We start from the raw sequence: 57,671 nt of genomic DNA, 5'->3' as shown, positions 1-57,671 counted from the left end.
TTCATGAAAATCATCTCCACCCTCCTCGTCCTCTTCGTCGCTGTCGAACACTTCTACATCGCTTGGCTCGAAATGACGCAAATCCCAAGCGAAAAAGCGTCAGAGCTGTTCAACATGCCTTACGAATTTATGGAACAAAAGCGCGTACAAACCCTGTTTTCCAACCAAGGCCTGTACAACGGTTTCCTCGCCATCGGCTTAGTATGGGCGCGCTTTGCCGCACCCGACAACGCGGTTTACGGCGCGACCATCCTGTTCCTCGGCTTTGTCCTCATCGCCACCGCATGGGGCGCGTTTTCATCCGGCAACAAAGGCATTTTGCTCAAACAAGGCTTGCCGGCATTTTTGGCCGCCGCAGCCGTCATTAACGCTTAAACACACCAGCCGTTCTTTCCACTCGAACTAACAGAAAGAATGGCTGCCTCACCCGATTTCTCAAAACGCTTCACCACAACAATTAAATCCCGCACACCCGACATTCATGACCATTCAAATCACTCCGAACAATCCCCAATACCGCATTGTCGAAATCTTTGAAAGCCTGCAAGGCGAAGGCTGGAACACAGGTATGCCCGCCGTTTTCATCCGCCTGGGCAAATGCAATCTCGCGTGCAACTGGTGCGATACCGACTACCTCAAATTCGGCATGATGAGCCTGTCCGATATTTTGGGCCGTCTGAAAACCTACACGGCGCGCAACATCATCATTACCGGCGGCGAACCCACCATCCAACCGCATTTGGATACCCTGCTCAACACACTCAAAGCCGAAGGCTATTTTCTGTGTATCGAAACAAACGGCCTCAACCCCGCGCCGCCGCAAATCGACTACGTTGCCACCAGTCCCAAAGCCTGTTACTCCGCCAAATACGAAAAAAGCTGCATCGAGAAAGCAGACGAAGTGCGCATTGTCGCCGATGGCGATGTCATTGCGTTTTGCCAAGAGATGGAACGCAAAATCCGCGCCCGACATTACTATCTTTCCCCCTGCGAACAAGACGGTGCAATGAATATCTACGACACCATCCGCCAAATCGGCGTATTAAACAGCCGACCCGATGCACTCGTCCATTGGCAATTGAGCGTACAAACGCATAAATGGGCAGGAATAGAATAATTCGTTTGAAATCAATTAAAAACAAAATCTTTACAAAATATTGAATGTAAATACCATTCGATATTCGACCAAATGAACTACTGGCAAAGCTCTCAGGCCGTCTGAAAACCCTATTTCAGACGGCCTTTTTATTACAAACCACTTGACCGATTACATAAGATTACGTAAAGTGTGCAACAGTTTTCATAAATTGGTAAAACCAATTTACCTGATAACTGGTTGCATCTAAAAAAATAGCAATCCTTATTCGAAAAACATTAACTACTCAACACATCGCATCAAACCGCCATTGATTGACGGTTATGATGCTTGTTGCCCCGAGGATAATCCCATGGCTCTCTTTCTCAGTATTTTTCCCATCGTGCTGCTGATCTGGCTGATGGTTAAGAAAAACAGTATGCCGTCCTACGTCGCGTTGCCGATTACCGCCGCGCTGATTTATGCCATCAAACTGTTTTATTTCGGCGACGATGCCATGTTGCTCAACGCAACAGCCGCGTCCGGCCTCGTCTCTACCCTGACCCCGATTACCGTAATTTTCGGTGCCATTATGTTTAACCGCATGATGGAAACCACCGGCTGTATCGATGTCATCCGCAAATGGCTGGCCACCATCAGCCCGAATCCGATTGCCCAGTTGATGATCATCGGCTGGTCTTTCGCCTTTATGATTGAAGGCGCATCCGGTTTCGGCACACCTGCCGCCATTGCCGCGCCAATCCTGATGAGCTTGGGCTTCAACCCATTAAAAGTAGCCATCTTCACTTTGGTCATGAACTCCGTACCCGTATCCTTCGGTGCAGTAGGTACCCCGACTTGGTTCGGCTTCGCTCCTTTGGGCTTGGATCAAAAGAGCATTATGGAAATCGGTATGCAAACCGGCGTAATGCACTTCTTTGCTGGTTTCATCATCCCTGTGATCGGCTTGAGCTTCATCGTACCTTGGGCTGAAATCCGCAAAAACTTGGGCTTCATCGGTATCGCCGTATTCTCCTGTACCCTTCCTTACGTTGCATTGGCGATGGTCAATGAAGAATTCCCATCTCTAGTTGCCGGCGCAATCGGCCTGATGGTATCCGTATTCGCCGCAAACCGCGGCTGGGGCTTGAGCAAAGATTACGCCAAAGACCCGAATGCAGAAAAAGTACCTTTCGCACAAGTTGCCAAAGCACTGGCTCCTTTGGGTATGCTGATCGGCATGCTGGTGATAACCCGTATCAAACAGCTGGGCATCAAAGGCCTGCTGACCAGCAAAGAAGAATGGTTCAGCTTCCAACTGCCGTTTGATTTGTCCAAAATCACCGTCAGCGACTCCCTGACCATCACCTTCGGCAACATCTTCGGCCAAGGCGTAAACGCTTCCTACCAAACCCTCTACGTTCCGGCTTGGATTCCGTTTGTCTTCACCGTTTGGATTTGCATCCTGCTGTACAAAACCAAATTCAAAGATGCGTGGTCTTTCTACGCTGCAACCTTCAACCAAACCAAAAAACCTCTGCTTGCCCTGATGGGTGCGCTGATTATGGTTCAACTGATGATGGTTGGCGGCGACGACTCCATGGTGAAAATCATCGGTAAAGAATTTGCCAATATGGCTGGCGAACACTGGGTGTACTTCTCCCCATACCTGGGTGCAATCGGTGCATTCTTCTCCGGCTCCAACACTGTATCCAACTTGACCTTTGGTCCGATTCAACAACAAATCGCGCTTGATACCGGCCTGTCCGTTACCCTCATCCTCGCCCTGCAATCCGTAGGCGGCGCAATGGGTAACATGGTCTGCATCAACAACATCATCGCCGTATGCAGCGTGTTGAACGTAAACAACGCCGAAGGCGCGATCATCAAGAAAACTGTCATCCCGATGAGCATCTATGGTGTCATCGCTGTGACTATCGCTTCAATTTTCTTCTTGTAAACCGCTTCATATCAAAGGCTGTCTGAATATTCAGATGGCCTTTTTTGTATTCTTTCGCTATATTTCTTAAAGAATCATTAATGTATATATTCCGCAACAATCCGCATAACCACTTTGCAACACCAAATTACAAACAACTTTCTATTAATAAACAATCGGGTAAGCATAAGTAAACACTGTTTTGCAATTTACCTAATTGCCACTACCGACAAAACGCCTAAAATACGCTTCATCTGCAAACGGAAACCCTTTCTCATTTTGCAAGATAACACACAACCCTCATATGGAGCTTAGATCATGAAATTACTTTCTGTTATCACTGCAGCCGCATTGGCTACTGTTTCCTTCTCTGCTGCCGCTGCACCTGCCGGCTTCGTTTCTTACCATTGTGACGGTGGCAAATCACTGAACGTGATGTACGGCTTTGACCGTAGCGGTCGTGCAGTTACTGCTGACGTAAACGCCGGTGGCAAAAAAGCCTCTTTGGTTGTCAACAAAAAACGTTCTGACAGCACTGGCACTACTTTCACCAACCGTCAAGGTTATGCAATGTCTGCCGGTTTCATCGACAAAAACACCCACACTACTTCTGAAGTAGTTGGCGTGAACGCCCCTAACGGCTCATTCCTGGTGAAAAACTGCGAACCACGTCCACGTTAATCCCAGTTTTCCTATTTAACCGAATTATCCCGGTTTAATCAAAAGGCCGTCTGAAAAACAATTTTCAGACGGCCTTTTGATTCAATCCTATAAAAAAGAGCGTGTCCCGTACACGCTCTTTTTGTTTGTTCACCCAATTAAATACGCATCGGCATCACTATGTATTTGAAGTTCGGATTATTCGGCACGGTAAACAGCGTTGAACGGTTGGCATCGCCAAAAGCAAGCTGCATATCGTCGGAATGGATGTTACGCAACACATCCATCAAGTAGCCGATGTTGAAACCGACTTCGAGTTCTCCGCCTTGATAAGCGATTTCAAGCTCTTCGCGTGCTTCTTCCTGCTCGTTGTTGCTACATACGACACTCAGCAAACCAGGCTGCAGGAACAGTCGTGCACCGCGGAATTTTTCATTGGCAAGAATGGCCGCACGTTCGAGCGCACCCAAAAGCTGGGTACGGGATACGAGGAAAATCTTGTCATTATCCAAAGGAATCACGCGGTTAAAGTCAGGGAATTTGCCATCGATGACTTTGCTGACAATGGTCGTGCCATTGCATTGGAAGCGTACTTGATTGTCCAAAAGCTCAACGGTGATGGACTCGGACGGATTATTTAACAGCTTGAAGAGTTCCAATACCGTTTTGCGCGGCAGGATTACTTCCGTTTTCGGCAGTTCTGCTTCAATTTGGCTGGCCGCATAAGCAAGGCGGTGACCGTCGGTTGCAACAAGGCGCAGTTGGTTTCCTTCAACCTGCATCAGCAAGCCGTTGAGGTAATAGCGGATATCTTGAACCGCCATGCTGTATTGCACTTGCGAAAGCATGGTTTTGAAGGTTTCTTGAGTCAGCGAGAAAGTCGCGCTGACGTCGCTGCCGACGTTCATCAACGGAAAGTCTTCAGCCGGCAGGGTTTGCAGGGCAAAACGGGATTTTCCCGCGCGCAAAGTCAAGCGGTTGTCCGCCCAATCCAGTGACACCAACGCACTGTCAGGCAGGGCGCGCAAAATGTCTTGGAATTTTTTAGCGTTGGTCGTAATACGGAAATCGCCTGCCTGACTTTCAGGGCCGGCGGTATTGATTTGGATTTCCAAGTCGGTTGCCAAAAGTTTGGTTTGTCCGTCTTTGCTTTCCAGCAACACATTGGACAAAATCGGCAGAGTATGGCGACGTTCGACAATACCGGTAACGGCTTGCAACGGCTTGAGCAGACTGTCGCGATCGGCTTGTAAAATCAGCATGTTCCATTCCTTTGAATTTGAAATCGGTTGATTTGGGTATTTTAAAATATTTTTTGTATTCAGACGGCCTCATATTGACATCAGGCCGTCTGAATATTGCATTGGGTCAGTTCTGAATCAAAATCAGCAGTTTTTCGTAGTCTTGCGCCAATTCGGGATCTTCTTCACGCAGTTTCGCCACCGCTTTAACACCGTGCATCACAGTCGTGTGGTCGCGACCGCCAAAGGCATCGCCAATAGAAGGCAGACTGAGAGTGGTCAGCTCTTTGGTCAGGCTCATGGCAACTTGGCGCGGACGGGCGATGTTGCGCGTACGTTTTTTGCCTAATATATCGCTGATTTTAATACGGTAGTATTTGGCTGTCGCATCGATGATGATGTCGGCAGTAATGACTTTGTGTTTCTCGGCAATAATATCCTGCAAAGCCGTACGCGCCAAATCCATGTCGATGACAGGACGGTTCATAAAACGGCTGCTTGCGCTGACACGGTTAAACGCACCTTCCAGCTCACGAACATTGGAGCGGATCAGATTGGCAATAAACAGAGCAGCTTCGTCTTCGATACTGATACCGGCTGCTTCTGCCTTTTTCTGCAAAATCGCCACGCGCATTTCCAATTCGGGCGGTTCGAGTTCCAAAGTCAACCCCCATGAGAAACGGGATTTGAGACGGTCGTCCATGCCCTCGATTTTGGCAGGTAATACGTCGCACGTCAGGATCAGTTGTTTTTTTTCGTTGTGGAAATGGTTGTACAGATAGAAGAACTCTTCCATCGTACGGTCTTTACCTTTGATGAACTGGATATCGTCGATAATCAGCAGGTCATATTGTTTGTATTGTTGCTTGAACACATCATAAGTGTTGTTGCGCACAGCCTTCATAAAGCTGCGGATATAGTCGTCCGAGTGCATATAACGCACTTTGGCATCAGGACGGTTTTTCAACAATTCGTTGCCGATGGCTTGCACCAAGTGGGTTTTACCCAAACCGGTACTGCCGTATAAGAAAAACGGGTTGTAGCCCTGTCCCGGATTTTCAGCAATCGCTTGGGCGGCTGCGGCGGCAAGGCGGTTGCCCTTACCTTCCACCAAAGTTTCAAATGTATAGTCGCGCGACAGATTGGTCTGTTCGTAGCGCGCTTCTTCCGCATCGTGTTGTGCGTCGGTTTTGGCTTTGGCAACTGCTTTAGACTCAGCCGGAGCAGCAGTTTGCACTTGAGGCTCATGCGGCAGGGTTTTCATGCGTTGTGCCAAAATCTCGGCAGCCGTCATGGCAGCGGCAGGCTTGGAAACCGTTTCAGACGGCCTATCTTCTTCCATTGCAGCAGTTTGCAAAGGCATTTGAACAGGCTCTACAAACTCTTCAACTTCAATGACTTCTTGCACTTGCACCGGCGCAACAGCCTGAGCCGCCATTTCATAATGCGCACCTACGCCCGGCTTAAACGCGAAAGCAGCCTGCTGGGGCACCAACTCGGCACGTACGGCGTCAATTTTGGCGGCAAACTGGCTTTTGAGCATATTGCAGGCAAATTGGTTTTTACCATACACCACCCATACGCCGTTTTCTTCGCCCACGGTCAAAGGCGCAATCCATTGCGCAAACTGCCCGGCAGGCAACATTTCGTGAAGGCGGCAAAGGCACAGCGGCCAAAATTCAGCTAACGTCATGAGATTAAGCTCGGAAAATGGAAGATTTGGGAAATACAAGAAGGCAGTGCAGACGGCAATCCGATAAAAATCAAATTTTTACGATACTCCCGCTGCTTTCAGACGGCCTTGCGCACAGAGAAAGGCAAGGTTGGGCGATTATACCCATTCCGCTCTTTTTTATCCACAACCGCCGCAAAATTTTATCCACAAATTCTATCAATGCATAAAACCCATTGTCACACTTTGGCCAACGAAAAGTTTTTATATTGATTGACAAAAGCAACAAATTAGAGTGTAATTCACGGTTTAATTATCTACCAATTTTTAGGAAACATCATGAAACGCACTTATCAACCTTCCGTTACCAAACGCAAACGCACCCACGGCTTCTTGGTTCGCTCCAAAACCCGCGGTGGTCGCGCAGTATTGGCTGCCCGTCGCGCCAAAGGCCGCAAACGCCTGGCTGTATAATTTTGAATTACGGCTTCTCGAAGCAGTATCGCTTATTAAAAACGGATGATTTTTCATCCGTTTTTGCGTTGAAAAACCGACGCAGCCGCGATTTGCTGCAAGTCTCCCAGTCCGCAGACAACGCACTCGGCCATCCGCGCCTTGGTTTGGTCGTCAGCAAAAAGACCGCCAAACGCGCCCATGACCGCAATTATATGAAGCGCGTCATCCGCGACTGGTTCAGGCTGAATCAACACCAGCTGCCGCCGCATGATTTTGTTGTGCGCGTGCGTCAGGCGTTTAATCGGGAAACTGCCCCGGAAGCCCGAAACCAACTTGCCCAGCTGATGAAAAAACGCCGATGAACACCCTGCTTTCCAAGCTCCTCCTTGCACTCATCCGCTTTTACCAATACTGCATCAGCCCCCTCATTCCGCCGCGCTGCCGCTATACCCCGACCTGTTCACAATACGCAGTCGAAGCCGTCAAAAAATACGGCGCATTCAAAGGCGGATGGCTGGCAATCAAACGCATCGCACGATGCCATCCTTTCGGCGGACACGGACATGACCCTGTTCCATAATGCTGCTGTCAACCATTTAAAGAACACGATTTCCTTTAATTTCCCGTCGGTTTCTATATAATGCCGTCTGAAGCAGTTTTCATCTCGATTACCTATCCGTCAATTCCAGGAATCTCTTATGGATTTTAAAAGACTAATGGCGTTTTTTGCCATTTCAGTGGCAATCTTTGCCGGCTGGGAACATTTTTTCCCCAGCCCCAAACCTAATCCGGCGCAACAAGCCACGCAACAGCAAACGGCCGCCACTCCGGCAAAAGCCGCTGCCGAAGCCGCGCTTGCCCCGGCTTCTCCCATTACCGTTACCACAGACACGGTCAAAGCCGTCATCGATGAGAAAAGCGGCGACCTGCGTCAGCTGACCCTCTTGCAATACAAAGCAACCGGCGACGAACACAAACCTTTCGTCCTGTTTAACGACGGCAAAGAATACACCTACGTTGCCCAATCCGAGCTTTTGGACGCACAAGGCAACAACGTACTAAAAGGCATCAGCTTTACCGCTCCGCAAAAACAATACAGTTTGGAAGGCGACAAAGTTGAAGTCCGCCTGAGCGCACCTGAAACCAACGGCCTGAAAATCGACAAAGTTTATACTTTTACCAAAGGCAGCTACTTGGTTAATGTCCGCTTTGACATCACCAACAGCAACGGCCAACCTGTCAACCTGAGCGCAGACTACCGCATCGTTCGCGACCATAGCGAACCTGAAGGCCAAGGCTACTTTACCCGCTCTTACGTCGGCCCGGTGGTTTACACCCCTGAAGGCAGCTTCCAAAAAGTCAGCTTCTCTGATTTGGACGACGATGCCAAATCCGGCAAATCCGAAGCCGAATACATCCGCACAACCCCGACCGGCTGGCTCGGCATGATTGAACACCACTTCATGTCCACTTGGATTTTACAGCCTAAAGACGGCCAAAGCGTTTGCACCGCAGGCGACTGCCGTATCGACATCAAACGCCGCAACGACAACCTGTACAGCGCGAGCGTCAGCGTGCCTTTAGCCGCCATCCAAGCCGGCGCAAAAGCCGAAACTGCCATCAATCTGTATGCCGGTCCGCAAACCACTTCCGTTATCGCCAACATCGCCGACAAACTGCAACTGGCCAAAGACTACGGCAAAGTACACTGGTTCGCCTCCCCACTCTTCTGGCTCTTGAACCAACTGCACAACATCATCGGCAACTGGGGCTGGGCAATCATCGTTTTGACCATCATCGTCAAAGCCGTACTGTATCCATTGACCAACGCCTCTTACCGCTCTATGGCAAAAATGCGTGCCGCCGCACCTAAATTGCAAGCTATCAAAGAGAAATACGGCGATGACCGCATGGCGCAGCAACAAGCCATGATGCAGCTTTACAAAGATGAGAAAATCAATCCGCTGGGCGGCTGTCTGCCTATGCTGTTGCAAATCCCCGTCTTCATCGGTCTGTACTGGGCATTGTTCGCTTCCGTAGAATTGCGCCAAGCGCCTTGGTTGGGTTGGATTACCGACTTGAGCCGTCCGGATCCTTTCTACATCCTGCCTTTTATTATGGCGGCGACCATGTTTGCACAAACTTATCTGAATCCGCCGTCAACCGACCCTATGCAGGCGAAAATGATGAAAATCATGCCTTTGGTTTTCTCCATCATGTTCTTCTTCTTCCCTGCCGGTTTGGTTCTGTACTGGGTAGTCAACAACCTCTTGACCATCGCCCAACAATGGCATATCAACCGCAGCATCGAAAAACAACGCGCCCAAGGCGAAGTCGTTTCTTGATGAAGGTTTAGGCAACACAAAGGCCGTCTGTTGTTCAGACGGCCTTTTTTATTTCCTCAAACAAATACAGTTTGAGATTGAACCCAATCCAGTTCTAAGCGGCATGCAACACAAAAATCGTCGGGCGTTTTTTCAAATTCGGCATTTCTTTTCTTTTTCGCCACTGCGCAATCGTCTGGCTGATGATTTCCTGTGTCGGCAAGGTCAAGTCCGTAGCCACGCACAAGCGCGTTTCAGGATGCAGGTTTTCCACCGCATCAGCCAACAACGCATCGTTGCGATACGGCGTTTCGATAAACAGCTGCGTTTCATTCTGCTGGCGCGAACGTTGCTCCAAAGCCTTCAAACTCTGAATGCGCTCACTTTTTTCAGACGGCAGATAACCCTTAAACGCAAAGTTTTGCCCATTCGCACCCGAAGCCATCAGCGCCAGCAACAAGCTGGACGGACCGACCAAAGGCCGTACTTCAAAACCGTGTTTATGCGCCAATGCCACCAAATTCGCGCCAGGATCGGCCACAGCCGGGCAACCCGCCTCACTGACAATGCCCATACTGCGCCCTTCTTGCAAAGGTTTCAGCAGTTCCGGCAAAGTCTTCAAATCCGTGTGTTCATTCAGCGTTTGCAGATTCAGCTCACGGATAGGCGTAGTCACGCCCAAATGTTTCAAATGCGCACGCGCTGTTTTTTCCGCTTCCACAACAAAATCCGTCAACCCGACAATCGCCTGTTGTTCATGCGGCAACAGGCATGGCGTATCAGGCGCACCCAAAGGGGTAGGAATCAAATACAAAATCGGTTTCATTCTTGCAACTCCAAAAAATATCAGGCCGTCTGAACACATTCAGACGGCCTCAAACTATAAAACTTCCACACCTTCGTTTTTCAAAAAATCAATCAGACGGAAAATCGGAAGGCCGATTAAAGCATTCGGATCCGTACTTTCAATCCGCTCCAACAAAGCGGCGCCCAAACCCTCGCTCTTCGCCGCACCGGCACAATAAACCGCATCCGGCTCGCGTTCCAAATATCGGCTGATTTGCGCCTGCGCCAACTGTCGCATGACAACCACCGTACGATCGACATGATGCTGAACCTTGCCCGTAGCAGTATTCAAAAGCACGATTGCGCTGTAAAATTCAATCCGTTTCCCGCTCAAGTCCGCCAGCATCTGTTGTGCATTTGCGACGTTCATCGGCTTGCCCAACTGCCGTCCTTCGCACCATGCGACTTGGTCTGCGCCGATAATCAGCGCGGCAGGGAAAGTTGCTGCCAATGAACGGGCTTTGCCTTCCGCCAAACGCAGTGCCGTCTCGCCCGCATGCTCGCCCGCAATAGGCGTTTCGTCAAAATTAGGCGATGCCGTCTGAAAATCGATACCCAAACGGCGAAGCTGTCCGCAGCGGAAAACCGAACTCGACCCTAAAACCAAAGGCAGTTTTACTTCCATATTTTTACTTAAAAACATTGACGTTAGACCGCCGAAATTATATCATACTCCGTTTATGTCATACCCTAATTTGATTGACCCAGAAGTTTTCGCCGCCGAAGGGCAGAATCTGCAAGGCAGCTTCCTGCTCGAAGAATTGGATGAACGAGTCAGTTCGCACGATTATCCGGCCGACAAACAGACACGCGTGTCGTTTACGCTGCAAGGCGGTCGCGACCGGCTGCACCGTCTGTTTCTCGATTTAAACGTCAAAGCCGACATGCCCCTGATTTGCCAGCGTTGCATTACGCCCATGCCGTTTCTACTCGATGAAACCAGCCGTATCGTCCTGTTTGCCGATGAAGAGAGTTTGGACGAAGCCATGCTTGCCGATGAAGAATTGGAAGGCATGCTGCTCGAAAAAGAGCTTGACGTGCGGACTCTGGTTGAAGACCAAATCCTGATGTCGCTCCCTTTCTCCCCTCGACACGAAGACTGCGGCAACAATGGAACACTGGAAGAAGTCAATCGGGACAAACCAAACCCCTTCGCTGTTTTAGCAGGTTTGAAAAGCAGTTAATTAGGACACAGTTTATTTATCTAGGAGCTTGAAATGGCCGTTCAACAAAACAAAAAATCCCCTTCTAAACGCGGTATGCACCGTTCACACGACGCTCTGACTGCGCCTTCTCTGTCTGTTGACAGCGCAACCGGCGAAGTACATCGTCCACACCATATTTCTCCAAACGGTATGTACCGTGGCCGTAAAGTGGTAAAAGCTAAAGGCGAATAATCTGTTCGTCTGACTGAAAAAGCCAGAATATTGCCATGCAATGACTGGCTTTTTTGCATTGCACCCTGTATTTTCCTCTTCGGAAGCACACCATGAAACGTAAAATCTGGTACACCTACGACGACATTCACCGCGTAATCAAAGGATTGGCGGAAAAAATCCAAAACTCCGGCACCAAATACGATGCCATGATTGCCATTGGCGGCGGCGGTTTTATCCCTGCCCGCATGTTGCGCTGCTTCTTGGAAATCCCGATTTACGCCGTCACCACGGCCTACTACGACAACGATCACGAAGGTCAGGTGACCGAGGAAGTGAAAAAAGTCCAATGGCTTGATCCCGTTCCCGATGTACTGAAAGGCAAAAACGTACTGGTTGTTGACGAAGTGGACGACAGCCGCGTTACCATGGAGTTCTGCCTGAACGAATTGTTGAAAGAAGATTTCGGCACCATCGGCGTGGCAGTATTGCATGAAAAAATCAAAGCCAAAGTCGGCAAGATTCCCGAAGGCATCCCTTATTTCAGCGGTATTACCGTGGAAGACTGGTGGATCAACTATCCTTGGGATGCGCTGGACATCGACGAACACAACAAATTGGCCGCGCAAAACCAATAAATCTGGCACGACCGTCGCAACAAGCCTTTTCATCTGATTTTCAATTCAATCTCCTGAAAATCAGATGAGTATGCTTGTCCGATTGTCTGAGGCCGTCTGAAACACACAAACCGGAGAACAACATGATTACACTGGCCGTAGATGCCATGGGCGGAGATGCAGGCCTTGCGGTTACCGTCCCCGGTGCAGTGGATTTCCTGAAACAGCAATCCGACGTACATCTGATTATGGTCGGAGATGAAGCAGCAGTCCGCCAAGCATTAAGCTCTGCTGGCGCGCCTATGGACCGCATTACCGTCTGCCATGCAGCGCAAGTTGTCGAAATGGATGAAGCGCCGCAATCCGCGCTGAAAAACAAAAAAGAATCATCCATGCGCATCGCCATCAACCAAGTCAAAGAAGGCAATGCGCAAGCCGCCGTATCGGCAGGCAATACCGGCGCACTGATGGCGACCGCCCGATTCGTCCTCAAAACCATTCCCGGCATTGAGCGCCCTGCTATTGCCAAATTCCTGCCTTCCGACAGCGAACACGTTACTCTGGCTTTGGATTTGGGAGCTAACGTCGACTGTACGCCCGAACAACTGGTTCAATTTGCCATCATCGGCAGCGAGCTGGTACACGCGCTGCACCCTGAAAAAGGCAGTCCGCGCGTCGCCCTTTTGAACGTCGGTACAGAAGACATCAAGGGTACGGATGCCGTCAAACAAACCTTTAAACTGTTGAGCAGCAGCAAACTCAACTTCATCGGCAATATCGAAAGCAACAGCGTTTTGTATGGCGAAGCCGATGTCGTTGTCGCAGACGGTTTTGTTGGCAACGTTATGCTCAAAACCATCGAAGGCGCGGTTAAATTCATGAGCGGCGCCATCCGTCGTGAATTCCAAAGCACCCTGTTCAACAAACTTGCCGCCATTGCCGCCCTGCCCGCGCTCAAAGGCTTGAAAGGCAAACTCGATCCGCGCAAATTTAACGGCGCCATCCTGCTTGGTTTACGCGGTATCGTGATTAAGAGCCACGGCGGAACCGACGAAGTCGGCTTCCGTTATGCTTTGGAAGAAGCCTACCACGAAGCCAAATCTGCCGGCCTCGCCCAAATCGAACAAGGCGTAGCCACCCAGTTGGCCGCTTTGGAAGCCGCCAAAGCAGCCGAACTGGAAGAAACCGCTATTTCAACAACGGAAGCTTAAGGCTGATATATACAGGCCGTCTGAAACTCCAAAAAGTTCAGACGGCCTGTTTTTATCTTTAATCACCGACTGCATTCTTAATATTGGGAATTTTCCCATTTTCGCTTACAATACCCGACTATCTGAATCAACTCTCTAAAAAGGCCGTTCTCATGCAATATGCCAAAATTTCCGGTACAGGCAGCTACCTTCCTGCCAACCGCGTCAGCAATGACGACCTTGCCAAAAAAGTGGACACTTCCGACGAGTGGATTACCACGCGTACAGGTATCAAATTTCGCCATATTGCAGACGACAGCGAAAAAACCAGCGACTTGGCCGCCGAGTCAGCGCGCCGCGCCTTGGCAGATGCCGATTTGCAGGCTGACGATATCGATCTGATTATCGTCGCCACAGCCACTCCCGATATGCAATTCCCTTCTACGGCAACCATCGTGCAGCAAAAATTGGGTATTGCCAACGGCTGCCCTGCCTTTGACGTACAAGCCGTGTGTGCCGGTTTTATGTATGCCCTGACCACTGCCAATGCCTACATCAAAAGCGGCATGGCAAAAAACGCTTTGGTCATCGGCGCGGAAACCTTCAGCCGCATCGTCGATTGGAACGACCGCACCACCTGCGTCCTCTTTGGTGACGGCGCAGGCGCGGTTGTCTTAAGCGCATCTGACGAACCGGGCATCATCCACGGCAAACTTAAAGCCGACGGCAACTACCTCAACCTTTTGAACGTCCCCGGACAAATCGCCAACGGCCAAATTTGCGGCTCACCCTACATCAGTATGGACGGCCCTGGCGTATTCAAATTTGCCGTCAAAATGCTGTCCAAAATCGCCGATGACGTTATCGAAGAAGCCGGTTACACCACCGATCAAATCGATTGGATTGTGCCGCACCAAGCCAATAAGCGCATTATCGACTCTACCGCCAAACACTTGGGCTTGAGCATGGATAAAGTGATCTTGACCGTCCAAGACCACGGCAACACGTCCGCCGCCTCCATTCCGCTGGCACTGGATGTCGGTATTAAAAACGGCCAAATCAAACGTGGACAAAACCTTTTGCTCGAAGGCATCGGCGGCGGTTTTGCCTGGGGTGCGGTTTTGGTGAAATACTAACGGCTGGGCCGTCTGAACACCCCTTTCAGACGGCCTATTCTGCTCAAACCCATGAAATCCCTAACGTTTGCACTCTGCATCAGCAGCCTGTTTTTAAGCATAACGGCTGTAATATTGCCCAAACTGGCAATCGCCTATCTCGCACTGAGTGCATACGTTTTCCTGCTTTACTACCAAGACAAACAGCGCGCACGCAACCACGGCAGACGCATACCCGAAGCAAAATTGCATCCGCTCAACCTGCTTGGTGGCTGGACGGGCGGTTATTGCGGCAGCCTCGCATTCAGGCACAAAACCAGCAAACCCGGATTTGTCCGCACCTTCCGGCTGACCGCCGCAACCAATACTGTCGCCACCCTCCTTCTGCTGGCGGACACCCTCAAACATTCAAACCAATAAGGAATTACCATGTCTTTCGCATTCTTCTTTCCCGGACAAGGCTCACAAAGCCTAGGCATGATGAACGGCTTTGCCGAGCAAGCCATCGTTAAAGCCACATTTGACGAAGCTTCCGCCGTATTGGGTCAAGACCTGTGGGCAATGATTAACGGCGAAGATGCCGAATTAATCGGACAAACCGTCAACACCCAGCCCATCATGCTGGCTGCCGGTATTGCCACCTACCGCGCCTACTTGGAAGCCGGCGGTAAAATCCCTTCCGTTGTTGCAGGCCACAGCCTCGGCGAATACACCGCCCTCGTCGCTGCCGGCGCATTGGATTTCGCAGACGCGGTCAAACTCGTCCGCCTGCGTGCCGAACTCATGCAATCCGCCGTACCACAAGGCGTAGGCGCAATGGCCGCTATCTTGGGTTTGGAAGATGAACAAGTAAAAGCCATTTGTGCCGAAGCCGCACAAGGCGAAATCGTTGAAGCCGTAAACTTCAACTCCCCAGGCCAAGTCGTAATTGCCGGTAACACTGCCGCAGTCGAACGCGCCATGGCCGCCACCAAAGAAGCCGGAGCCAAACGCGCCCTGCCGCTGCCTGTTTCCGTTCCTTCACATTGCAGCCTCATGAAGCCTGCAGCGGAAAAACTTGCCGAAGCACTGAAAGACATCACCATCAAACAACCGCAAATCCGCGTTATTCATAACGCCGATGTTGCCTCTTACGATGATGCCGACAAAATCAAAGATGCCTTGGTACGCCAACTGTACAGCCCAGTGCGCTGGACAGAAACCGTCAACGAACTTGTCTCCGAAGGCATCACCGAATCCGCCGAATGCGGCCCCGGCAAAGTCCTCGCAGGCCTCGCCAAACGCATCAACAAAGAAGCCGCGTGCAGCGCATTGACCAATGCCGACCAAGTGGCTGCATTTATCGAAGCCCAGTAAAACGTTTTCAGACGGCCTATCCTGTCAGGCAAGGCCGTCTGAAAAATCAGCCCACTCCAATCCGAATACATTATGAAAAAAACCATTATTCTTGCCGTTCCCTACATGTACGGACTGGATCAATGTATCGAAAAAAATCTGCGTTTTCTTGGTTTTAATGTCATTAATCTGTGCTATGACGACCGAGATTCCTATTATCCGAACTTAGGCAGCAGACTCAAAAACCTCTACCACAAACACATCACCAAAGACGGCAACTATAAAAAATACCTCAAATACAGCCGCCACCTCGACGACATTCAGCAAAAATTGGCCTTGCTAAACGGCAAAAAAGCCGATTATGCGCTCTGTATCCGCGCCAATATTTACCCCAAAGAGATTATCGCCACCATCCGCGAACACAGCAATGTTTGCGTGAATTATCAATGGGATGGCGTAGGCCGCTTCCCAGACATTATTGAATATTTGGATTATTTTGACCAATGCTGGGTTTTCGACCCCGACGATATTCAAAAATATCCACAATGCCATTTCAAAGCCACCACCAATTTTTACTTTGACTTTCCCGTAGCGGAATATGCGCCCACCAACAAACTCTACTTTTTAGGCGGCTACGAATTTAGACGCGAAGAGCAAACCAAACGCTTTATCCAAGAAACCGAACGCCTCAACCTACCCTTGGATTTTCATATCTACTGCAAAGACGACAGGGCTGAAAAAGCCTTCGGACACAACGGCATCCGCTATCTCGACCGCAGCAGCATCCTCAGCTTTGAAGAAAACCTCAGCCAAGTGCAAAGTTGCGGTGCAGTCGTCGATTTTGCACAATTCGAACATTACGGCTTATCATTCCGTATCTTTGATGCGTTGCGTTTCGATAAAAAACTGATTACCACCAACAAACATATCTTGGAAACCGACCTATACCACCCAGACCTCGTGTTCGTATGGGACGGCGGTAATTTAGACGCATTGCCTGAATTTTTGGCACGTCCGTATCAGCAACCTGCCCCTGAAATCAAAGCCTATTATTCGTTTACACAATGGCTAAACCGCCTGCTCGGCATTGATTAACTCTATTGCCTATGGCAAATATACCTGCCTGACAAAATATTATATTGAATACATTATGAGTAAGAAAAAAGTCATTCTCGCCATGCCGGAACTCTTCAAAATCCACGAACTCATTATTGAGAACTTGGAGAAATGCGGATTTGAAGTGCTGTCCCTGACCTATGAAGAAAAAGAGTTCAAATACAAAAATGTATTTCAACGGCTGAAAAAAATCTGGTATCGAAATATTCTTGGACAAAAAGACTTCAAAAAACGGACCATGTTCCGCGCCGTAGAAGAACGCCTCAATACCCTGTTAAGCGAACATCCCGAACAAGCGGATTATTGCTTCATGATTTGGCTGGGCGCCTACCCGAAAGACTTCATCGCCAAGCTCAGAGCGCATTCAAAATTGATGGTGTACTACAACTGGGAAGCCCTGACCTTCTTAAAAGAAGACTTCGACAACATCGAATTTTTCGACAAATTTTACTTTTTCGATCCATTTGACCAAGGCAAACACCCCGAATACACCGAAAAACTCTTTCCAACCACCAGCTTCTACTTTGACAGCTTCAGGCCGTCTGAAAACCCGCAAAACAAAATCTTGTTTATCGGTTCGTACGCTGCCGACCGCAACAATGACATCCGTGCATTTTGCGAAGCTGCGCGTTCAATCGGTTTAGAAATAGATTTCCGCTTGGCCAGTAAGAAAATCGAAGAAGAAAAAGCGGCTTTAGGCATTCCCGAAGTCGAGTTCTTCTCATTTGAAAACGCCCTCTCCTATCGTCAAAACTTAGAAGAAGCGGCCAAATCCTCCGTATTGGTAGATTTCCTCAACCGCAAGCACTACGGCCTCTCTTTACGGATTTTCGAAGCGATCGGTTTAGACAAAAAACTGATTACGACCAATCCGACCATCGTACATTACGATTTTTATCACCCGAACAATATGTTCTACTGGAATGGAAGCAACCTTGACGAACTCAAAGCCTTCCTGACCTTGCCGTATGTACCGCTTGCCCCCGGTCTGAAACACAAATACAGCTTCAGCAACTGGATCAGCTGCGCATTTGATATTGAACCGAATATCCCTATCGGATTACCTGAATCGATAGAGAAGTTGTGGAGAATTTAAATGTTTAATCGAGAAAAATTAGTATTAGAAACTGTTCATATCCGCAAACGAGAATTCATTGAACAGCCGAAACATATTGTTTATGCAGCCGATCAAAACTATATCAAACACATCGGCACTGCGTTACTTTCTGTGCTGCAAAACAATACCAGTCCAATACATTTTCATTTGTTAGTTAGCGGTTCAGAAGGTTATGATTTTAATATTTTTAATCAAATTGAAACATCAAATCAAAACTACTCAATAAGCGTTTACCATTTAAATACAGAATACTTTTCTACCCTGCAAACTACCCATTATTTTACTATCGCTATGTATTACCGTATGAGTATCCCTTGCTTATTAAAAGGTATTGCTCATACTGCACTTTATCTAGATACTGATGTACTGTGCTTGGGTAACATTGATGATTTATTTGAAATCGACATTTCAAATTCTTTGATTGCCGCCGTACCTGATGCAATCTTATACAGAGCATATATAAAACAACTCAATCAATTTGGTTTTACAGATACTGAGCCTTATTTCAACTCTGGGGTCATTCTATTCAATATTGACAAATGGAATGATATGGCAATAGATAAAATTTTGTCTGAAAAAATGCAAGCCGTAGAAAAACAGAATTTTAAACTCTCCTGTCCAGACCAAGATATTTTGAATTTAGCCTGTATAGGTCATGTACACTGGCTTTCAGAAAACTTTAACTGGATACATTGGCATCAAAAATACAGTGAATTAATCGACAATCCCAACAATATCCGCTTAGTCCATTTTGTTGGCCATATCAAACCGTGGCATCAATTAGGCTTCCACCCTGCATATGATCAATATTTTAAGAATTCCCCATGGAATAACGGATATCTAGAACAACCTCTATCAACTTGGTTGCCCTTTCCAAATCCTAAAAGGAAATTTAGACAAGTAGCCAAACGGCTTTGGAAACAAGGACAAAAAAAGCAAGCATGGGCATACTACAGAGAATATTTATTACGAAGAATCAACAAACGACGGTATCAAGCACCCTCCCCAGGTAAATAAGGCCGTCTGAAACCATTTTCCCAATCGCAATTAAGGAATAAAACATGAGTACACAAGATTTGAGCGGCAAAATCGCTTTGGTAACCGGCGCATCGCGCGGTATTGGTGCGGCGATTGCCGATACTTTGGCTGCGGCCGGTGCAAAAGTTATCGGTACAGCCACCAGTGAGAGTGGCGCGGCTGCAATCGGCGAACGCTTGGCACAATGGGGCGGCAAAGGCCGTGCTTTGAATTCTGCCGAGCCTGAAACCATCGAAAACCTGATTGCCGACATCGAGAAAGAATTCGGCAAACTGGATATTCTGGTCAACAACGCCGGTATTACCCGCGACAACCTCCTGATGCGCATGAAAGAGGAAGAGTGGGACGACATCATGCAGGTCAACCTCAAATCCGTCTTCCGCGCATCCAAAGCCGTATTGCGCGGCATGATGAAACAGCGTGCCGGCCACATCATCAACATCACATCTGTTGTCGGCGTGATGGGCAATGCCGGCCAAACCAACTATGCAGCCGCAAAAGCAGGCTTAATCGGCTTCTCCAAATCTATGGCGCGTGAAGTCGGCAGCCGCGGCATTACCGTCAACTGCGTCGCCCCCGGCTTTATCGACACCGATATGACCCGCGCCCTGCCGGAAGAAACCCGCAAAACCTTTGAAGCGCAAACTTCTTTGGGCAAATTCGGTGAAGCGCAAGATATTGCCGATGCAGTCTTATTCTTGGCTTCGGATCAGGCAAAATACATTACCGGTCAGACACTTCATGTCAACGGCGGCATGTTGATGCCTTAAACCGTTTGTTTATTTAAAGGCCGTCTGAATATTTCAGACGGCCCTTTTTGTCAATCAAAACACTACTTTACATTCTATCTTGATATAATCTTAATAATCCGTTAGATAACGCTCGAAACAGTAAGTCCAAATAAGCATGATACGGGAAATCAAATTGCAGAAATGAAGTTCATTCTGTGCGTTTTTATTTGGGTTTGCTGTCGGTTTTCGACGTGTTTCAGACGGCCTATATAACAATAGCTACTTTTAACGAAAGGCCGCCCACTCTATGCACGAATTCTCCCTCGGTCCCATTGTCATTGTCCTGTTGGTTTCCGTCATTACGGTTATCTGCTGTCGCAAGTTCAACATTCCTTCCATGCTCGGTTATCTTTTGGTCGGTTTTATTGCCGGCCCGGGTATGTTCAAACTGATTCCGCAAAGCCACGCTACCGACTATTTGGGCGAAATCGGCATTGTATTCTTGATGTTCAGCATCGGTCTTGAATTCTCCCTACCCAAACTCAAAGCCATGCGTCGCCTCGTATTCGGCTTGGGCGGTTTGCAAGTCATCATTACCATGCTCTCGATTATGGGCATTTTGATGGCAATGGGCACGCCGTTTAACTGGGCGTTTGCCACTGCGGGCGCACTGACCATGTCGTCCACCGCCATCGTCAGCCGCATTCTGTCGGAGAAAACCGAGCTGGGTCAGCCACATGGACAAATGGCCATGGGTGTTTTGCTGATGCAAGATATTGCCGTGGTACCGCTGATGATTCTGATTCCGGCACTTGCCGGCGGCAGCGAAGGCAACTTGTGGGTAGAGCTGGGCTTAGCCGGCTTGAAAATGTTGCTGACCTTGGGTATTTTGTTCGTTATCGGCAGCCGTGTGATGTCTCGCTGGTTCAGACTGGTTGCCAAACGCAAATCGTCCGAACTCTTCATGATCAACGTTTTGCTGGTTACTTTGGGCGTGGCCTATCTGACAGAGCTTGAAGGCCTGTCTATGGCATTGGGCGCATTCGTCGCCGGTATGCTGCTTTCCGAAACCGAATACCGTATTCAGGTGGAAGACGACATCCGTCCATTCCGCGATATCCTGCTGGGCTTCTTCTTCATTACCGTCGGTATGAAGCTCGATATTCAGGCGCTGATCGGCAACTGGCAGCAAATCCTGATTTTGTTGGCAATCCTGTTGATTTTAAAAGCACTGGTCGTCTTCATCATCGCTTTGCGCATGAAAAACCCTACGAGCGACAGCCTCAAAAGTGCGCTTTATTTGGCACAAGGCGGCGAGTTCGGCTTCGTGATGCTGGCTATTTCCAGCAAAATCAATATGGTTTCGCCCGAATTGGAACAAGCAGCCACTGCAGCCGTCTTGCTCTCCATGATTGCCGCACCATTCATTTTGGGCAGCAGCGATGCCATCGTCAGCCGCTTCGTCAAATCCGACTGGGACATGAAAGCCTTGGACTTACACTCCATGCTGGTGGAAACCATGAGCAAATCCGAACACGTCCTGATTATCGGTTTCGGACGCGGCGGCCAATCGGTTGCCCGTGTATTGGCGCAAGAAGGCATCCCCTACTTTGCCCTTGACTTGGACATTGCCCGCGTACAAGTGGCACGCAACGCAGGCGAGCCGGTTTCCTTTGGTGATGCCAAACGCCGTGAAGTCTTGGAAGCCGCCGGCTTGGGACGCGCCAAAATGGTGGTCATCACGCTGAACAATATGCATGAAACACAACATGTTCTCGGCAACATCATGTCTATGCATCCGAGCATGCCGGTTTATGTTCGCGCTACGAATGACGATTATGTCAAAACCTTTACCGAAATGGGTGCAGAAGAAACCGTTTCCGATACCAAAGAAACCAGCCTGGTGCTGGCAAGCTATGCCATGTTGGGTCACGGTCTCTCTTACAACCATGTTTATCAAACCATAACCCACATCCGTCACAGCCGCTATGCATCTTTGCAAGACTTGTTTGTCGGCAGTGATGATGACAGTTTCTCCGACGAAGACAGCAAGGCCGTCTGCCGCCATGCCTTCCCATTGCAAGGCGAGGCACACGCCATCGGCAAAACCATCCGTGAATTGCCATTGGCAGCGCATTATCTGAAACTATTGTTTATCCGCCGCAATACCGGAAAAATCCAGGACCTTGACCCTGATTTCGTTCTGGAAGCCAGCGATATTTTGGTTGTTGCAGGCAAGCAGGAAGAAATTATTTCCTTTGAAAACTGGTGCTTGCAGGGAGATATCTAATAATCGGCAAATAAATCTTGCGCGTATCAGGATTTTTTGGTTTAATAGCGTCTTCGCAATTTTGCGCATGGGTGATTAGCTCAGTTGGTAGAGCGTCTGCCTTACAAGCAGAATGTCGGCGGTTCGACTCCGTCATCACCCACCAAGTTTCTTTTTCATTGTCTTTGACAGTGAATGCGCGGTGGTAGCTCAGTTGGTTAGAGTACCGGCCTGTCACGCCGGGGGTCGCGGGTTCGAGCCCCGTCCGCCGCGCCATTATTTAAAAATACTGATTTCTCAGTATCTCCCTTTTTCGGGTGATTAGCTCAGTTGGTAGAGCGTCTGCCTTACAAGCAGAATGTCGGCGGTTCGACTCCGTCATCACCCACCACTTTCCTTTTCATTGTCTCTGACAGTGGATGCGCGGTGGTAGCTCAGTTGGTTAGAGTACCGGCCTGTCACGCCGGGGGTCGCGGGTTCGAGCCCCGTCCGCCGCGCCATCAAGTTAAAAATAAGAAATACCGGTTTTTACCGGTATTTTTTTCGTCTGTACCCTATGCCTTTTTATAAAAAAATCCAGCTATTTAGATACATATAAAACAGGGCAACGCAATAAAGCAGACATATGGTTTAAATCCTAAAAGATCATCTATCTCAAGCTGATTTACACCAAACGCTTATTCATCAAATCCCTATATCATCTATTCAAAATAGACATAAATACTTGCTTCCCCTTCTTACACAAAGGCCGTCTGAAAACGTCAATACATTTTCAGACGGCCTTTTTTAGCTTATCAAGCCTGATACCTAATCATGCAGGAAGCCTTAGCATCAATCCAATGTTCGCCACCGGGCTGAACAATTTTAGACACCAGCTTATCCAAGTCGCGTAAATAATCGGTCGATTTTTGGCTGTTAATAATAACGACAACCAGCAACGGCTTTTCGCCCAACCAATACCCAGCCAATGCGCGGACATCTTTAAGCGTACCGGTTTTAAGGCGCAGGTTTTCACCAGGCTGTTTTAAGCGTGTTTTAAGCGTGCCATCTTTACCGGCAATCGGCAGCGTACTGATAAACTCGTTTTTAAACGGGCTGAAGTAGGCTTTTTCCAACATTTGCGCCATCATGCGTGCATTGAGCCGTTCAACGCGGGACAGGCCTGAGCCGTTTTCCAACACCAGCCCTTCCGTATTGATACCGGCAACCGCCAGCTCGCTTTTTACGATAGAGGCGGCCTTAGTCTGCGCCAGTTTGTAATCAGACATGTTTCCGGCAAATTTAAGGAAAACCGAACGGGCAATCAGATTATTGGAATGCTTGTTCATATCGGTGAGAATATCGGTAAGTGGTTTGGAGAGATGGCTTGCCAACACATGCGCGTCATGAGGCGCGACACCTGTTGTCAGGCCGTCTGAAACCGTACCGTCTTGTTGACGCCATTGGTTCACAAAACTTTTGCCGACATATTCTTTCATGCTGTACATATTCAGATACAGCTCTTTGCCCAAGCAGCTTTCCGGCAGCTTGCCCGATACGGTCAGCGTATTGTTTTTATAGGCAGTCTTCATGTAGTTTTTTAAAACACTGCACTTCCCTTCCTTATCTTCAAGCGTCAATCTGTTTTGAATGTTCAGATTCGGCAGCGGCGGATTGGTACGGATGACCAAGCTTCCGTCTTCTTCTTTTGCAGCACGAAGCTCAACGGTTTTATACGCCAACATATTGGGATCGGGCGGCGTCATAAAACTTTCGGCAGAATCGGAAGCAAAATCATCCGGATTCTTCACATCGCCCCACAGGCTGCGGTCGAGTATCAGATGTCCGTCAATATGGCGTATGCCCTTATCGCGCATCTGTTGCTGCATTTGCACCAAATCATGCTGGTCAAACACAGGATCGCCGCTCCCCACCCAATACACATTGCCTTTCAACGTATCGCCTTTGATTGGGCCGTTGGTTTTAAACTCAGTTTTCCAACGATAATCACCGCCCAACATACGAAACGCGGTAAACGCCGTTACCAGCTTCATGGTCGAAGCAGGATTGCGCAATTCATCGGCACGGTGTTCGGCAATCACTTTGCCGCTGTCCAATTCCTGCACATAAACAGAAATCTCATTTTCAGGAATACGCCCGAAATCCAAAGCCCATGACGGACAAACCGCCATCATCAGGCCGATTGATAAAATACATTTTAACTTCATTGTGTTACAAAATCTTATAAATTCTTACGAGGTGCTTAGGCCGTCTGAACGTTTCAGACGGCCTTTTTCTTTATTTCTGATGCGCTTTCAAACGTAAAGCAAACATGACGACCACAACACCGACAACCAAAGCGCAACCCATCGCCAAATGGATACCGTCCAGCATTGCCTGTTGCGGCATATCTGCGCTGGAAAGTTTCTCGCCGATATTGGTCGCACCGACGAAAAACGCCGCGCCGATGGCACCGGCAATCGGGTTGATGGTAGTCAAAATTGCCGCACCGTGCGGATTGAGCGTTTTCGGCAACGCGTTCAGACCATGGGTTTCGCCGGTTACACAAGCAGACACGGAAAGCGCCAATAGCGTAAACATCGCCGTCAGCATCACCACCTGCGTATCAATTTGTAAAAACAGCCACAATACCGACAGCGACACCACCAGCATCACTGTTGCTGGCAAAACGACAAAGCGTCCGCCCTTTTTGTCCAACAATTTGCCGAACAAAGGCGCGGCAACCGCTTGGGCAATACTGGCAGGCATCAGGATCAGGCCGGTTGCCGTACCGGTCAGCATCAACACTTGCTGCGTATACATCGGCACCATCAGTTCCAAACCCAAGAACAGGAATATCGCACCGGCCAAAATCACAACGCAATATCTGAACTGTTTGTATTCAAACGCACGAAGGTTCAACAACGGCGTAGCCAAACGGAACTGACGGTGCGCAAACCACCCCACCAGCACAACGGAAGCAGCAAAGAGCAGGATAAATTCCACCAGCGGCATATGGGCAAAATTACTGCTCGCATAAACCAGCCCGCCGAAGCCCGCAATTGACAACACGGCCGACAACATATCAATTTTCGGACGGCTGATGTTACTCAAATTGACTGTCAAATATTTACCCACCAGCACCATCGCCGCCAACATAAACGGCGCGGTAAAGCCAAACAGTACGCGCCAATGCGTATGGTCGATGATGATGCCCGACAGCGTCGGCCCCATTGCAGGCGCGGCGGTAAACATCATGGTAATGACGCCCATCGCCGTTCCGCGCTTGTTGGGCGGGAAAATCGACAATACGCCGTTAAACAGAAGCGGGACAAAAAACGCGGCAGACACTGCCTGCACCATCCGACCGACCACCAATACGCCAAACGTCGGTGCAAACGCGCAAATCAGCGATCCTGCTAAAAACGTTGCCTGCGTAAACAGCACCATTTTGCGCGTTTCAAACCATTGAATCACGCCTGCCGTAATCGGCGTAAATGCCCCCATGACCAGCAAAAAGCCCGTCGTCAGCCATTGAACCGTGGTCTTATCGACACCGAAATCTTTCATAATCGGCGTGAGCGCGACATTCAGCAGCGTGTCGTTGAGATAGCCGAAAAATGCGCCGATGAATAAGGTGGCGACAATGGTTTTAGCAGGAAAGTCGGGGTTGTCGGCATAGTATTCGTGTGCCGTTACGTCCTCTTGCGAATCAGAAGCGTGCATAATAATTTGAAATATCAGCGAAACCGTTATTTTAGCATAAACCGTTTTGACAGGCCGTCTGAAACCTTGACCGCTTCCCCAGATAACACTAAAATTTAAAATTGTTTTCATTTTTATTATTAAACAGGAGAAAAACATGTCAAAGAAAGTCAGCATCTTGATCGGCAGCCTGCGTAAAGGCTCGTTTGCACGAAAAATCGCACAAAACGTCATTCCCATGTTCCCCGAAGGCTACGAAGCGCAAATCGTCGAAATCGGCCATTTGCCTTTATACAACTTCGACTACGACGATCCTGCCGTTACCGACTTCCCCACTCCATCCAGCTATACCGAATTCCGTGAAACCATCAAAGCCTCTGCCGGCGTATTGTTCGTGACTTCTGAAAACAACCGTACCGTCCCAGCATGCCTGAAAAACGCCATCGACATCGGCTCCAAACCCAATGCCGATGTTGCCTGGAAAAAAACACCGGCCGGCATCATCAGCCATTCTGTCGGCAAAATGGGCGGTTATAGCGCGCAAAAAAATCTGCGCCTTGCCCTCTCATATTTCGATATGCCGCTGACCGGCCAACCGGAAGTGTTCCTCGGCAACTCTCCAACCCTGTTTGACGACAACGGCCAGCTCATCGAATCTGCGCGCGGCTTTGTTCAAGGCTATATCGACCAATTGGTTGCCTTGATTGAGAAAAACCCTAAATAATCGGGATTGAAGCATACAGGCCGTCTGAAAACCGAATTTCAGACGGCCTCTTCTTTTGCAAAAAATCAGTTTTTCGATAGTTCCTAAATTTTTACTAATTGAGTGCAGTTATAATCACTATCCACCCATCCTCACGGAGAACTTCCATGCGCGTATTATTGGTTGAAGACGATGCCATGATTGCCCAAGCCGTCAGTGCCAATCTGAAAGACACCGGCTACGCTGTCGATTGGGTCAGCCGCGGTTCGGAAGTTGCCGCAGCAGTGGCGGCGCAGGCATACGATTTACTGCTCTTGGATTTGGGTTTGCCCGGCAAAGACGGTTTGGACGTATTGGCGCAAATCCGCAGCAGAGGCTGTACCGTGCCCGTCTTAATCGTGACCGCGCGCGACGATTTGCACAGCCGGCTCAACGGCCTAGACGGCGGCGCAGACGATTACATCGTCAAACCCTTCGACATGGCGGAACTGCAAGCCCGTATGCGCGCCGTATTGCGCCGACACGGCGGACAGGCGCAAACGCTGCTGAGCAACGGCATCATCACGCTCAACCCTTCCACCCATCAGGCGGAAGTGGTCGGGCAGGAACAGGCCATCATGCTCAGCAACAAAGAATTTGCCGTCCTCCAAGCCCTGCTGCTGCGTCCGGGCATGATTCTGTCGCGCAGCGATTTGGAAGACAAAATCTACGGCTGGGGTGAAGAAGTCGAAAGCAACGCCGTTGACTTCCTGATTCATGCCTTACGCAAAAAACTCGGCAAAGAAGCGATTCAAAACGTCCGCGGGGTCGGCTGGCTGGTTGCACAAAACAACCAGGTCGTCTGAAAAACCACAACAATATCAACACACAAACCATGCAACGCCTTATCCACACCATCAAACAATCCCTGCAAGTCCGAATCAGCCTTGCCCTGATCTGCATGCTCCTACCCCTCTCCATCCTTGCAGGCATATTTTCATATTACGATACTTATCACGAGACCCAAGAGGTTCAAGACGACCTGTTGCGCCAAGTCGCGAACTATCTCGACCCGAGCGATGCCGATGACGAGAAACACTCACTCGACAACGACAACAAGATTTCCGTTCAATTTCCCAATACGCCCAACCCCATTGTCAGCCTGCCTGAGAAAATTTCAGACGGCCTGCACACCATTCAGGCTGATGACGATGACGATTACTACCGCGTTTATACCCGCACTACCAAGCAAGGCCGCATCACCGTCATGCAGGAAAGCGACTACCGCGAAGAGCTAGCCGAAATGGCCGCCGTACAGAGCATCCTCCCCATGCTCCTCGCCCTGCCCCTGATTATCCTGCTCACCGTCTGGATTACCCACCGCACCATGCGTTCCGTCAAAACCCTGTCCAACGATTTGGAACAGCGCCAAATCAACGACCTCTCGCCGATGGACACGCAAGACATTCCCAGCGAAATCCAAGGCTTTGTCGTTGCCATCAACAACCTGTTGCAACGTACTGACGAAAACGTCCGCCAACAGCAACGCTTTATCGCTGATGCCGCACACGAATTGCGCAGCCCCATGACCGCCCTTTCCCTTCAGGCAGAGCGGCTCAACAATATGCAGCTGTCCGCCGAAGCGCGCGAGCAGTCCGCCCTGTTGCAACAAAGCATACAGCGCAACCGCCACCTGCTCGAGCAACTCCTCTCCCTCGCACGCGTCCAAGCACCCGAAACCCAACGCCCCAAAACCTTGATCAGCCTGCAAAACCAGTTCCGCCGCGTCTTGCAGGAACTCATGCCACTGGCGCTGGCCAAAGGTCAAGACATCGGCGTTGCCGTTGAAAACGACTGCCAAATCCACGCCGACGACACCGAAATCTACACCCTCATCAAAACCTTTACCGACAACGCCATCCGCTACACCCCTAAAGGCGGCCGCATCGATTTGGGCTTTGATGAAACCGCCGAATACCTCAACATTTGGGTGGAAGACGACGGCCCCGGCATTCCCCCAAGCGAACGCCAACGCGTTATCGACCCCTTCTACCGCATTCTCGGCACCGAACAACAAGGCACTGGACTTGGTTTGTCCATTGCAGACACCATTGTCAAACGCCATCAAGGCCGTCTGAAACTGGCCGACAGCCGACGCTTTGACAGCGGCTTATTGATTATTGCCGAGTTGGATAAAAAGACGCTTTAAATAATCGACCCACCCAAATTGGTCTATCTAGCTTTAATCCGATAAATGAAGGCGTTTTAAAACCAAAGGCCGTCTGAAAATGACTTTCAGACGGCCTTTTTATATTTTAAAGCAAACTTCATTCATTCCTCACAAATACGGTTGCAAGGTTTGGCGGAGGATTTCCATATCGGTAATTTCGGTGATATTGGCTTTGCCCAAGTATTCCAAGCCGACAAAACGCATGATGCCGCTGCTGACTTTTTTGTCGTGGCTCATGTGTTCTATCCATTTTTCAAATGAGAAAACAGGCGGTGCGGACGGGAGGGAGGCGGCTTCCATTAAAGTGGCAATTCGGTCGGTGTCGGCTTGTTGGGTTTTGCCCAAAATTTGCGACAAACGGGAAGCGAGGACACAACCGGCGGCAACAGCTTCGCCGTGCAGCCATACGCCGTAGCCCATTTCAGCTTCGATGGCATGGCCGAAAGTGTGGCCGAGATTAAGCCATGCGCGGATGCCCTGCTCGGTTTCGTCTTGGGCAACAATATCGGCCTTCATTTTGCAGCAATGGTAAACGGCTTCTGCCATTTTTTCTTGGTGTTGTGCCATCAGGTCAGCCATATTTTCTTCCAACCAAGCAAAAAATTCAGCATCGCCCAATGCGCCGTATTTGATGACTTCGGCCATGCCTGCGGAAAGTTCGCGTTGCGGCAGCGTTTGCAGGGCGGTCAAATCGGCCAGAACGGCTTGCGGCTGGTAGAACGCGCCAATCATGTTTTTACCGAGCGGATGGTTAATGGCAGTTTTACCACCGACCGAGGAATCGACCTGGCTGAGCAATGTGGTCGGCACTTGGATAAAAGGTGCGCCACGCTGATAAGTCGCTGCGGCAAAGCCGACCATATCGCCTATCACGCCGCCGCCTAAAGCGATTAAAGTGGTTTTGCGTTCGGCACGGTTTTGCATCAGACCATCGTAAATCAGGTTGAGCGTCTGCCAGTTTTTATATTCTTCACCGTCAGGAAGGATGATGCTGAAATGCGGCACGCCCAGTCTGTCTAAGGCCGTCTGAAGCTGTTTGAGGTAAAGCGGCGCAACGGTTTCGTTGGTAATGATGGCTGCTTTTTTGCCTAAATAGGGCTGAAGCAGCGTATCGGCCTGCTCAATCAGTTTATGTCCGATAAAGATGGGGTATTGATGGGACGGGGTTTGGACAGTCAGTGTGCGCATGGTATTCCTTTGCAAAGCGTATTTATTCGCCTAAAGCCTGTATCAGGCGTTTGAGCGTTTTGTGACAGCTGTCGGATTCGATGACGAGATGGGCGGTTTGACGGTACAGCGTATCGCGTTGGTCATACAGCTCTTGCAGTTTGGCCAAAGGATCGGCAACTTGCAACAGCGGCCGGTTGCTGTCGTAACGGGTACGCTCCAGCAAGGTTTCAGGGCTGGCATGCAGATAAACAACCATGCCGTTTTGGCGCAAAATCTGTCTGTTTTCACTGCGTAATACGGAGCCGCCACCGGTCGATAAAACGATGTTGCGCCGGGAAGCGAGCTTTTTCAGCATATTGGTCTCGCGGTTGCGGAAGCCTTCCTCCCCTTCCATCTCAAAAATGGTCGGAATGGATACGCCCGAAGAAGTGCAGATTTCGTAGTCGCTGTCGTAAAACGGGTATTCAAACATTTGGGCAAGCTGCTTGCCCAAAGTGGTTTTTCCCGCGCCCATCAGCCCGATTAAAATTAAATTGCCGTTGATTTTTTCCATGTGGGTCATTTTATACGATATGGTGGTTTCGTGGAAAAGTTCGTCGTTTTTCAGACAGCCTTTCATCTCAGGCCGTCTGAAAACCAAAACAGGCATACCTTTGCAGATATGCCTGTTTGTCATTCTAAAGATTAGTAACGCAGATTGTTACCCACATTATCCATAATGCGCGGCGTGATAAAGATCAACAGCTCACGGCGGTTTTCACGTTTGCCGCGTGATTTGAACAGATTGCCGACAACAGGAATATCGCCCAAAACAGGTACTTTGTTCACTGCATTGGTGCTTTCTTCTTCGTAAATACCGCCGACAATCAGCGTGCCGCCATCTTCAACCATGGCTTGGGTATTCAAGTGTTTGGTGTTGATACACTTGGTTGTCAGAGAATCTACGGTACAGTCGATCGGGGTATCGCGATTAATCTTCACAGTCATGATGATTTGACCGTCAGGCGTAATATTCGGCGTTACGGTCAAGCCCAAAACGGCTTTCTTGAAGGTAATCGAAGTCGCACCGCTGGAAGAAGCTTCTTGGTAAGGAATTTCCGTACCGGATTCAATTTTGGCTTCTTTGCGGTCTTGTGTCAGCACACGCGGATTGGAAATGGTTTTGCTCTTACCTTGTTCTTCAGACGCGCTGATTTCCAAACCCAATGCACCGGACGAGAACGCACGCACCAGCGCAATGCTGTTGACTGCGGCTGCGGTCGGCAGGCTGACGTTCGGATCCAAAGACCAAGTAGGATAGCGGACATCACCACGGTTAAACGAGGCATTGGTATTGTAGTTGGTTTGTGCATTGCTCCAGTTGCTGCCCCATGCGTTACGGCCACTTGCACCACCTGAACCGAATTTAACGCCCAAATTACGGAAGAAGGTATCTTCTGCTTCCACAATACGGGCTTCCACCATTACTTGACGGGTTGGAACGTCCAATTCATCAATCAGTTTGCGGAATTTCTCAATCACGCCGCGGTTGTCGGTCACGATCAGCGTATTGGTGGCCGGATCGATTAAGGCGCTACCTCGGTTGCTCAACAGAGTATTGCGGGTATTGGAATTATTGCTGTCGTATTCTTCCAAACGCAGAATTTTGCGGAATTCTTCTACGTTTTTGTATTTCAACTGGAAGGTTTGAGAATACAGCGGACCCAATTCGGCAATCTCTTTTTCAGCCTGCAAGAAGGCTTTGTCTTTTGCCAACAATTCATCACGAGGTGCGATATTGATGATGTTGCCTTGACGGCGCATATCCAAATTGCGCGCCTGCATAACCAAATCCAAAGCCTGATCCCAAGGTACATCTTTCAAGGACAGGGTCATGGTGCCTTTGACGGTATCGCTGGCAACAATATTCACACCGGATTCTTTCGCCAAAATCTGCAAGATGGTACGAACTTCTACATCTTGAAAATCCAAAGAAATTTTACGGCCTTTGAACGATTTGTTCGCATTGTGGTTCAAGCCGCCGGATTCGGTATTGGCGGCTTTAGGCGATACTTCAAATACAAAACGGCCGGAAGAAGCTTTGGTATTGATGTCCCAATTCGCATTATTATTGCGGATAATGAGCTGGGTAGAATTGCCGATACGCTTAAGCGTAACGTTTTGTACAGGGGTATTGAAGTCAGCCACATCCAAACTGCGTTGCGCTTGTGTCGGTAGCGTATGGTTTTTCAAGGTCACAACCACGCGATCGCGCTGCTGTTTAATGTCCGGCTGTCCGCTGAAACCAGGGGCAGACAATTCAATAATGCCGGAATTGCGTGCGCCTTTGCGGAAATCGATATTGGCGGCCGAAACGGCTTGATAAGCCTGAGTAGCGCGCGCAGTAGACGGTGTAGCCACACGTTCATTGGCAACGGCAGCATTGGTTTGGTCAGTAGATTCGTTTACAAATACCCAAACTTCGTTGCCACGAATCTCAGTATTGTATTGGCTGATTTTGTTCAAACCCAAAACCACGCGTGCACGGTCATTGTTTTGCGCCGCAGTAATTTGATTCAGCAATGGGTCTGCATATTCCAAAACAGGCTGAGGCAAACGGATATTGGTGTTGGCAAAATCCAATGCGATACGCGCCGGAGTAGATGTTACAAAACCATGAGGTGTAGTGACGTCTTTGTCGAAACGGATTTTGATGATTTTTTGGTTGTCAGGCAAAGTGGAAACGTTGATATCGGTAATATTGCCTGCAAAGGCCGTCTGAACAGCGAGGGCAACGCTGAAGCCGGCAAATAATTTTGTCATGTGTTTGGTTTTCATAATCGAGTGAGACCCCTAAATTAATTTGAATTCGAACTATCTGAGCTATTGGAAGAATCCGCGTCTTTGCTGCTCAACGGCAATTCGGCCTTCCGGTACACCCAGTTGCCGTAGCTGTCTTCAACTTGCTCGGTCAGGATAATTTTATCTTCAGTAATACTTTGGATTCTGCCGTAATTCTGACCGATGTAGTTTCCAGGATAAACGGTATAAACATGGTCGTTGACCTTAATAAATCCGGAAACTTTGCCGCCGCTTTGCAGCGTTCCGACAAAGGCCATATTTTCCAGACTGAAGGCTTCCAATGTTTCTTTCGGACGGTTCACATCCGGCGCATTGCCACCTTTAGGGGCAGTGTCCAAACGGCGTGAATCAAACGCATTCAAGCCTTTAAAATTTGGAGGGTTATACGGCTTGGGCAATGTAACCGTCGGCTCTTCAAATGGAATAATCTTGGACTTCGCCTCCTGACGGGTTTGCGTCATCCATTGAGTCAAATCTTCATAGCTTTGCGTGCAGGCTGCCAAGGGAAGAAGACTTAAGAGTAAGATGATTTTTTTCATGATTTCCCTATTCTTTTATTTTTGCTCATTCTCGGCAGGTTTGCCTTCTTCTTGTGCCTGTTGCGCAGCCAATTCGGCAGCAATCTCTTCAGCCGGACGTGCTTTGTAAGTCGTCGCAATCGCGCTCAATGTCAACTCGCCTTTAGTACCTTTACCTTCTTTGTCCTCACCTGCGTTCACGAGTTTTAAAGAATCTAAAGTAATAATGCGCGACAAATCGCCTACATCACGGGTAAATTGGCTGATCTGTGAGTATTTGCCTGTGATGGAAATCTGATACGGCAGTTTTTGAATCGGACCATCGTTTTCAGGTTGAAGCGGTGCAACGCTATCCAAACGCAGTCCGTTGGTTGAACCTGCCTGATGCAATTCTTGAATCAGGTTCGGAATTTCCGCGTCAGTCGGCAATTGTTTCAACAAAACGTCGAATGCAGAACGGATCGAAGCCAATTCAGCTTTCAAATTGTTCAAGCTTGCCGCCTGAATGCTTTTACGCGTAAAGGTTTCCTTCAACTCTTCTTCTTTGGCTTCCTGCGTATTCAAGGTTTCAATCTGATCTTTAAATACGCCGACATAGCCCAAAGCCAACATACCGACAATCAATAAACCTGCCAGCAAAAGTTTTGAAGGCATATTGAGAAGGTACAGGTTTTGCACGTCCAATTGTTTCAGGTTTTTAGATGCCATTATTGAGCCTCCGGAGCAGGTTCTGCCACAGGTTCGGCCGTTTCACCGCTGCTTTGGGCAGTCGGTGCAGGAGCCGGCGTATTCACTTGGTTGATTGAAGATTTCAAAGTAAATTCTTGGTAGTTATCTACTTTTTTAATGCTCAACAATTCAGGCTGCAAGAAAATACCTGTGCTTGGCAGGGAGCGCATCATAACGGCGATTTTATTGTCGCTGATGGCATGACCGCTGATTTTATAGCTGGCCGCACTTTCTGCTTCCAACGCAGTCAAATAAGTATTATCGGGCGTAAGCGCATTCAAAGAATCAAGGATATAAGCCGCTTGATAGCGTTTTTCCTGTAACTCTTCAACTTTCAGTTTTTTGGCCAAGAAGGCTTCTTTTTCTTGCTGAAGTTTATCGATTTCGCCCAATTCTCTATCAAGTCTGTCGATTTCGGTTTGCAGGAAGTTGTTGCGGCCTTCTTGATTGCTGATGGCGCTGTCAATACCAAGATAGGTAGCGGCCGCCAAGCCCAAACCCACTGCAAAAGCACCAAGCATCAATACTTTGAATTGCTGCTGCTTGCGCTGTTTAATCTCTTCCCGATATGGGAGAAGGTTGATTCTGGTTAATTCGATCATGTTCTCAAAGTCCCCTTAATGCCAATCCGAACGCCAAAGTCAGTGACGGCGCATCAATTTGAAACTGCGGCAATTCTACTTTTGCACTGCGTTCCACATATGAAATCGGATGCAGATATTCTGTTGGCGTATTGGTTTGCGAGAAAATGCTTTCTGCCAAACCTGCCTGCTGCGCGGTAAAGCCGGTCAGCAGGATGTGTTTGATATTGTGAAAAGAATCAGTGGCCTGTGTGGTATAGTAAAATTGCAGAACACGCTGAACTTCTTGCGCAACCTGTACATTAAAACGGTCGGCAATCTGAGACTGGTAGTCGGAAGGCTTGTTTTGAGAAGCCATCATTTGTGCGGCTTTTTCTTCCGTTACCTGATAAGTACGCTGAATCAGCTGATTGAGCTGCTCTGTACTGACCGGCGTTTCTTGTTTGTAAAGAATACGGCCGTTTTGCAGAATCAGGGCATACATTTGAGTCGCATGAATGCCGAACACGGCAACTTTTTCCTCTGCCATTTCGGGAGCATGCGTATTCATCCAATAGACGAAGGCATTGCGTTGCGCCAGCAAGTCCAAGTCCAAAGCAGACAAAGGCAGACCGGCATTTTCAAACATTTCAATGCGTGGCTCGACATCGTCTTTTTTGGCGGCAACAGCTAAAACATGCTGACCCGAACCGACTTCTTCAGCTTGAAAGTCGTAGTTCATTTCTTCAATAGGCGCAAATTGGCCGACTTCCGCCTCGATAAACTCTTCCAAGTCCAAATCGGTATCACGCGGGTTGTAAATAATTTGCTCGACTGTCGCCAAATTTTGTGGTACAGCAGCAACAATATTTTTGCAAGAACTGCGTAATTGTGTGTAAGTATGTTGGATGTAAGTAGCAAGCTGATCGTAGTCTTGAATTTTGTTGCCTTTGACAATATTTTTAGGCAATTTGGTAATAACGTATTTTTCCAGCTGAATTTGGTTTAAACTACGGCCTGTCAGTTGTACCATCTTAATGGCATGTTGGCTGATATCGACGCCGATGGCAGAGCGGTTGTTCAATCCGCTAGAAGCCTTGCCTGTTTTGGTATCTTTCGTGCTTTTAAATAAGCGCATGATTTGACTTCCCTGTATCATTTAGGAGTGAGTAACTGTTTCGTTATCCGTAAAGGACTTCTTATTCTTTACACAGTATTGACTGTGGCTGATAGAAATCGTTTCCCATTTTACTTTATTTATCGCCATTAATGGCAAAATTATTACTTAGTCATGATTAAAAAGATTATAACGACCTGCATGGGTCTCTTATTAGGACTGGCTCTTTTCGGTGTAGGTCTGATTGCAATTGCAATTTTGGTAACCTATCCAAAACTGCCGTCTTTGGACTCTTTACAACACTACAAACCAAAAATGCCGCTGACGATTTATTCTTCAGACGGCCAAGTCATTGGCGTTTACGGCGAACAACGGCGTGAATTTACCAAAATCGGTGACTTTCCCAAAGTTTTGAAAGATGCCGTGATTGCCGCCGAAGACAAACGCTTCTATGACCACTGGGGCGTGGACGTTTGGGGTGTGGCGCGTGCCGCAATCGGCAACGTCATGGCCGGCGGCGTTCAATCCGGTGCCAGTACGATTACGCAGCAGGTTGCCAAAAACTTCTACCTGAGCAGCGAGCGTTCGTTCACCCGTAAATTCAACGAAGCCCTGTTGGCCTACAAAATCGAGCAGTCTTTGAGCAAAGACAAGATTTTGGAGCTGTACTTCAACCAAATCTATTTGGGTCAACGCGCTTATGGTTTTGCATCTGCAGCCCAAATTTATTTCAACAAAAATGTTAACGAGTTAACATTGGCCGAAGCCGCCATGTTGGCCGGCTTGCCCAAGGCCCCTTCCGCCTACAATCCGATTGTAAATCCTGAACGCGCCAAACTGCGTCAGGCTTATATTCTGAATAATATGCTGGAAGAAGGCATGATTACCCTGCAGCAACGCGATCAGGCTTTGAAAGAAGAGTTGCATTACGAGCGTTTTGTACAAAACATCGATCAAAGCGCCCTGTACGTTGCCGAAATGGTGCGCCAAGAGCTATTTGAAAAATACGGCGAAGATGCCTACACGCAAGGCTTCAAGGTATATACCACCGTCGACACCGCACACCAGCGCGTGGCCACCGAAGCCCTGCGTAAAGTTCTGCGCAACTTCGACCGCGGCAGCAGCTACCGCGGTGCAGAAAACTACATTGACCTGAGCAAAAGCGACAACGTAGAAGAAACCGTCAGCCAATACCTTTCTACACTTTACACCGTCGATAAAATGATTCCGGCAGTTGTATTGGAAGCCTCCCGCAAAGGTGTACAGATTCAGTTGCCGAGTGGCCGTAAAGTAACGCTGAACAGCCACGCTTTAGGCTTTGCCGCCCGTGCCGTCAACAACGAAAAAATGGGGGATGACCGCATCCGTCGCGGCTCCGTCATTCGCGTTAAAGGCAGCGGCGATACCTTTACCGTTGTTCAAGAGCCTTTGTTGCAAGGCGCATTGGTATCTTTAGATGCGAAAACCGGTGCAGTCCGCGCATTGGTCGGCGGCTACGACTACCACAGCAAAACCTTCAACCGCGCAACTCAAGCCATGCGCCAACCCGGCTCTACGTTCAAACCGTTCGTTTATTCCGCCGCTTTGGCAAAAGGCATGACTGCTTCTACCATGATTAACGATGCGCCGATTTCCCTGCCGGGCAAAGGTGCAAACGGCAAAGTGTGGAACCCGAAAAATTCAGACGGCCGCTATTCCGGTTACATCACGCTGCGCCAGGCTTTGACCGCTTCGAAAAACATGGTGTCCATCCGCATCCTGATGTCTATCGGCATCGGCTACGCGCAACAATACATCCAACGCTTCGGCTTCAAGCCGTCTGAAATCCCTGCTAGCCTGTCTATGGCTTTGGGTACAGGCGAAACCACACCGTTGCGTATTGCAGAAGGTTACAGCGTCTTTGCCAACGGCGGTTACAAAGTGTCTGCCCACGTCATCGACAAAATCTACGACAGCCAAGGCCGTCTGAGAGCGCAAATGCAACCTTTGGTAGCCGGTGAAAACGCACCTCAAGCCATTGACCCGCGCAACGCCTACATCATGTACAAAATCATGCAGGACGTTGTCCGTGTCGGTACCGCACGCGGTGCAGCCGCACTCGGCCGCTCCGACATCGCCGGTAAAACCGGTACCACCAACGACAACAAAGACGCATGGTTTGTCGGCTTCAACCCTAGCGTTGTGACTGCCGTCTATATCGGCTTTGACAAACCGCGCAGCATGGGTCGTGCAGGTTACGGTGGTACAATCGCCGTACCGGTATGGGTAGAATACATGCGCTTTGCCCTGAAAGGTACCAGCGTCAAACCGATGAAAGCCCCTGAGGGCGTGGTTTCGAACGGTGGCGAAGTGTATATGCGCGAACGCATGACCACCAGCTCCGACCTGGCCTTGGACAACAGCGGCGTTGCTCCGCATCCCGCTCAATCTGCCCGTCGCTCGGTTCCGAATGAAAACCGCCGCCGTGCCGAGAGCGGCAATGCGCCAGCCCGTGAAGAATTAGACGAAACCCCAGTTCTGCCAAGCAATACCGGCAACAATAACAGACAACAACTGGACTCTCTGTTCTAACAAATCAAGGCCGTCTGAAACGTTCAGACGGCCTTTTTTGAGAAAATTCAAAGCAAAACCATGATTGATTTACACTGCCATTCAACCGTTTCAGACGGCATGTTGTCTCCAACCGAAGTTGTCCGACTCGCCCGTCAAAACGGTTGCACCCTGCTCGCCCTAACCGACCACGACCACACCGGCGGACTTGCCGAAGCACGCGCCGAAGCCGATACCCTCGGACTCCCCTTCGTCAACGGCGTGGAAATATCCGTCACTTGGCGCGGCCGCACCATCCACATTGTCGGTTTGGACTTTGACGAACACAACGAAACCCTGCAAAACCTGCTTGCCGAAGTCCGCAAAGGCCGTCTGAAACGATTGGAAGCCATTGCGGCCAAACTGGAGAAAAAAGGCATAACAGGTGCGTATGAAGGCGCACTGGCATTGGCCGCCAATAAAGAAATGGCCAGCCGCACCCACATTGCCGAATTCCTCATCCGCGAAGGCCATGTCAAAAACAAACAGCAGGCATTTACCAAATACCTGGGCGACGGCAAATCCTGTTCCGTCAGACACGAATGGGCCACACTGGAAGACTGTGTAGCCGCGATTACAGGCGCGGGCGGCATGGCCATTATCGCCCACCCGATGCGCTATGAATTATCCGCCACCGCCAAACGAAACCTGTTTCAAGAATTTAAAAATCTCGGCGGCGCAGGGATTGAAGTACACAGCGGCAACTGCTGTAAAAACGACCGCCTCAACTATGCCCTGCTTGCCGACCGCTTCGACTTTCTCGCCAGCGCAGGCAGCGACTTTCACCGCCCCAACGACTTCAGCGGCGGCATACTCGGTGCCTGCCCCGACTTACCCGAACAATGCCGCCCGGTCTGGGAACACTTTAAGGCCGTCTGAATTTTTCTAAATTTCCAAAACGAAAATACAGCCCCTAGTTTTTAAGCAACCTGTTTCCATTGAATCAAAGTTCAACATTCTTAAAATCAGCGTTTCCATCATAAATCAGGCCGTCTGAAAAATACTTTCAGACGGCCTATGCATTTTTATTTCTCTTTACCGCAAATTAAAACGACCTTACCAGTGACAAACCGACTTCGTTTTGTTTGTAGCTGTACAGCCAGTCGGTGTTGCCGTTGACGCGGCGGTGTTTATAGCTGAGGACGGGCTTAAGGTCGGCGAATTTCCAGCGGTCAGCGCCTATGCTGAGACGGTAGGTTTGTTCTTTGTCACGGCGGCGTTGTTCGAGGACAGCATTCTCTTCTCTATGGCTGCGGATGCCGAAGGTAGCAGACACGGAAACGTCGAAACCGGCTTCAAACATTTTTGCCGCACCCAGTCGTGCAGAAATTTGGCGATAGCTGTCCACAGGATCTTTCGTTTTGCGTTGTTGCCAGTCTATGCCGCCGTAGAGCATCAGGTCGCTACGAGGGAAATAAGACAGGGTGTTGTAAACGGAGAGGAGGCTGCCGTCGAGCAAACGGGTTTTGTCTGCATAAGAAAGGTGTTTCCACTCGACTTCGGTGTTCCACGTCCAGCCGCCCTTGTCGAGGTTCCACTCACTGCGCACGCCATAGGCGCGGTTGAGGGTTTTGCCGCCGCTGCCATTCCATTCGACAAGCGGGGCGAGGGCGAAGGTGTGGCGGTGGTTTTCAAACTGGTAGCCTGCGCTGAGGTTGAGCGTGTGTTCGTTGAAGTCTTTATTATGGTCGCGGTAGAAGCGGCCATAGCCGAGCGCGCGGGCAGCGATGCCGTGGTGTCCTTTAATCTGCCAGCGGCGGACGGCGGCAGCTTCGTATTTGATGTCGTTGGCGGAAATGGGTTTATCGCCTGAAAATTCTTCCCAACATTCGCCGTCGATTTCGGTTTTACACCACACTTTGCCGCTGCCTTCATTGATGTTGCTGTTGTGGACGGCGCCGACGGAAAGGCTGCCTTTCCAGCTTTGACGCTGGTTCAAGGCATCTTGGAAATGGGCGATGTTTTCTTTGACGGCTTCAGGCAAGTCTTCATTTTGAAGGCGTGCAAATTCAAAAGAGGCTTCTCGGTTCAGACGGCCTTCAAAAAGCAGGCGTGCGTAATCAAGCCGTCCGCGTGCGAAGTCGGGGGGGCGTTGCAGCAGGGTTTCGTATTCTTGTTTGGCTGTTTTCCACTTACCTTCGCCTCGAGCTAATGAGGCGCGGGCAAACGAAGCGATATCGGGATCGTATTCGCTTTGCTGGGTGTAACGCTCCAGCAGCGGGCGAATGGCTTGCCAATCGCTGCGGTTGACGGCGTTAAACAGTGCCTCGCCTTGGTCGGTTTCGGAATCGCTCTCGGCTGTCTGCCCGGTATGCGGAGCAGAAATATCGAGATGATATTCGCGCACTTTTTGTTCCTGCTCCTGCATGGTTTGGCGGGTATCCTGCCACAAGCGTTGCGCGGTGCGGTCGTCTGAAAAATCAGAACGTGGCGCGGCAAGGACGGGGGCGGAGAGAAGCAGAATCAGGCAGGCAGACGGTTTGTACATGGTGTCGGCTTTCCGGTCGGCGGTTTTCAGACGACCTTGAGAAATTTGGAGGCAAGTGTTTAAAAAAGCCTGCGGATGGCAGGCTTTATTTTACTTAAAGACGAATTTTAGCGTTTTACGCCGCCGTATGCCGTATCCAGATTGCGGTCGGTCTTAAATTTGGCAACACCGGCCAACGCGCTTGCACCGTTGCCGAAGAAGTGGCCTTCGGTTTTACCGAAGTGGCCGTTGGCGCGGGCGTAGCCTTCAAATGATGCGCTGGATGGCTTGATGCGGGAATGGATGTCCATCTGTACAGCGTTATTTTTCATAGAACCGGTCAAGACGCGTTGACCGAAGTCTGCGCGCAAAGTACCAACCATCGGGTTGTTGCCGGTGTAGTTATTGATACCTTTAACTGCGTAGTTGGCTACACCGGATACAGGCATAGAGGTAGCACGTTTGTCGCCGGAGTAGAAAACGCCGCGGTTAGAGCCTTTGGCGTATTCTTTGCCGACCCACTCGCCGTAGTATACTTCAGAGTCACCGCTCTTAATGGTGTTGAACGAATAGCGGCCGAGGTTTTGACGGGTGTATGTGTCGTTAACCTGTACGGTTTTCACGCCATTGCGGTCTGCATTGCCGGGCATACGGTTTACGTTGGTGTAGTACACGCCTGAACGGTAAGCGGCGTGTTTCATCACTTTTTCACCTTCGGCTTCAGATGCAGGCTTGCCCCATTTTTTGCCATATTTGTAGTTTTGGTAACCATAATCAAATGGGTTGTAGTAATTGTTGGCAGCAAATGCGCCTGCGCTGAATACAACAGCCAAAACAGCAGCGGTGGTTTTTTGCAGATTCAGTTTCATTGAACACTCCTTAAGGTAAAACGATGGTGGGGAAAATTATGTTTCGTTGTGAGTAGAACATATCGTTATGTGAGGAGGTCTTTTTGTTCTGCAAAGCATTTTATAGGGGAAGTGTTAGCACAGAATTAGTAAATGTCCTAACAATCCCCCTACAAAGCGAAATTCTTTATTTTTAATTCGATACAACCTGTATCACCTGCCCCAAAACGGCAAAGAATATATTGAAACTGCCTGCCCGATACACCATAATAACCCTATAAATACTCGGAAAAAAGGTTAACGCCATGTGCCAACTGCTCGGCATGAATTGCAACACTCCCACAGACATCATGTTTTCTTTTGAAGGCTTCCGCCGCCGTGGCGGCATTACCGATCACCACGCCGACGGCTTCGGTATCGGCTTTTTCGAAGGCAAAGGCGTGCGCTTGTTTCACGACGACAAACCCAGCGCCAACTCGCCTGTTGCCGACTTGGTGCGCGCCTATCAGATCAAATCTGAAAACGTTATCGCCCATATCCGCAAGGCCTCACAAGGCCAGACCTCATTGGCGAACACTCATCCCTTTATGCGTGAGATGTGGGGCGAATATTGGCTGTTTGCACACAACGGCCATTTGATTGATTTTTTTCCCGAGCAGGGCGAGTACTACCATGCCGTCGGTTCAACCGATTCCGAACGCGCATTCTGCTTTATTCTCAACCGCCTGCGCAGCCGCTTTGCCACCAAGCCCGAACCTGAAGTTTTGTTTGATGCCATCGCCGGCCTGACCCATGAAATCCGCCGCTATGGCTTGTTTAATTTCGTGATGTCCAACGGCGACTGCCTGTTTGCCCACGCCAGCACCTTGCTGCACTACATCGTGCGCAAAGCCCCGTTTGGTAAAGCGCGTTTGCTGGACGATGATGTGATGGTCGATTTTTCAGAAGTGACCACCCCAAACGATAAAGTTTCCGTCATCGCCACCCTGCCCCTGACGCGTGATGAAACTTGGTCGCAATTGGCAGTCAATGAATTGGTGATGTTTCAAGACGGCGATATCGTCCGCAGCGACCATCCCGAGAATCCGGTTTATATGAGTGCGGAAGAAGGTTTGGAAATCGCCCGTGCCGTTGGCGTATCGGTTTAACGGTTGATTGACTGCAAAACTCAAGGCCGTCTGAAAAGCTCAACTTCACCCAAGTTGCCCTTTCAGACGGCCTTTTTATACTTAATCCATAGTCAAAGCGTTTACTATACGAAAATAGCGCAATCCGCTACAATAATAGTTCACAAACAATAAATTCAATTGCTTAGCGACCTTGCCGAGCGTATGACAAGGAAACCCGATGAAGTGCCCGTTTTGCCAACACCCCAATACACAAGTAGCCGACTCGCGATGGCTGGAAGACACCAACAGCATCCGTCGCCGTCGCAAATGCTTGGAATGCGGACAACGCTTCAGCACCTTTGAAACCGTTGAAATGCGGATGCCGCAAGTCATCAAATCCAACGGCACACGGGTTCCCTTCAATCCGCACAAACTGCAAACCAGCCTTGAGCGCGCGCTGCACAAACGCCCTGTCACACAAGAACAAATCGATGAAACCGTTGCCCTTATCGAGCAGCGCCTCTACCGTTTGGGCAAAAAAGAAGTCGCTTCGCGCATCGTCGGCGAAATGGCGATGGAAGAGCTGGCAAAAATCGACCAAGTTGCCTATGTCCGCTTCGCGTCCGTCTATAAAAGCTTTAAAGACGTTTCCGAATTCACCCAAGTCATCGCCGAATGCAAAGCCAAATAAGGCCGTCTGAAACCATGTTTTCCGCACTTGATACCCAAATGATGCAAACCGCCCTTGAGCTGGCCAAGCTTGGGCGGTTTTCTACTTCCCCCAATCCCCGCGTCGGTTGCGTGATTGCACACGGCGCCCAAATCATCGGACAAGGTTTCCACGTCAAAGCAGGCGAGCCGCACGCTGAAGTTCACGCGTTAAGGCAGGCCGGAGCGGCGGCAAAAGGCGCAACAGCCTATGTCACGCTGGAACCTTGCAGCCATTACGGCCGCACGCCGCCATGCGCCGAAGCACTCGTTCATTCCGGCGTAACGCGCGTGGTCGCCGCCATGACCGACCCTAACCCGTTGGTCGCAGGCAAAGGCTTGTCTATGCTGGAAGCCGCCGGAATCCGTACAGAAAGCGGTTTGTTGGAAGCTCAGGCGCGCGAGCTCAACCGCGGTTTCCTGTCGCGTATCGAACGCGGCAGACCGTTTGTCCGCCTCAAGTGTGCCGCCAGTTTAGACGGCAAAACCGCCCTTTCAGACGGCCGCAGCTTTTGGATTACCGGCGAAGCGGCACGCGAAGACGTACAAATTCTCCGTGCCGAAAGTTGCGCCGTTTTGACCGGTATCGGTACCGTACTTGCCGACGACCCGAAGCTCAACGTCCGCAGCTTCCCCACTCTACGCCAACCTGCGCGTATCGTCTTGGACGGCCAACTACAAATCTCTTTGGACTGCCACCTCGTGACCGATACCGACAGCCCGACCGTTATCGTTACCCTTTCCTCAGACGAACAACGTTTGCAGGCGCTGGGTAAATTTGAACATATCCGCATCATCAGGCCGTCTGAACACATCAACGGTCGCATCAATCTTCTTTCCCTCATGCCGCAACTGGCAGAGCTTGGCTTTGGCGAAGTTCTGGTAGAAGCTGGCTCAACACTTACTTCAGCCTTCCTGAAGGATGACTTGGTGGATGAAATCGTCCTCTACCAAGCACCGAAACTGTTAGGCGCAGGCAAACCTCTTTTCTCCCTCCCTGAAAATCCGGCCGCCATACTTTCAGACGGCCCTTGGCAAAGTCAATCGGTAGAAATCATCGGGCAGGACATTAAATGGGTCCTCCGGAAAAAATCCATCTAATTGCCTCAGCTTGATAATTAAACCATTTTCAATAGAATCTATCTATCATTTGCATAGCAATAAATGTGTTTTTTCATCGAAATATTATAATGACTACAACGTATTCCAACTTAAAACTTTGACTTGTGTTAACTATCCTTAAGCTGATTGTCGACAAATTTTCCTTTTTTTCATCACGAAAGAATGAATTATTAAGATAAGTTAAGCCATGAAAATTTATTAAAAGTTTTTATTCTAGAAGGGTTTTAAACGGCATAAACGGTAGTTTGATTTCATGAACCATGCATTTGACAAAACAATATCTAAAATTAAAACATTTAGTTGAATGTAACTTCTAAAAGTCCAATATTCAAAAATACCTTTTTCATACCTTACAGGCCGTCTGAACGACCGTTAAACTTTTTTGATTGAGACGAATCAGATAAGTGCTTATGATTCCGTCTAATGTAATTATAAGTATGGTTTTAAGGCTTCACACGATACGGCAGCCGGCTATGGCTATGCGGTTGCAGCAAACAACTCAGGCTTCGGGAAAACACTCCCGATTTACTCATTCATTAAACGAAAGACATCATGAAAAACGTTACGATACAAAAATTTGCCGATAAGACCGCAAAAATCGGCATCGTTGGCTTAGGCTACGTCGGTTTACCACTGATGTTGCGCTATGTGGATATCGGTTACCAAGTTTTGGGTTTCGACATTGACACCAACAAAGTCGACAAGCTCAACAAAGGCGAAAGCTACATTGAGCATATCCCTTCCGACAAAATTGCCGCTGCTTCCAACAGCCTGTTTGAAGCAACGACCGACTTCTCCCGCATCGGCGAAGTAGAGGCCGTCATTTTGTGCGTACCGACTCCGTTGAACAAATACCGCGAGCCGGACATGAGCTTTGTGATTGACACTACCGATGCGGTAAAACCTTACCTGCGCGCCGGTCAAGTGCTGTCTTTGGAATCTACCACCTATCCCGGCACTACCGAAGAAGAATTGCTACCGCGCATGGAAGAAGGCGGCTTGAAAGTCGGTCAAGACGTGTTCTTAGTTTACTCTCCTGAGCGAGAAGACCCGGGTAACCCTAACTTTGAAACCCGTACCATTCCAAAAGTCATCGGTGGCCATACCCCTGCGTGTTTGGAAGTCGGCCTCGCGCTGTACCAACCTGCCATCGATAAAGTTGTTCCAGTAAGCTCCACCAAAGCTGCCGAGCTGACCAAACTTCTGGAAAACATCCACCGCGCCGTAAACATCGGCTTGGTGAACGAGATGAAAATCGTTGCTGACAAAATGGGCATCGATATTCACGAAGTCATCAATGCCGCTGCAACCAAACCGTTCGGCTTCGTTGCTTATTACCCAGGCCCTGGCTTGGGCGGCCACTGTATCCCTATCGACCCGTTCTACCTGACTTGGAAAGCACGCGAATACGGCGTAAACACCCGCTTCATCGAGCTGGCCGGTGAAGTAAACTCCCATATGCCCGACTACGTTATCGAAAAAGTCGGCCTGGCTTTGAATGACCACAACCGTTCTATCAAAGACAGCAAAATCTTGGTATTGGGTATCGCCTACAAGAAAAACGTGGACGATATGCGTGAAAGCCCGTCTGTGGAAGTGATGGACCGTCTGCACAAACTGGGCGCAGTGGTTTCCTACTCTGACCCGCACGTTCCAGAGTTCCCGCACATCCCCGGCCACCACTACTTCGACCTGAAGAGCGAAGCGCTGACTCCTGAAACTGTTGCTCAATACGATTGCGTGGTTCTGACCACCGATCACGACAAATTCGACTATGACATGATTACCGAACATGCCAAGCTGATTGTCGATACACGCGGCAAATTCCCAGTGAAAAATCCTAAAGTCATCAAAGCATAATCTTGCTTCAGACGCGTCCGGCTGCCTCCGGTTTCCCCAACTTGGACGGCGGCCGGTTTGCCAAGGCCATTTGTTTTTTCAGACGGCCTTGGCAAACCGGCAACGGTAACAACACATACCTTACGAAAAACGCTCAGCTCGAACTTCTGGCCGTCTGAAAACAAATAATATGAACGCGAAAAAAATCCTCGGCTACGCATTGGGCCCGCTAGGAAGCGCCGCCTTTGGCCTGCTTTCCCTGCCACTTATCTCATGGTACTTCCCTGCGGAAGACATCGGCCGTATCGTACTCTTGCAGACCATTGCCGGACTGAGCATTCTGCTCTTAGGCTTGGGACTGGACCAATCCTATATTCGCGACTATTACGCCGTTAAAGACAAGGCCGCGCTGTTCAAATCCGTTTTTTTATCGCCATTGATCCTGACTGTGACGGTTGTGGTTTTAGTGTTACTGATAAACGCATCATGGCCGTCTGAAATCATTTTTGACATCCCCAGTGCAAATTTGGGGATTCTCTTTCTGATTTTCTTGGCCACCACGCTGATTACCCGTTTTTTAGCCCTGATTTTGCGGATGAAAGAGCAGGCATTGGCTTTTTCCGTCAGTCAGCTTGCGCCGAAATTCTTGATTTTGGTGTTGGTTTTTGCCGTGATTGCTTCCGGCTTGCCTACCAATACTACTTCGCTGGTTTTTACCTACACCGCAGCCCAAGTGCTGACCATTGTACTGTTGATATATCAGCTGCGCCGAGACCTGCAAGCCGTTTCCCATGCGAAATGGTCGCCCGAGCTGCATCGGGACGGCCTGCGCTACGGCCTGCCGCTGGCATTCGGCAACTTGGCCTATTGGGGCCTGACTTCGATTGACCGCTTTGTCCTCAAAGACATCTCGGGATTGGACGAATTGGGCATTTATTCGATGGCAGTCAGCTTTGGTGCCGTCGCCCTGATTTTCCAAAGTGTGTTTTCCACCATTTGGGCGCCTTTGGTGTTCAAATGGGTAGAAGAAAAAACCAATCTGGACAAAATCGGCGATATCACGCTTTCCATGACCGTCCTCATCAGCGCAATGATTTGCCTTATCGGGATTTTTTCGCCGATGGTGACTTGGATACTGCCGGAAAAATACACGCAGGTTCAATTTATCCTGCTCTCGTGTATGCTCTTCCCCCTGTTTTATACGCTGACCGAAGTCAGTGGCATCGGTTTGAACGTCGTCCGCTCGACTTGGCTGATTACCGTCATCAACATCGTTGCCTTTATCGCCAATACCGCCCTGCTCTATCTGCTGGTACCGAAATTCGGTGCAAAAGGTGCGGCTATGGCCAGCGCAACGGCTTTTTGGCTGTTTTTCATCTTTAAAACCGAATTCTCTTCACGCCTGTGGCAGCCTTTGCCGCGCCTGAAGATTTATACCAACTCAACGCTCTGCCTGATAATCTGCCTTGCCTATACTTGGCTGGGTACGCGCGACAACTACATCTGGTTTGCGCTGGCATGGGCAGTCGGGCTGGGTTTCCTGTTCCTAAAATACAAACAAGCACTATTTGCCGCGACCGAAAAAATCAAAGTCAAATTAAACCGTTCAGCAAAATAGCCAACCTGAGATTTACGTCTCTACGATAACAACAGAACGACTATGAAAATAAAACGTCTAAATTTATACACTTACATCCTATACATCATGTTTACAGCTTATATGCTGGGGCCAGCGCTGTCTTTTAAAATCGGCGTACCGCGCATCGATAATCCTTTATCGTTGTTGTTCGTATTGATTGGCCTTGCCGTATTCTTTTTGGAGGGCAAGCATATTCCGCGCAAAATTTTTGTCATGCTCTGCGCCCTGGCCGCCATGTGTATTTGGCCGGCCATCCACATGGGCATTACATCGCTGATACCGACTCAATACATGGACATCTTGTTTTTTATGGCGGTGCCGGTTTTTTTCTACTTGTTTTACCAAGTGCTTATGCGCGCTGAAGATCCATTGGGCGTTATTCAGAAGTTTTTATTGGTCTTTGCCCTTTATGTTGCCGTTCCACCATTTGTGGAATTGATTACCGGCATTCAGTTTGTCAGTGCCAGTGATGAACTGGCCATTAAAGAAGGTTCGCTCAAAGGGCTGTTTTTCAATCCCAACAACCTTGCTGCCACTGCCGTTTGCCTCGCACCCGCCATCCTATTTTTCTTTCAACTGCAAGGACGCAAACACAAAGAGAAACTACTGGGCTGGGGATTATATTTACTACTAGGTATGGCCATTTTTGTTTGCGTATCAAGAACAGCTATTGCCTGCTACCTTTTGATTTCACTAATTTATATAGCTTATCGTAAAAATGGTTTTATTACCGTTATTGCCACAGGACTGCTCGCGTTAATATTATCGATGATTCCATCCCGTGTCATCGCGGAATTTTTGCTGTCGCTTAACGGCAACCCTTTTCTTGAACGGTTTTCCAGCCGCGTGTACCTTTTTCTATTCGATTTAGACAGCGACAACTCTGTGTCCTACCGTCAGGAGATTTACAACTATTTTTGGAATAATCCGCCCCTGTTGCTAACCGGCTACGGACCAAAAAATTTTCGCGACTATTTTGGCGGCCACTTGAGTAACAGCCTGGGTTTTGAAAATCCGCACAGTTTCATCATCGAACTGTATTTGGGTTTCGGCATAATTTCCCTGCTCGGTTTTATTGCATTTGTAGCGTTTTATTTCCTCTACACTACCTCAAGCCGTGCACTAACCAACAAATCACGCGTACTGGCTTGGGTAACTTTGGGCATTTTCTTGTTGGCAGGTTTTATTCCGTCCACCATTTTGCGTATGCCCTTCATCTGGCTACCCTGCCTGCTGATTTACATTTACAGCGCATTTGTCGCATCCAAATTACAAAATCAGGCCGCTTACACATATAGCTATACCCCATCTAAAACAAAGGGAATATCATGAAAATCACCCTGACTACCTCCATGTCTGGCCTCGGTGGCACTGAAAACGCCACTTTCCGCCTTGGTCGCCTGCTCAAACAACGCGGACACGATATCGTATTGGCCTCTTCAGACGGCCCTTTGATTCAGGAAGCGCAAGCATTGGGCATCCGTTGGCAGCCGATTGATTTTTACCAAGGTGGTCTTTTGGGTTACGTCAAAGGCACGTTTGCCTATATGAAACTGCTGAAAAAAGAGAAGCCCGATGTGATTCACTGCCAAATGGCACGTATCGTTCCGGCCTGCGCCATTGCGGCCAAGTTTGCCTCGCCGAAAACCAAAGTGTTCTACCACGCGCGCGGCCTTGATCCGGAAACTTATCCAAAAATCGCCAAGCTTTTCGACAAGCTGGGCGTGTACATCATCGGCAACTGCAAACACGAACGTGAAAAACTCATCCGTTACGGTTTCCCTGCCAACCGCATCACCTACACCTACAACGCCCTGCACAAAGTAGATTTCGTTCCTGAAAAAACAGTCAAAGACTATGTCCAACTGGGCACGCTTTCCCGTTTGGACACCGTCCGCGCCGTGCATCTGATGTTGGATATTTTGAAGAAAATGGTTGACCGTGGTATGCCTGTACGCCTCAACGTTGCAGGTATCGGCGAAGAAATGGACAACCTCAAAACCCAAGCCAAACGTTTAGGCATTGAAGACAAAGTCACCTTCCTCGGCGGCGTCCGCGACTTGACCGGCTACTTCAAAGAAGTCGATATTTTGGTGAACACGCCGCATTGTGTAGGCGACCACGGAGCAGGTGTCGGCAACAATATTTTGGAAGCCGGCCTTTACGACACGCCTGTCGTAACCTACAACATGGCGGGCATTTCGGAAATGGTCATTACCGGCCAAACCGGCTACTGCATTCCTTTCGGCGATGACGAAGCATTTATCGAAGCCGTCGATACACTCATCAAGCGTCCAGAGTTGCGCGGTCAAATGGGTAAAGCCCTGCACAAACACGTCGAAACCTTATGCTCCGACGACGAAATCTACCGCACCACCATGGCTGCGTACGAAATGTAAGGCTGTCTGAAACATGAATATTACCATCGTCGCCCCTTATTGCTCACTGCCGTCCGAGCCGCATTTCAACCGCTTCTGGTATCTTGCCGAGCTGTTGTCTCAGTCGCATGACGTGTTACTGATTACCAGCAACTTCAAGCACTATAACAAATCTTTCAGACGGCCCGAAGATGCCGAGGCCGCCTCACAAGGCCGTCTGAAAGTCATGCTGTTGGAAGAAAGCGGATACAGCAAAAACGTGTCTTTAGGACGCTTGGCCAGCCATCACCACTTCGTCAAACATTTTGAAAAATGGTTGGAAAACTGCCGTCCGGGCGAACAAGACGTCGTCTTTTCCGCCTATCCGCTGATTGCCACCAACCTGCTGTTGGGCAAACACAAAGCGCGTTTGGGTTACAAACTAATTGTCGATGTGCAGGACGTATGGCCGGAGTCTTTCTCCTCAGTCGTACCTTTTTTGAAAAAAGTACCGCACAACCTGCTGCCCTTTGCTTCACGCGCCAACCAAGCCTACCGCTACGCCGACGCGCTGGTTGCCGTATCGCAGACTTATCTCGACCGTGCCAAAGAAGCCAATCCGAATGTACCTGGCGAAGTCGTCTATATCGGTGCTGACTTTCCCAAACTCGATGCCGCGCCTGCCAAAGATTTTGGTGACGACAAAACCCGCTTTTTCTACTTGGGCACGCTCAGTTACAGCTATGACGTGGAAACCGTGTGCAAAGGCGTTCTCAAGCTGTTGGACGCCGGCGAAAACGTCGAGTTGCACATCATGGGCGGCGGCCCTGATTTGGACAGGCTCAAACAATACGCCTGCGACGACATCAAGTTTTACGGCTACATTCCCTATGCCGAAATGATGTCGGTTGCCAAGGGCTGCGACATTGCCATCAACGCCATCCAGTCCTATTCAATGGCATCGATTACCAACAAACTCTCCGACTATATGGCTTTGCAAAAACCGATTCTGAACAGCCAGGTCAACGACGAAGTTGCCAAAGTCCTTACCCTGCTGCCGCATGCGAACTACCGTTCCGGCGATGTGGACGGTTTCGTTCAAGCCGCCAAAGATATTTTGAAGCGTAAAAACGATCCTGTTCAGTCCGAAGAAATCGTCCGCCGTTTCAAGCGCGACGTTGCCTATCAAAAAATCGTCAACCTGATTGAAAGATTAGCTCATGAATAAATTTTTCAAACGCCTGTTTGACATTGTCGCCTCCGCTTCAGGACTGATTATCCTGTCGCCTGTGTTTTTGATTTTGGTGTACCTCATCCGCAAAAACCTAGGCTTGCCCGTATTCTTCATCCAAGAGCGGCCGGGCAAAGATGGCAAGCCATTTAAAATGATTAAATTCCGCTCCATGCGCGATGCAATCGATAAAGATGGCAACCCACTACCGGACAGCGAACGCCTGACCGATTTCGGCAAAAAATTACGTGCCACCAGTTTGGACGAACTTCCTGAATTATGGAATGTCTTAAAAGGTGAGATGAGTCTAGTTGGCCCTCGTCCGCTGCTGATGCACTACCTGCCGTTGTACAACGACTTTCAAAACCGCCGCCACGAAATGAAACCAGGCGTGACCGGTTGGGCTCAAGTCAATGGCCGCAACGCCATTTCATGGGATGAAAAATTCGCCCACGATGTTTGGTACATCGACAACTTTAGCTTTTGGCTGGATATAAAAATTTTGTTCCTGACAGTTAAAAAAGTCTTCGTCAAAGAAGGCATCTCAGCCGAAGGGGAAGCCACAATGCCTTATTTCACGGGTAACAAAACTGATGAAAAAAAATAATATACTGATTCTGTCGGCAGGTCGCCGTGTCGAATTGGTGCAGGACTTTCAAACCGAAGCCGCACGTTTTTCAGACGGCATCGGCGTTTTTGCCACTGACCTCAACCCACACATGTCTTCTGCCTGCCATGTTGCCGACCGCACTTTCAGCGTGCCGCGTATCGATGCAGCCGAATACATTGACAGCATTTTCGAGTTGGCCAAACAACACGACATCGGTCTGATTGTGCCAACCATCGATACCGAGCTGCTCAAACTGGCCGAAGCACGTGACCGTTTTGAAGCTGAAGGAATACATATTGTCATTTCCGATGCAAAGCTGATTACCCTGTGCCGCGACAAGCGCCTGACCTCAGGCCTGTTTGCACAATACAGCATCCGTTCCCCTGAAATTTACGAACGGGACCACCTGGTTTTCCCATGTTTTACCAAGCCTTATGACGGCAGCCGCGCCATCGGTGCGAAAAAAATCAACACACCAGCTGATTTGACTGTCGACATTACCGAAGACCCGAAAATGATGTTCGCCCAATACATCGATATCGAGAATACTTTCTCCGAGTTTACCGTCGATATGTATTACGACCGTCAAGGCCGTCTGAAATGCGCCATTCCTCGCGAGCGTTTGGAAGTGCGCACCGGTGAAGTCAGCAAAGGCGCAACCCGACGCAATGCCCTGTATGAGGAGCTGATTGAAAAAATGGCCGTATTGGAAGGCGCACGCGGCTGCATTACCGCGCAATTCTTCGTCAGCAAAACCGACAGCACAACCTACGGTGTGGAAATTAACCCGCGCTTCGGCGGCGGTTTCCCACTGACTTACGCCGCAGGCGGCAACTATCCGGGCTGGCTGATTCAAGAATACATCGGCGGCCAAGACGTCCCCTTCTCCGACGACTGGGAAAACAATTTAATCATGCTTCGTTACGATGCTAAAGTTTTGGTAAGAGAACATGATTAAGCCGGAAGAATCCGTCATCGTCTTTGATCTTGACGATACGCTTTACTCTGAGTACGACTACAAATGCTCTGGAATACAGGCAGTTGTAGGGATAATTACGTCGCTTTACCCGCAATATGATGCCGACGTACTAAATGAAATTGTAGACAATAAAAGTAAAGACTGGCTCAACAATTTGTGTCATCATTGCAAATTAAACGAACTAGAGAAACAATCACTTTTGTGGCAATATCGACTACACCGACCTGTTATCCGACCCTATGTCGAACCGTCTTTTTTACGGAAGCTGATGCGCCCTTTTGCCGCACGCGCCCTGATTACAGACGGCCGCAGTCTGACACAGCGTTTGAAAATACAGGCCTTGGGTTTGACCGATTTGTTTGACGACATTTTGATTTCAGAAGCCATGCAATCGGAAAAACCCGACGATAAGCGTTTTGTCTTCCTGCAAAACAAATATCCGGCTGCAAAACGTTTCATCTACATCGGCGACAACATCAAAAAAGATTTTGTCGCACCCAACAAACTGGGTTGGCTCTCCATAGGCATCATGCCTAAGCCGCACAATATTCATCAAGCCGAGCCCGAGCAATACGGTCGTGAATACCAGCCTACCCTTTGGATAAACACCCTGGAAGAATTGACTACACTGACAACTTCCGCCACCGAAAAAGCAAATGCATAAGGGACATTTCTCCATGAAAATCTTATTTATGGGTCGCAAACAGGTTTCCGCCAACCTGCTTCGTTTTTTGACCAAACAAGACCATATCGAAATCGTCGGCGTCTTGACCGACAGCCATCTGCAAGGCTCGCCGACCACGGCCGCCGCACAGGAATTGGGCTTGCCCCTGTACACCTTCGATACGGCTTTGGAAGCAATGCGAGAAGGCCGTCTGAAATACGATTTGGGCTTGTCCGTCCTTTACTGGCGCAAGCTGCGTGATGAATTCCTGAGCATTCCGACTTTAGGCACGATCAACTTCCACCCTGCGCTGTTGCCCGAATACAAAGGCACAGGCGGCTACAATCTGGCCATCATGGACGAGCTGAACGAATGGGGCAATACCGCCCACTACGTCGATGCCTCCATCGATACCGGCGAAATCATCGAAGTGGATCGTTTCCCTATCGAAGCTGAAACAGAAACCGCCCAATCTCTCGAACGCAAAACCATGCAGGCATTGGAAGATTTCGCGCGACGCATCATCACCCGCGCCATCGAGTCAAAAACCAAATTGCCGACTACGCCAAACATCGGTGGCCGCTACGTCAGCCGTGATGAGATGGAAGCCATGAAGCAAATCCGCGACGGCGACGATGTGGAGAAAAAAATCCGTGCGTTTTGGTTCCCGCCTTACGACGGTGCATACGTCGAAATCAACGGTCAAAAATACACCCTGATCAACCGCCAACTGCTGGAAGAAATCGCCCCTAAAGGCTCAACCAGTCTTTTTGCAGGAAAAACAAATGCTTAATACATCACTCTCCCCATGGCCAAGCTTTACTCAAGAAGAAGCCGATGCCGTTTCCAAAGTCCTGCTGTCCAACAAAGTCAACTACTGGACAGGTACGGAATGTCGCGAATTTGAAAAAGAATTTGCTGCTTTTGTCGGCACTCAATACGCCGTCGCCCTTTCCAACGGTACGTTGGCTTTGGACGTAGCGCTCAAAGCAATGGGCATCGGCCAAGGCGACGATGTGATTGTCACTTCGCGTACTTTCTTGGCTTCCGCATCCTGTATCGTGACCGCCGGTGCAAATCCGGTGTTTGCCGATGTCGATTTGAACAGCCAAAACATCAGCGCCGAAACCATCAAAGCCGCTTTGACGCCAAACACTAAAGCCATCATCGTGGTTCACCTTGCCGGTATACCTGCCGAAATGGACGACATCATGGCTTTGGCAAAAGAACATAACTTGTGGGTTATCGAAGACTGCGCCCAAGCGCACGGTGCGAAATACAAAGGTAAATCCGTCGGCTCTATCGGCCATGTCGGTGCTTGGTCGTTCTGCCAAGACAAAATTATGACCACCGGCGGCGAAGGCGGTATGGTAACCACCAACGACAAAGAGCTATGGAGCAAAATGTGGTCGTACAAAGACCACGGCAAAAGCTACGATGCCGTGTACAACCGCGAACACGCACCCGGTTTCCGCTGGCTGCACGAAAGCTTCGGTACCAACTGGCGCATGTTGGAAATGCAGGCGGTCATCGGCCGCATCCAGCTCAAACGTATGCCCGAATGGACGGCGCGCCGCCAAGAAAACGCCGCCAAACTGGCTGAAAGCTTGGGCAAATTCGCCAGCATCCGTTTGGTTGAAGTGGCCGACTACATCGAACACGCGCAATACAAGTTCTACGTTTTCGTCAAACCCGAACACCTAAAAGACGGCTGGACGCGCGACCGCATCGTCAATGAACTGAACGCGCGCAAAGTCCCATGCTATCAAGGCAGCTGCTCCGAAGTGTATTTGGAAAAAGCCTTCGACAACACGCCTTGGCGTCCGAAAGAGCGTTTGAAAAACGCTGTCGAGTTGGGCGACACCAGCCTGATGTTCTTGGTGCACCCAACCCTGACCGATGAAGAAATTGCGTTCTGCAAAGAAAACATCGAAGCCGTATTGATTGAAGCCACAGCATAATCATTTTCAGACGGCCTGCAACTTCAGGCCGTCTGAAAAAAATAAAACAGCCTGCTTCAAACAATCCGTACCAAGCCACATTACAACACTCAGACACAAGAAATATAAAATGAACTTGGAAACCCTGCTGGCTCTGCCGCGCAACCTTAAAAAAACCTTCTTCGTCATTCACGATATCTTGATGATATTCGTGGCGTTTTGGTTTGCCCAAAGCCTCAAAGTGCAATATTCCGACGAATGGTTGAGTATCGCCAACTGGCTGGCTTTCGGCAGCACCGCTGTGCTGACCATCATCCTTTTCATCCGTATCGGCCTCTATCGCGCCGTAACACGCTTCGTCAGCATCCGCGTCCTGACCGCCGCCGCATTCGGCAGCATCATTTCAGCGGTCTTGTTCTGCCTGACCACCCTGATTTTTGAACAAAAACTACACCTTGCCCTGCCCATCGTCTATTTCTTGGTCTTGGTGGTCGGCGTAACCAGCTCGCGCATGATCCTGCGCGCGATTCTGACCGACCATCACCGCAAACAGATGACCCCTGTCATCATCTACGGTGCAGGCCAATCCGGCCGCCAGTTGTTGGAAGCCATCAAACAGGTTAACGAATATTCGGCCATTGCCTTTGTCGATGACAACCCGAAAATCCAACGTACCGTCATCTATGACCTTGCCGTCTACAACCCCAATGAAATCCCGATGCTGATCAGCCGCTACGGCGTCCGCAAAATTCTGCTGGCGATTCCAAGTTCTACGCCTGAAGAACGCAAAGACATCATCCGCCGCCTCGAAGCATACAAATGCGAAGTCCTGACCATTCCGGGCATGAAAGATTTGGTCGACGGCAAAATCAACGTCAGCTCATTGAAAAAAATCTCTGTGGTCGATTTGCTCGGCCGCGCACCTGTGGCACCGCGCCCTGAATTGATGAGCGCCGACATCAGCGACAAAGTCGTGATGGTGACCGGCGCAGGCGGCTCTATCGGCTCCGAACTTTGCCGTCAGATTCTCAACTGCCGTCCGACCAAACTGCTGTTGTTTGAATTGTCCGAATTTGCCCTATACAGCATAGACAAAGAATTGCGCGAAACCCAAGCCGCGCAAGGTAGCCAAGTAGAAGTCGTACCGCTTTTGGGTTCGGTTCAAAACAAAGAACGCCTTAGCAGCATCATGAAGGCCTATCACGTCGACACAGTCTACCATGCCGCAGCCTATAAACACGTCCCTATGGTTGAGTTCAACACCATAGAAGGCATTCAAAACAACGTGTTCGGCACACTCTGCTGCGCGCAGGCTGCCGTAGATGCAGGCGTTTCCACCTTTGTTTTGATTTCCACCGACAAAGCCGTCCGTCCGACCAATACCATGGGCGCCAGCAAACGCATGGCCGAACTCTGCCTGCAAGCGCTTGCCGCCGAACCAGAACAAAAAACACGCTTCTGCATGGTACGTTTCGGCAATGTATTGGGTTCGTCCGGCTCCGTTGTCCCTGTATTTGAAAAACAAATTACCGAAGGCGGCCCGATTACCCTGACCCACCAAGACATTACCCGCTACTTCATGACCATTCCCGAAGCGGCGCAACTGGTTATCCAAGCCGGTGCAATGGGTAAAGGCGGCGATGTCTTCGTCCTCGACATGGGTGAATCTGTCAAAATCATCGACCTTGCCCGTCAAATGATTGTCCTCAGCGGCCTCAAAGTCAAAGACGAGCAACACCCACACGGCGACATCGAAATCAAGATTACCGGCCTGCGCCCAGGCGAGAAACTTTATGAAGAACTGCTCATCGGTGATGAGGTGCAAAAAACCACTCATCCCCGTATTATGACCGCCAGTGAAGTAATGCTTCCATGGACGCAATTATCTGACATACTGTCGGAACTCGAAACCGCTTGTTTC

At 49.4% G+C, this 57,671-nt stretch carries 54 protein-coding genes and 4 tRNA genes (1 of these 58 only partly in view); 43 read left to right on the top strand and 15 right to left on the bottom strand.

Annotated features, from left to right (window positions below; genetic code table 11):
- The first annotated feature begins 3 nt into the window (after positions 1–3).
- The 4 genes from ACTHTU_RS05260 (at position 4) to ACTHTU_RS05245 (ending at position 3,695) form a co-directional block, all read left to right on the top strand.
- Positions 4–375: a DUF1304 domain-containing protein gene (locus ACTHTU_RS05260; RefSeq protein ID WP_440361967.1), complete on the top strand. Its 372-nt coding sequence runs from the start codon at positions 4–6 to the stop codon at positions 373–375.
- Positions 376–481: 106 nt separating this feature from the next.
- A complete protein-coding gene (locus ACTHTU_RS05255) occupies positions 482–1,117 on the top strand; it encodes a 7-carboxy-7-deazaguanine synthase QueE (RefSeq protein WP_440361966.1) in 636 nt (211 codons plus the stop codon).
- 331 nt (positions 1,118–1,448) lie between these two features.
- Positions 1,449–3,035: an L-lactate permease gene (locus ACTHTU_RS05250; protein WP_070460394.1), complete on the top strand. Its 1,587-nt coding sequence runs from the start codon at positions 1,449–1,451 to the stop codon at positions 3,033–3,035.
- Between the two features lie 297 nt (positions 3,036–3,332).
- A complete protein-coding gene (locus tag ACTHTU_RS05245) occupies positions 3,333–3,695 on the top strand; it encodes an ACP-like domain-containing protein (protein WP_070460395.1) in 363 nt (120 codons plus the stop codon).
- 137 nt (positions 3,696–3,832) lie between these two features.
- On the opposite strand, the gene dnaN is transcribed toward ACTHTU_RS05245, so the two are convergent.
- Both dnaN and dnaA read right to left on the bottom strand, forming a co-directional pair.
- Positions 3,833–4,936, bottom strand: a complete 1,104-nt coding sequence (dnaN, locus tag ACTHTU_RS05240) for a DNA polymerase III subunit beta (RefSeq protein WP_004520410.1) — start codon at positions 4,934–4,936, stop codon at positions 3,833–3,835.
- A gap of 106 nt (positions 4,937–5,042) precedes the next feature.
- A complete protein-coding gene (gene dnaA, locus ACTHTU_RS05235) occupies positions 5,043–6,608 on the bottom strand; it encodes a chromosomal replication initiator protein DnaA (RefSeq protein WP_440361965.1) in 1,566 nt (521 codons plus the stop codon).
- A gap of 318 nt (positions 6,609–6,926) precedes the next feature.
- Between dnaA and rpmH the strand changes: the two genes are divergently transcribed.
- From rpmH to yidC, 4 genes are all read left to right on the top strand, one after another.
- Entirely contained in the window at positions 6,927–7,061 is a 135-nt protein-coding gene (rpmH, locus tag ACTHTU_RS05230) for a 50S ribosomal protein L34 (RefSeq protein WP_002214728.1), read from the top strand.
- A 2-nt stretch (positions 7,062–7,063) separates the two neighbouring features.
- Positions 7,064–7,405, top strand: a complete 342-nt coding sequence (rnpA, locus tag ACTHTU_RS05225) for a ribonuclease P protein component (RefSeq protein ID WP_003748912.1) — start codon at positions 7,064–7,066, stop codon at positions 7,403–7,405.
- On the top strand, positions 7,402–7,623 hold the full coding sequence (gene yidD / locus ACTHTU_RS05220; RefSeq protein ID WP_003682178.1) for a membrane protein insertion efficiency factor YidD: 222 nt from the start codon (positions 7,402–7,404) through the stop codon (positions 7,621–7,623). Before rnpA ends, yidD begins: the two co-directional genes overlap by 4 nt.
- A gap of 118 nt (positions 7,624–7,741) precedes the next feature.
- A complete protein-coding gene (gene yidC / locus ACTHTU_RS05215; protein ID WP_440361964.1) occupies positions 7,742–9,388 on the top strand; it encodes a membrane protein insertase YidC in 1,647 nt (548 codons plus the stop codon).
- Positions 9,389–9,482: 94 nt separating this feature from the next.
- On the opposite strand, the gene ACTHTU_RS05210 is transcribed toward yidC, so the two are convergent.
- Together ACTHTU_RS05210 and ACTHTU_RS05205 are read right to left on the bottom strand one after the other, a co-directional pair.
- Positions 9,483–10,193, bottom strand: a complete 711-nt coding sequence (locus ACTHTU_RS05210; protein WP_440361963.1) for an SAM-dependent methyltransferase — start codon at positions 10,191–10,193, stop codon at positions 9,483–9,485.
- 54 nt (positions 10,194–10,247) lie between these two features.
- Positions 10,248–10,838 carry a Maf family protein gene (locus ACTHTU_RS05205; RefSeq protein ID WP_440361962.1) on the bottom strand — a complete coding sequence of 197 codons (591 nt, stop codon included), beginning with the start codon at positions 10,836–10,838 and terminating at the stop codon, positions 10,248–10,250.
- Positions 10,839–10,893: 55 nt separating this feature from the next.
- Between ACTHTU_RS05205 and ACTHTU_RS05200 the strand changes: the two genes are divergently transcribed.
- The 16 genes from ACTHTU_RS05200 (at position 10,894) to ACTHTU_RS05125 (ending at position 22,617) form a co-directional block, all read left to right on the top strand.
- A complete protein-coding gene (locus ACTHTU_RS05200; RefSeq protein WP_070460410.1) occupies positions 10,894–11,397 on the top strand; it encodes a YceD family protein in 504 nt (167 codons plus the stop codon).
- Positions 11,398–11,430: 33 nt separating this feature from the next.
- Entirely contained in the window at positions 11,431–11,610 is a 180-nt protein-coding gene (rpmF, locus tag ACTHTU_RS05195) for a 50S ribosomal protein L32 (protein WP_002240035.1), read from the top strand.
- Between the two features lie 92 nt (positions 11,611–11,702).
- Positions 11,703–12,227 (top strand): phosphoribosyltransferase, encoded by a 525-nt coding sequence (locus ACTHTU_RS05190; RefSeq protein WP_049332638.1) that lies wholly within the window; start codon positions 11,703–11,705, stop codon positions 12,225–12,227.
- 122 nt (positions 12,228–12,349) lie between these two features.
- On the top strand, positions 12,350–13,417 hold the full coding sequence (gene plsX, locus ACTHTU_RS05185; RefSeq protein ID WP_440361961.1) for a phosphate acyltransferase PlsX: 1,068 nt from the start codon (positions 12,350–12,352) through the stop codon (positions 13,415–13,417).
- A gap of 152 nt (positions 13,418–13,569) precedes the next feature.
- Positions 13,570–14,532 carry a beta-ketoacyl-ACP synthase III gene (locus ACTHTU_RS05180; RefSeq protein WP_440361960.1) on the top strand — a complete coding sequence of 321 codons (963 nt, stop codon included), beginning with the start codon at positions 13,570–13,572 and terminating at the stop codon, positions 14,530–14,532.
- 51 nt (positions 14,533–14,583) lie between these two features.
- A complete protein-coding gene (locus ACTHTU_RS05175) occupies positions 14,584–14,931 on the top strand; it encodes a DUF1294 domain-containing protein (RefSeq protein WP_440361959.1) in 348 nt (115 codons plus the stop codon).
- A gap of 9 nt (positions 14,932–14,940) precedes the next feature.
- Complete coding sequence (gene fabD / locus ACTHTU_RS05170) at positions 14,941–15,867, top strand: ACP S-malonyltransferase (protein ID WP_440361958.1); 927 nt, start codon at positions 14,941–14,943, stop codon at positions 15,865–15,867.
- Between the two features lie 72 nt (positions 15,868–15,939).
- Positions 15,940–16,941: a hypothetical protein gene (locus ACTHTU_RS05165; RefSeq protein WP_440361957.1), complete on the top strand. Its 1,002-nt coding sequence runs from the start codon at positions 15,940–15,942 to the stop codon at positions 16,939–16,941.
- Positions 16,942–16,996: 55 nt separating this feature from the next.
- Positions 16,997–18,058 (top strand): hypothetical protein, encoded by a 1,062-nt coding sequence (locus tag ACTHTU_RS05160; RefSeq protein ID WP_440361956.1) that lies wholly within the window; start codon positions 16,997–16,999, stop codon positions 18,056–18,058.
- On the top strand, positions 18,059–19,096 hold the full coding sequence (locus tag ACTHTU_RS05155) for a glycosyltransferase family 8 protein (protein ID WP_440361955.1): 1,038 nt from the start codon (positions 18,059–18,061) through the stop codon (positions 19,094–19,096).
- Positions 19,097–19,140: 44 nt separating this feature from the next.
- Positions 19,141–19,887: a 3-oxoacyl-ACP reductase FabG gene (gene fabG, locus ACTHTU_RS05150; RefSeq protein WP_440361954.1), complete on the top strand. Its 747-nt coding sequence runs from the start codon at positions 19,141–19,143 to the stop codon at positions 19,885–19,887.
- Positions 19,888–20,155: 268 nt separating this feature from the next.
- The gene (locus ACTHTU_RS05145) at positions 20,156–22,138 is read left to right on the top strand and encodes a cation:proton antiporter domain-containing protein (protein ID WP_440361953.1); all 1,983 of its coding nucleotides are present in this window, start codon (positions 20,156–20,158) and stop codon (positions 22,136–22,138) included.
- A gap of 69 nt (positions 22,139–22,207) precedes the next feature.
- Positions 22,208–22,283: transfer RNA gene (locus ACTHTU_RS05140), tRNA-Val, on the top strand.
- A 33-nt stretch (positions 22,284–22,316) separates the two neighbouring features.
- Positions 22,317–22,393: transfer RNA gene (locus ACTHTU_RS05135), tRNA-Asp, on the top strand.
- A gap of 39 nt (positions 22,394–22,432) precedes the next feature.
- Positions 22,433–22,508: transfer RNA gene (locus ACTHTU_RS05130), tRNA-Val, on the top strand.
- Between the two features lie 32 nt (positions 22,509–22,540).
- Positions 22,541–22,617 (top strand) — tRNA-Asp (locus tag ACTHTU_RS05125).
- A 294-nt stretch (positions 22,618–22,911) separates the two neighbouring features.
- On the opposite strand, the gene dacB is transcribed toward ACTHTU_RS05125, so the two are convergent.
- Together dacB and ACTHTU_RS05115 are read right to left on the bottom strand one after the other, a co-directional pair.
- Positions 22,912–24,324, bottom strand: a complete 1,413-nt coding sequence (gene dacB, locus ACTHTU_RS05120) for a D-alanyl-D-alanine carboxypeptidase/D-alanyl-D-alanine endopeptidase (RefSeq protein WP_440361952.1) — start codon at positions 24,322–24,324, stop codon at positions 22,912–22,914.
- Positions 24,325–24,394: 70 nt separating this feature from the next.
- A complete protein-coding gene (locus tag ACTHTU_RS05115; RefSeq protein ID WP_440361951.1) occupies positions 24,395–25,822 on the bottom strand; it encodes an MFS transporter in 1,428 nt (475 codons plus the stop codon).
- Positions 25,823–25,958: 136 nt separating this feature from the next.
- Between ACTHTU_RS05115 and ACTHTU_RS05110 the strand changes: the two genes are divergently transcribed.
- From ACTHTU_RS05110 to ACTHTU_RS05100, 3 genes are all read left to right on the top strand, one after another.
- Positions 25,959–26,525, top strand: coding sequence for an NADPH-dependent FMN reductase (locus tag ACTHTU_RS05110; protein WP_440361950.1), 567 nt, complete (start codon positions 25,959–25,961; stop codon positions 26,523–26,525).
- Between the two features lie 146 nt (positions 26,526–26,671).
- Positions 26,672–27,349 (top strand): response regulator, encoded by a 678-nt coding sequence (locus tag ACTHTU_RS05105; RefSeq protein WP_440361949.1) that lies wholly within the window; start codon positions 26,672–26,674, stop codon positions 27,347–27,349.
- Positions 27,350–27,378: 29 nt separating this feature from the next.
- Positions 27,379–28,692 (top strand): sensor histidine kinase, encoded by a 1,314-nt coding sequence (locus ACTHTU_RS05100; protein ID WP_440361948.1) that lies wholly within the window; start codon positions 27,379–27,381, stop codon positions 28,690–28,692.
- A gap of 129 nt (positions 28,693–28,821) precedes the next feature.
- Here ACTHTU_RS05100 and aroB read toward each other — a convergent pair whose 3' ends face one another.
- The 7 genes from aroB to pilM all read right to left on the bottom strand — a co-directional run bounded on the left by aroB (position 28,822) and on the right by pilM (position 35,669).
- Positions 28,822–29,901, bottom strand: a complete 1,080-nt coding sequence (gene aroB, locus ACTHTU_RS05095; RefSeq protein ID WP_440361947.1) for a 3-dehydroquinate synthase — start codon at positions 29,899–29,901, stop codon at positions 28,822–28,824.
- Between the two features lie 22 nt (positions 29,902–29,923).
- Complete coding sequence (locus tag ACTHTU_RS05090) at positions 29,924–30,436, bottom strand: shikimate kinase (RefSeq protein ID WP_440361983.1); 513 nt, start codon at positions 30,434–30,436, stop codon at positions 29,924–29,926.
- Between the two features lie 131 nt (positions 30,437–30,567).
- Positions 30,568–32,700: a type IV pilus secretin PilQ gene (gene pilQ, locus ACTHTU_RS05085; RefSeq protein ID WP_440361946.1), complete on the bottom strand. Its 2,133-nt coding sequence runs from the start codon at positions 32,698–32,700 to the stop codon at positions 30,568–30,570.
- Positions 32,701–32,720: 20 nt separating this feature from the next.
- A complete protein-coding gene (locus ACTHTU_RS05080) occupies positions 32,721–33,263 on the bottom strand; it encodes a pilus assembly protein PilP (protein WP_440361945.1) in 543 nt (180 codons plus the stop codon).
- A 15-nt stretch (positions 33,264–33,278) separates the two neighbouring features.
- Positions 33,279–33,950 carry a type 4a pilus biogenesis protein PilO gene (locus ACTHTU_RS05075; RefSeq protein WP_107867827.1) on the bottom strand — a complete coding sequence of 224 codons (672 nt, stop codon included), beginning with the start codon at positions 33,948–33,950 and terminating at the stop codon, positions 33,279–33,281.
- Entirely contained in the window at positions 33,950–34,573 is a 624-nt protein-coding gene (locus tag ACTHTU_RS05070; RefSeq protein ID WP_440361944.1) for a PilN domain-containing protein, read from the bottom strand. Before ACTHTU_RS05070 ends, ACTHTU_RS05075 begins: the two co-directional genes overlap by 1 nt.
- Positions 34,574–34,577: 4 nt before the next feature.
- Positions 34,578–35,669 carry a type IV pilus assembly protein PilM gene (pilM, locus tag ACTHTU_RS05065; RefSeq protein WP_039862505.1) on the bottom strand — a complete coding sequence of 364 codons (1,092 nt, stop codon included), beginning with the start codon at positions 35,667–35,669 and terminating at the stop codon, positions 34,578–34,580.
- A 153-nt stretch (positions 35,670–35,822) separates the two neighbouring features.
- Between pilM and ACTHTU_RS05060 the strand changes: the two genes are divergently transcribed.
- Together ACTHTU_RS05060 and ACTHTU_RS05055 are read left to right on the top strand one after the other, a co-directional pair.
- Positions 35,823–38,219 carry a penicillin-binding protein 1A gene (locus ACTHTU_RS05060; RefSeq protein WP_440361943.1) on the top strand — a complete coding sequence of 799 codons (2,397 nt, stop codon included), beginning with the start codon at positions 35,823–35,825 and terminating at the stop codon, positions 38,217–38,219.
- Positions 38,220–38,279: 60 nt separating this feature from the next.
- Positions 38,280–39,116: a PHP domain-containing protein gene (locus ACTHTU_RS05055; protein WP_440361942.1), complete on the top strand. Its 837-nt coding sequence runs from the start codon at positions 38,280–38,282 to the stop codon at positions 39,114–39,116.
- A 166-nt stretch (positions 39,117–39,282) separates the two neighbouring features.
- On the opposite strand, the gene ACTHTU_RS05050 is transcribed toward ACTHTU_RS05055, so the two are convergent.
- Together ACTHTU_RS05050 and ACTHTU_RS05045 are read right to left on the bottom strand one after the other, a co-directional pair.
- Positions 39,283–40,725, bottom strand: coding sequence for a surface lipoprotein assembly modifier (locus ACTHTU_RS05050; protein ID WP_440361941.1), 1,443 nt, complete (start codon positions 40,723–40,725; stop codon positions 39,283–39,285).
- Between the two features lie 107 nt (positions 40,726–40,832).
- The gene (locus tag ACTHTU_RS05045) at positions 40,833–41,573 is read right to left on the bottom strand and encodes a Slam-dependent surface lipoprotein (protein WP_377073670.1); all 741 of its coding nucleotides are present in this window, start codon (positions 41,571–41,573) and stop codon (positions 40,833–40,835) included.
- Between the two features lie 284 nt (positions 41,574–41,857).
- Here ACTHTU_RS05045 and ACTHTU_RS05040 point away from each other — a divergent pair, with 284 nt between their 5' ends.
- The 14 genes from ACTHTU_RS05040 to ACTHTU_RS04975 form a co-directional block, all read left to right on the top strand.
- Complete coding sequence (locus tag ACTHTU_RS05040) at positions 41,858–42,700, top strand: class II glutamine amidotransferase (protein WP_440361940.1); 843 nt, start codon at positions 41,858–41,860, stop codon at positions 42,698–42,700.
- Between the two features lie 199 nt (positions 42,701–42,899).
- Positions 42,900–43,352 carry a transcriptional regulator NrdR gene (gene nrdR / locus ACTHTU_RS05035; protein WP_070584707.1) on the top strand — a complete coding sequence of 151 codons (453 nt, stop codon included), beginning with the start codon at positions 42,900–42,902 and terminating at the stop codon, positions 43,350–43,352.
- A gap of 14 nt (positions 43,353–43,366) precedes the next feature.
- Complete coding sequence (ribD, locus tag ACTHTU_RS05030; protein WP_440361982.1) at positions 43,367–44,470, top strand: bifunctional diaminohydroxyphosphoribosylaminopyrimidine deaminase/5-amino-6-(5-phosphoribosylamino)uracil reductase RibD; 1,104 nt, start codon at positions 43,367–43,369, stop codon at positions 44,468–44,470.
- Between the two features lie 573 nt (positions 44,471–45,043).
- On the top strand, positions 45,044–46,351 hold the full coding sequence (locus ACTHTU_RS05025) for a nucleotide sugar dehydrogenase (protein ID WP_070460459.1): 1,308 nt from the start codon (positions 45,044–45,046) through the stop codon (positions 46,349–46,351).
- A 169-nt stretch (positions 46,352–46,520) separates the two neighbouring features.
- Entirely contained in the window at positions 46,521–47,948 is a 1,428-nt protein-coding gene (locus ACTHTU_RS05020) for an oligosaccharide flippase family protein (RefSeq protein WP_440361939.1), read from the top strand.
- A gap of 42 nt (positions 47,949–47,990) precedes the next feature.
- Complete coding sequence (locus ACTHTU_RS05015) at positions 47,991–49,301, top strand: O-antigen ligase family protein (RefSeq protein WP_440361938.1); 1,311 nt, start codon at positions 47,991–47,993, stop codon at positions 49,299–49,301.
- A complete protein-coding gene (locus tag ACTHTU_RS05010; RefSeq protein ID WP_440361937.1) occupies positions 49,298–50,368 on the top strand; it encodes a glycosyltransferase family 4 protein in 1,071 nt (356 codons plus the stop codon). Before ACTHTU_RS05015 ends, ACTHTU_RS05010 begins: the two co-directional genes overlap by 4 nt.
- Positions 50,369–50,381: 13 nt before the next feature.
- Positions 50,382–51,554: a glycosyltransferase gene (locus ACTHTU_RS05005; protein WP_070713695.1), complete on the top strand. Its 1,173-nt coding sequence runs from the start codon at positions 50,382–50,384 to the stop codon at positions 51,552–51,554.
- On the top strand, positions 51,547–52,164 hold the full coding sequence (locus ACTHTU_RS05000; protein ID WP_440361936.1) for a sugar transferase: 618 nt from the start codon (positions 51,547–51,549) through the stop codon (positions 52,162–52,164). The genes ACTHTU_RS05005 and ACTHTU_RS05000 overlap by 8 nt, the downstream gene beginning before the upstream one ends.
- Complete coding sequence (locus tag ACTHTU_RS04995; protein WP_440361935.1) at positions 52,151–53,125, top strand: ATP-grasp domain-containing protein; 975 nt, start codon at positions 52,151–52,153, stop codon at positions 53,123–53,125. The genes ACTHTU_RS05000 and ACTHTU_RS04995 overlap by 14 nt, the downstream gene beginning before the upstream one ends.
- Positions 53,118–53,810, top strand: a complete 693-nt coding sequence (locus tag ACTHTU_RS04990) for an HAD family hydrolase (RefSeq protein ID WP_254324034.1) — start codon at positions 53,118–53,120, stop codon at positions 53,808–53,810. Before ACTHTU_RS04995 ends, ACTHTU_RS04990 begins: the two co-directional genes overlap by 8 nt.
- 13 nt (positions 53,811–53,823) lie before the next feature.
- Positions 53,824–54,603, top strand: a complete 780-nt coding sequence (locus ACTHTU_RS04985; RefSeq protein ID WP_070584698.1) for a methionyl-tRNA formyltransferase — start codon at positions 53,824–53,826, stop codon at positions 54,601–54,603.
- Positions 54,596–55,771, top strand: a complete 1,176-nt coding sequence (locus ACTHTU_RS04980; RefSeq protein WP_440361934.1) for a DegT/DnrJ/EryC1/StrS family aminotransferase — start codon at positions 54,596–54,598, stop codon at positions 55,769–55,771. The genes ACTHTU_RS04985 and ACTHTU_RS04980 overlap by 8 nt, the downstream gene beginning before the upstream one ends.
- Before the next feature lie 109 nt (positions 55,772–55,880).
- Positions 55,881–57,671: the 5' portion of a polysaccharide biosynthesis protein gene (locus tag ACTHTU_RS04975; RefSeq protein ID WP_440361933.1), read on the top strand. Its footprint extends 111 nt past the window's final position; only the first 1,791 of its 1,902 coding nucleotides appear in the window; its start codon is at positions 55,881–55,883; its stop codon lies beyond the right edge, outside the window.

It is taken from the genome of Neisseria sp. P0020.S005, from assembly GCF_051957055.1.
Lineage (GTDB): Bacteria > Pseudomonadota > Gammaproteobacteria > Burkholderiales > Neisseriaceae > Neisseria > Neisseria subflava_A.
The sequence above is the reverse complement of the archived record's forward strand: the minus strand, read 5'-3'. Positions and strand labels throughout refer to the sequence as shown.

Excerpts from the sequence above, each read along its gene's own strand:
- ACTHTU_RS05020 (WP_440361939.1), top strand. The coding sequence starts at position 46,521 with ATGAACGCGAAAAAAATCCTCGGCTACGCATTGGGCCCGCTAGGAAGC.
- ACTHTU_RS05205 (WP_440361962.1), bottom strand. The coding sequence starts at position 10,838 with ATGGAAGTAAAACTGCCTTTGGTTTTAGGGTCGAGTTCGGTTTTCCGC.
- ACTHTU_RS05155 (WP_440361955.1), top strand. The coding sequence starts at position 18,059 with ATGTTTAATCGAGAAAAATTAGTATTAGAAACTGTTCATATCCGCAAA.
- ACTHTU_RS05200 (WP_070460410.1), top strand. The coding sequence starts at position 10,894 with ATGTCATACCCTAATTTGATTGACCCAGAAGTTTTCGCCGCCGAAGGG.
- ACTHTU_RS05250 (WP_070460394.1), top strand. The coding sequence starts at position 1,449 with ATGGCTCTCTTTCTCAGTATTTTTCCCATCGTGCTGCTGATCTGGCTG.
- yidD (WP_003682178.1), top strand. The coding sequence starts at position 7,402 with ATGAACACCCTGCTTTCCAAGCTCCTCCTTGCACTCATCCGCTTTTAC.
- ACTHTU_RS05145 (WP_440361953.1), top strand. The coding sequence starts at position 20,156 with ATGCACGAATTCTCCCTCGGTCCCATTGTCATTGTCCTGTTGGTTTCC.
- ACTHTU_RS04985 (WP_070584698.1), top strand. The coding sequence starts at position 53,824 with ATGAAAATCTTATTTATGGGTCGCAAACAGGTTTCCGCCAACCTGCTT.
- ACTHTU_RS05090 (WP_440361983.1), bottom strand. The coding sequence starts at position 30,436 with ATGGAAAAAATCAACGGCAATTTAATTTTAATCGGGCTGATGGGCGCG.
- rpmF (WP_002240035.1), top strand. The coding sequence starts at position 11,431 with ATGGCCGTTCAACAAAACAAAAAATCCCCTTCTAAACGCGGTATGCAC.
- ACTHTU_RS05015 (WP_440361938.1), top strand. The coding sequence starts at position 47,991 with ATGAAAATAAAACGTCTAAATTTATACACTTACATCCTATACATCATG.
- ACTHTU_RS05055 (WP_440361942.1), top strand. The coding sequence starts at position 38,280 with ATGATTGATTTACACTGCCATTCAACCGTTTCAGACGGCATGTTGTCT.
- ACTHTU_RS05260 (WP_440361967.1), top strand. The coding sequence starts at position 4 with ATGAAAATCATCTCCACCCTCCTCGTCCTCTTCGTCGCTGTCGAACAC.
- ACTHTU_RS05255 (WP_440361966.1), top strand. The coding sequence starts at position 482 with ATGACCATTCAAATCACTCCGAACAATCCCCAATACCGCATTGTCGAA.
- ACTHTU_RS04980 (WP_440361934.1), top strand. The coding sequence starts at position 54,596 with ATGCTTAATACATCACTCTCCCCATGGCCAAGCTTTACTCAAGAAGAA.
- plsX (WP_440361961.1), top strand. The coding sequence starts at position 12,350 with ATGATTACACTGGCCGTAGATGCCATGGGCGGAGATGCAGGCCTTGCG.
- rpmH (WP_002214728.1), top strand. The coding sequence starts at position 6,927 with ATGAAACGCACTTATCAACCTTCCGTTACCAAACGCAAACGCACCCAC.
- ACTHTU_RS05175 (WP_440361959.1), top strand. The coding sequence starts at position 14,584 with ATGAAATCCCTAACGTTTGCACTCTGCATCAGCAGCCTGTTTTTAAGC.
- ACTHTU_RS05190 (WP_049332638.1), top strand. The coding sequence starts at position 11,703 with ATGAAACGTAAAATCTGGTACACCTACGACGACATTCACCGCGTAATC.
- yidC (WP_440361964.1), top strand. The coding sequence starts at position 7,742 with ATGGATTTTAAAAGACTAATGGCGTTTTTTGCCATTTCAGTGGCAATC.
- ACTHTU_RS05060 (WP_440361943.1), top strand. The coding sequence starts at position 35,823 with ATGATTAAAAAGATTATAACGACCTGCATGGGTCTCTTATTAGGACTG.
- aroB (WP_440361947.1), bottom strand. The coding sequence starts at position 29,901 with ATGCGCACACTGACTGTCCAAACCCCGTCCCATCAATACCCCATCTTT.
- fabD (WP_440361958.1), top strand. The coding sequence starts at position 14,941 with ATGTCTTTCGCATTCTTCTTTCCCGGACAAGGCTCACAAAGCCTAGGC.
- ACTHTU_RS05040 (WP_440361940.1), top strand. The coding sequence starts at position 41,858 with ATGTGCCAACTGCTCGGCATGAATTGCAACACTCCCACAGACATCATG.
- ACTHTU_RS04990 (WP_254324034.1), top strand. The coding sequence starts at position 53,118 with ATGATTAAGCCGGAAGAATCCGTCATCGTCTTTGATCTTGACGATACG.
- dnaN (WP_004520410.1), bottom strand. The coding sequence starts at position 4,936 with ATGCTGATTTTACAAGCCGATCGCGACAGTCTGCTCAAGCCGTTGCAA.
- ACTHTU_RS05100 (WP_440361948.1), top strand. The coding sequence starts at position 27,379 with ATGCAACGCCTTATCCACACCATCAAACAATCCCTGCAAGTCCGAATC.
- ACTHTU_RS05075 (WP_107867827.1), bottom strand. The coding sequence starts at position 33,950 with ATGGCATCTAAAAACCTGAAACAATTGGACGTGCAAAACCTGTACCTT.
- ACTHTU_RS05080 (WP_440361945.1), bottom strand. The coding sequence starts at position 33,263 with ATGAAAAAAATCATCTTACTCTTAAGTCTTCTTCCCTTGGCAGCCTGC.
- ACTHTU_RS05000 (WP_440361936.1), top strand. The coding sequence starts at position 51,547 with ATGAATAAATTTTTCAAACGCCTGTTTGACATTGTCGCCTCCGCTTCA.
- fabG (WP_440361954.1), top strand. The coding sequence starts at position 19,141 with ATGAGTACACAAGATTTGAGCGGCAAAATCGCTTTGGTAACCGGCGCA.
- ACTHTU_RS05110 (WP_440361950.1), top strand. The coding sequence starts at position 25,959 with ATGTCAAAGAAAGTCAGCATCTTGATCGGCAGCCTGCGTAAAGGCTCG.
- ACTHTU_RS05010 (WP_440361937.1), top strand. The coding sequence starts at position 49,298 with ATGAAAATCACCCTGACTACCTCCATGTCTGGCCTCGGTGGCACTGAA.
- nrdR (WP_070584707.1), top strand. The coding sequence starts at position 42,900 with ATGAAGTGCCCGTTTTGCCAACACCCCAATACACAAGTAGCCGACTCG.
- ACTHTU_RS05210 (WP_440361963.1), bottom strand. The coding sequence starts at position 10,193 with ATGAAACCGATTTTGTATTTGATTCCTACCCCTTTGGGTGCGCCTGAT.
- ACTHTU_RS05160 (WP_440361956.1), top strand. The coding sequence starts at position 16,997 with ATGAGTAAGAAAAAAGTCATTCTCGCCATGCCGGAACTCTTCAAAATC.
- ACTHTU_RS05025 (WP_070460459.1), top strand. The coding sequence starts at position 45,044 with ATGAAAAACGTTACGATACAAAAATTTGCCGATAAGACCGCAAAAATC.
- ACTHTU_RS05045 (WP_377073670.1), bottom strand. The coding sequence starts at position 41,573 with ATGAAACTGAATCTGCAAAAAACCACCGCTGCTGTTTTGGCTGTTGTA.
- dacB (WP_440361952.1), bottom strand. The coding sequence starts at position 24,324 with ATGAAGTTAAAATGTATTTTATCAATCGGCCTGATGATGGCGGTTTGT.
- pilQ (WP_440361946.1), bottom strand. The coding sequence starts at position 32,700 with ATGAAAACCAAACACATGACAAAATTATTTGCCGGCTTCAGCGTTGCC.
- ACTHTU_RS05245 (WP_070460395.1), top strand. The coding sequence starts at position 3,333 with ATGAAATTACTTTCTGTTATCACTGCAGCCGCATTGGCTACTGTTTCC.
- ACTHTU_RS05115 (WP_440361951.1), bottom strand. The coding sequence starts at position 25,822 with ATGCACGCTTCTGATTCGCAAGAGGACGTAACGGCACACGAATACTAT.
- ACTHTU_RS05165 (WP_440361957.1), top strand. The coding sequence starts at position 15,940 with ATGAAAAAAACCATTATTCTTGCCGTTCCCTACATGTACGGACTGGAT.
- ACTHTU_RS05105 (WP_440361949.1), top strand. The coding sequence starts at position 26,672 with ATGCGCGTATTATTGGTTGAAGACGATGCCATGATTGCCCAAGCCGTC.
- ribD (WP_440361982.1), top strand. The coding sequence starts at position 43,367 with ATGTTTTCCGCACTTGATACCCAAATGATGCAAACCGCCCTTGAGCTG.
- ACTHTU_RS04995 (WP_440361935.1), top strand. The coding sequence starts at position 52,151 with ATGAAAAAAAATAATATACTGATTCTGTCGGCAGGTCGCCGTGTCGAA.
- ACTHTU_RS05180 (WP_440361960.1), top strand. The coding sequence starts at position 13,570 with ATGCAATATGCCAAAATTTCCGGTACAGGCAGCTACCTTCCTGCCAAC.
- pilM (WP_039862505.1), bottom strand. The coding sequence starts at position 35,669 with ATGCGCTTATTTAAAAGCACGAAAGATACCAAAACAGGCAAGGCTTCT.
- ACTHTU_RS05050 (WP_440361941.1), bottom strand. The coding sequence starts at position 40,725 with ATGTACAAACCGTCTGCCTGCCTGATTCTGCTTCTCTCCGCCCCCGTC.
- dnaA (WP_440361965.1), bottom strand. The coding sequence starts at position 6,608 with ATGACGTTAGCTGAATTTTGGCCGCTGTGCCTTTGCCGCCTTCACGAA.
- ACTHTU_RS05070 (WP_440361944.1), bottom strand. The coding sequence starts at position 34,573 with ATGATCGAATTAACCAGAATCAACCTTCTCCCATATCGGGAAGAGATT.
- ACTHTU_RS05005 (WP_070713695.1), top strand. The coding sequence starts at position 50,382 with ATGAATATTACCATCGTCGCCCCTTATTGCTCACTGCCGTCCGAGCCG.